The sequence below is a fragment of the Halopiger thermotolerans genome (assembly GCF_054654555.1).
On sequence record NZ_BAAIEU010000004.1, the window covers coordinates 1606761 to 1660083 of the forward strand.

Genomic DNA, 53323 nt, shown 5'->3' on the forward strand with positions numbered 1-53323 from the left:
CCGCCGACGATGCCGGTCAGCGTGAACGTCCTGACCGCCTCGTCGTTCTGGGCGACGGGCATCGCGAAGTCGAACGCGTCGCGATAGGCGCCCGCCTCGCCGCTGATCGCGGCGATGCTCGTGAGCGCCGCCGTCCCCTTCAGCACGCCGCGACGGGAAACGTCGTCGGGTGAGTCGTGTTCGTTTGACATGGTTTGATCGGTGTTGTGGTTGGTTCAGGCCTCCATCGAGAACACGGCGAGCGTGTCGCCGCGAGTTCCCTGTCGGAGCCAGCCGCTGCCGCCGACCTGCACGGCGACGTACTGTTTCTCCTCGCCGGGATCGTACCAGCTCATGGGCGAGGCGCTGATCGGCACGTCGAACTCGTACTCCCAGAGGCGGTCGCCGTTTTCGGCGTCGTAGGCGACGAGATTGCCGTTCTGGGTGCCGTTGAAGACGAGCCCCGTCGCGGTCGACAGGGAGCCGCCCCACATGTAGAACTCGTCCTCGCTCTTGATCCAGTCGCGCCAGACGCGCTCGCCGGTCGTCGGATCGACCGCGGCGAAGGCGGTGATGTTCTCGTTCCACTCGTCGGGGAACTCGGTGGCCGGATCGTTCAGCCCGCCGCCCCAGTAGGGGTTGCCCTCGCTGTACTCCTCGTAGCGCCAGTACAGGTCCTGCGGGTAGTTCTGGTGGACGACGTACACGTAGCCGGTCTGGGGGTTGTACGACGGCGGCTGCCAGTCGTTGCCGCCCGGCGCGCCGGGCACGAACGGGGTCATCTCGTCCGCGCTGATGTGTGGAATCATCTTCCACATGTTGATGTGCTGGCAGATCTCCTGGCTGCGCTCGTGCATCTGACCGGACTCGGCGTCCAGCATGTGCACCCAGCCGACCTTGTCAGAGGCGACGACCATCTCCGACGGCCCGTCCTCGACGTCCACGTCGCGAAGCAGCACACGCGGCGCGACCGCGTCGTAGTCCCAGACGTCGTGGGGACTGCTCTGGAAGCCCCACTGGAACTCGCCGCTCTCCATGTCCAGCGCGACCGTCCCGCAGGTGGGGAAGTTCGGTCCCGGCCGGACGGTGCCGTCGAAGTCCGGCCCGGGGTTCGCGACCGCCGTGTAGAGGACGCCTCGCTCCTCGTCGATCGTCGGCGTCATCCAGGTCGTCCCGCAGCCGTGCTCGCGGCTCGCGCCGACCCACTCGTCCTCGAGGAGCGTCTCGGTCTGCCACTGGATCTCGCCGCTTTCGGCGTCGATAGCGGCCTCGAACCCGACCACGCCGTACTCACCGCCGGCGCTGCCGGTGTAGATCGTCCCGTCGTGGATCACCGGGGCCCACGTCGCCGAGTAGCCCTCCCGGTGGTCCGCGGTGGAGGTGTACCAGACCTCCTCACCGGTGTACCGGTCTAACGCGACGACGCCCGAGTCGAGCGTCGTCATGTACACCTTGTCGCCCCAGACCGCGGCGCCGCGGTTGTTGTCGTCACAGCAGAGTTCGACGCCGATCGGCGGCGCGTAGGTGTAGCTCCAGAGGACCTCCCCTGCGCGGGGATCGATCGCCTTGATGTGGTTCGGCCCGTTGGTCTGGTACATGACCGGCGGGTCGCCCGGCACGACGATCGGCGTCCCCTCCATGCTCGAGCCGGTCCCGACCGACATCTCGTACTCGAGGTCGAGTTCGGAGACGTTGTCGGGCGTGATGACGTCGGCGGTCGTGGCGCGGTGTTGCTCGTAGTTACCGCCGTACATCAACCACGCCTCGGGGTCCTCGCCCGAGTTGCTCAGCATCTCCTGGCCGACGTCGACCTCCGGGATGCGGTCGGTGTCGTGCTGTTGCGTTACCGATTCCTCCGGCCCGCCGACCAGCGTATAGCCGTCTTCGATCTCCTTCAGTTCGATGTCTCGTGCGGCCTGAACGGCCCTGTCGTTGCGGAGTGCCATGTGTATCACCTCGTCTCGTCTCGCAGTTCGCTCGGTGCGCGCATCTCGTCCGTGATGTAGAAGACGTCGTGGAGCACGTCTTCCTGCTCGACGATCTGGATCGCGGCGCCGGCCGTGAACGCGGCGACCAGCCCCTCGTCCGTGAACTCGTCCTCGTCGCTATCCGTCGCGAGGTCCTCGACGGCCGTCGCCGTGACGTAGAGACCGCCCAGCATCCCCTTGACGTGGCGGACGGCGTCGTCGAGGATCTCGTCCGTGACCAGCGGCTCGTACTGCCAGAGGTGGCGATCGAGCCCGTCGATCCAGAGCAGGGCACCGCCCATCGCACGCCGGTGCAGCGGCGGGACGTTCGACGTATCGTACTCGACGCCCTCGGGGATCTGGTTCGAAGGGACCCACCGCGAGAGCCGTTCGTCGTTGTTCGCTACCGCCGTCAGCAGCGCGATCTTCTCGTCCTCGTCGAACCCGGCCTCGCCGAGCGCCGCGCCGAGCGGCTCGGTTCGGACCAGTTCGCGCGTCGTCGCGGTAATATACTCCGGCTCGAACCGCAGCGCATGCTCCTCTACGCTCTCGAAGAAGCCGACCTCGAGCAGGTGGTCGTAGAGTCGCCACCCCGGCTCCGCTACTTCGGAGTAGGGACCGTCCGCCCCGTCCGGAATTCCGGCGTCGCGGACCGCCGGCAGTCGGTCGATCGCCGCGACGAGGCGCTCCCGTTCGCGCGCGATCAGGTCGGGGTCGAGTTTGCCGTCCAGCGCCGTCCGGATCGCCTCGCCGTGCGAGGCGATCGTCGGTTCCGCAGTCGGTTCGACCGCGCCGGCGAGTCGGCCCCAGGTCAACTCCCCGTCTCCGTCGCCAGTTGCGTCGACGCCGAGCGTCTCGGCGAGATCGCGTCGATCCGCCGTCGTCGCGTTCGGCGCCGTGGTTATCTGTGCCATGGTGAAACCACACACGCCACCACACCGCAGTGATGAATAATCGTTATCAAAGCCTTCCAATACGATAATCGAAGTCTAAATTAGTGTTCAACGGGCGTAAACGAACCTCGACGCCATCGGATTTTCGCTCGCTTCGTAGTGAACGCTCCCGAACGGGGCAGTAGATGTCACCTATACTACGGTTGGCCGGTCCTACCGCCGCCGTACGTTTCCGTCGTCCGAACATACCTCGCGCGACGACCGTCCGCTCGGCCGTAAATACGCTTATGGGTCGACGCGTGGACGGTCACGGCGACCCATGCGCTCGCGCTCGTTCTGGGTGCTCGACGACGCGGACGAGCGCCTCGTCGAGCGGCTCGCGGCCGGACTCGGCCGAACGCCGGCCCGGATCCTCGCGTACCTGCTGTTGCGGGCCGAGCGCGAGTCCGATCCGGCGACGACCGTCCACCTCCGGATCGGTACCGGCTGCAACCGACCGACGATCAGCGACGCCACCGCGCGCCTCGAGTCGCTGGCCCTCGTCGAGCGGTCGTCGGTTCGGGACGGCGACGCGCCGGGTCGCCCGCAGACGGCCTGGCGGCCGACCGCCGGCGTCGAGGCGACCGTCCGGCGCGTCTACGACCGCCACGCGCGGGCGCTGCTCGAGCAGGCCGAGGCGTGTCACGCGGACGGCGCGGTGGACGGGGACGACGCGGAGAGTCAGGACGGACCGACACAGTCCGACGCCGACGGCACTGCCGCCGACGAGCCCACCCCCGTCGCGCTCGCCGTCAACTGGCGCCCCAACGCCCTCCACGCGCCGATCTACGCCGCGCTCGAGGCCGGATCGTACGAACGGTTCGGCGTCGACCTCCGGGTCGACCACTGCGACGGCTCGCGGCGGGCCCTCGAGCGCGTCACGGCGGGCGCGGCCGACGTCGGCGTCGCCGGCGCGGCGACGGTCGTCCGGGCCCGCGCCGCGGCCGAACCCGTCGTCCCGATCGCGGTCTGCTACCAGCGGGCGATGACCGTCCTCTACACCCTCCGGGACGCGTTCGGCGAGCCGCTCCGGAGCGTCGCCCAGCTCGAGGGAAAGCGGGTCGGGATGCCGCCCAGTTCCGAGACCCGGCTGCTGGGTCGGCTGTTCCTCTCGCAGACGGCGCCGGACGACGGCGTCCGGATCGTCGACACGAACGGCGAGGAGCGGGACGCGCTCCGCCGCGGCGACGCGGACGTCGTCACCGGTTCGTTCGCGGATCCGCGGGAGCTCAAGCGGCGGGGCGAGCGCGTCGACGTCCTGCCGCTGGCCGACCACTTCCCGATCTACGGGCCGACGCTCGTCGTCCGCGAAGCGGCCCTCGCCGAGCGGCGCCCGGCGCTGCGCGGGCTGCTCGCTGGCACGACCGCCGGGTGGGCCGCGGCGCGTCAGGACGCCGGGCCGGCGGCCGAGCGGATCGCCGCGCGCCGTGGCGCCGATCGGTCCGACGAGCGTCGCGGCGACGGCGATCCGACGGCCCGGATCGAAGCGGCGTTCGCGGAGGCCGCCGCGGAGTTCGGCGGAAGCGACGCCGTCGACGAACGCGGCTGGGGCTGGCAGCGGGAATCGATGTGGGACCGACTCAGAACGGCGCTTGCGCAGGCGGAGCTACTGGAATGATCGACCTCGAGAACGTTACGGTCGCGTTCGACGAGTTCACCGCGATCGCCGACGTCGACCTGCGGATCGAGGACGGAGAGTTCGTCACCGTCGTCGGCCCCTCCGGCTGCGGCAAGACGACGCTGCTGCGGACGATCGGCGGCCTGCAGGAGCCGACGACGGGCCGCGTCCGGATCGACGGCCGCTCGGCCGCCGCCGCGCAGGCCGCCGGCGACCTCGGCTTCGTCTTCCAGCGGCACACCCTCTTTCCGTGGAAGACGGCCCTCGAGAACGTCACCTTCCTCCGGAGACTGGCCGACAAGCCGCCGAACGAGGCCGACGCGCGGGCGCTGCTCCGGTCGATGGGCCTCGAGGGGTTCGAGGACGCGCGGCCGGCCGAGCTCTCCGGCGGGATGAAACAGCGGGTCGCCATCGCGCGGGCGCTGCACCTCGGCGCGGACGTCCTGCTAATGGACGAACCGTTCGGCGAACTCGACGAGATCACCCGCGACGAACTCGGCGTCGAGATCCGCGACCTCTGGCGCCGCGAGCGCAAGACCGTCGTCTTCGTCACTCACAGCGTCCCCGAGGCGGTGTTTCTGGCCGACCGCTGTCTCGTCATGCGCGACCGGCCGGGGCGGCTCGAGGCGGCGTTCGAGATCGACCTCCCCGAACCCCGGGACGCGTCGGTCTTCGGCTCGCGGGCGTTCCAGGAGCAGGTCGCGCGAGTTCGGGAACGGCTCCACGAGAGCTACGACGCGGACGCGAGAGCGAGGTCGAACGATGACTGAGACCGACAACGAGGCCGCGGCCGATCGGATGGACCGACGAGCGCCGCTCGAGACGGGCGCCGACGCCGATCGACGGCGTGCGGCGGCCGACGTCCTCGCGCCGACGGCCGCGCTCGCGGTCGGCGTCCTGTGCTGGTGGCTCGTCACCGCCGCCGGGGCCGTCCCCTCCTTTATCCTGCCGTCGCCGACCGCGGTCGCGGCGCAGCTGCTCGGCAGTCCCGAGCTGTACGCCCGAAACGTGCTGTCGACGCTCGAGAAGGTCGTCTACGGCGGCAGCGTCGGCGTCGTGGCCGGCTTCCTGCTGGCGGTGCTGGTCGCCTACTTACCGTGGTTCCGGACCGCCGTGTATCCGTATCTGGTCGCCGTCCGCGTGCTGCCGAAGATCGCCGTCGCGCCGCTGCTGTTGATCTACCTCGGGACGGGGACGACCACGGCGATCGTCTTCGTCGCGCTCATCACGTTCTTCCCGCTGGTCCTCAATACCGCGGCGGGACTGGACCGGGCGCCGACCGAACACCGCGACCTGCTGCGGTCAGTCGACGCCGGCGCGCTCGAGCGGTTCGCCGTCGTCGACCTGCCCTATGCGCTGCCGGACGTCTTCGCGGGGCTCAAGCAATCGGTGACGCTCGCGGTCGTCGGCGCCGTCGTCGGGGAGTGGGTGATCGCGGACGACGGGCTGGGCTTTCTGGTGTTGATGGGCTCGGAGAACGTCCGCCCCGAGGTCATGCTCGCCGCGCTCTCGGTGCTGATCGGCATGGGGCTGGCGCTGTACGGCGCGGTGGTGCTCGTCCAGCGCGGCGTCCGGCGCTGGCTCGGGTTCGACGTGGCGGCGCGGCGCTGACGACGGCGGCGCTCACGCCTCCGTCCAGCACAGTCGCTCGAGCGCCACCGGCACCAGATAGAAGCCGATCCCCAGCGTCGAGAGGACGACCAGCGCGGCGTAGGTCTCGGCCGTCTCGAGGTAGGTCGCGGTCTCGAAGACGCGGGCGCCGAGACCGGCCCGCAGGGTGACGAACTCGGCGACGACGGTTCCGACCACGGAGAGCGCGCTCGCGATCTTGAACCCGGCGACGACGCTCGGGGCCGCCGCGGGGACGCGGACGAACAGGAACGTCTCGAGCGGCGACGCGCCCACGGACGCGGCGAGATCGAGGTAGGCGTCGGGCGTCTCCCGCAGCCCGTCCAGAGCGGCGATCGTCACCGGAAACACCGTGAGCGTCGCGACCAGCGCCCCTCGGGCGGGGATCCCCCGCCCCAGCCAGAGAAAGAGCAGGGGCGCGATCGCGATCACCGGCGCGATCCGCAGGGCGACGACGTAGGGCAGGAGGGTGCGGGTCGCCGTCCGCGAGCGGGTCATCGCAAAGGCGAGCGCGAGGCCGACGAGTCCGCCGGCGGCCAGCCCGAGCGCGGCGGTCGCCCCCGTCACGACCGCGTCGCCGAGCAACGCCGGGTAGGTCTCGAGCAGCGCCAGCGCGACGTCTCGCGGCGACGGTAAGACGAGCGTCGGGATCTCGTAGGCGACCACGGCGGCGTGCCACGCGGCGAGGACGGCGACGAGGACGACCGCCGGCGGCAGGACGCGCCGACCGAGACCGACGAGTCCGTCGCGGACGACGCCCGATCGCGTCGCTGTCGGCGCCCGAACCCGCCGTCGTTGGTGGTCCCGTCCGTCGGTCATCTCGTCAGTGCTCGATCAGTCGATCGATCTCGTCACGAGTCGGTCAACTGGTCGTACTCCCTGATGTACGCCGACTCCGCGTCGAGGTAGTCGTTCGTCCACACCGTCCCCGGATCGCCCTCGCCCTCGAGCACGTCGGCGTCCGCGAGCGTCTCGTACGTGGTCTGCCACGGCTCGGGCTCGCTCCATCCCCACCCGTGCTCGGCGACGGCGTCCGAGCGCATGTACTCAGTGGACAGCCGCTCCCACTTGTCGCGCTGGTTCTCGCGCACCTCCTCGAGTTCCGGCTGCACCGAGACGAGGCGATCGATCGCCGCGTCGGGATTCCGCGTCGACCAGACGGCCCCCTTCGCGGTCGCCCGCAGGAACGCGCGGACGGTGGCCGGGTTGTTCGACGCGAAGGCCTCGTCGGCGGCGATCACGTGGCCGTAGGACGGAATCGCCTCGTGGATCGAGAGGACGTCGACCGTGGCCCCCTGATGTTCGGCGTCGACGACGTCGCCGAACACGCCGCCCGCGGCGTCGATCTCGCCCGCCAGCAGCCGCTGAACCGTGTCGAAGCCCGTGTCCACGTACTCGACGGACTCGAGCACGCCGTGGTGCTCGAGGTAGGCGCGGGTCATCTGCCGGACCATTCCGGGGCCGCTGCCGACCGTCGCGCCCTCGAGTTGTGCGGGATCGGTGAGTTCGCCGAACCCGTCGCGGGTGGCGAAGACGACGTTCGGATTGCGCTGCATGACGACGCCGACGCACTGCGGCGAGAGCCCGCGGCTGTTGACGTTGAGAAGTTGGTCGGGGCTCGAGACGGCGAACGCGACGTTGCCGAGGCCGGCCTGGTTGGCGGCGAAGTCGGAGCCGTCGCCGCTCTCGATCGCGACGTTCTCGAATCCTTCCGCGGCGTAGAAGCCGTTCTCGCGGGCCGCGACGTAGGGCGCGTGGAGGCCGTTGAACTGCCAGTTGAGCAGCAGCGTGACGTCGGTCACCTCGGGTTCGGGACCGTCGGAACCCGCGCTCTCGTTTCCACCTTCGCCGTCCGCCTCGGTGTCAGCGGTCGACGCAGTGGCGTTCCCGCTTCCGTCGCCGCCGTCTCCGCTTTCGTTCCCCTCGCCGTCCGCGTCACCCCCGAGACAGCCGGCGACCGCCGCCGCTCCGGTCGCCGCGAGGAGTCGACGGCGCGTGTGGCGAAATCCTGTCACGCAGTATCACACACGGACCGTCCACGGAGGCCGGGATAAAGGATTTGTATTAATGGTTAAGGGGTCAGTACTGCACCGTAGGACGGTCGGTTTCGGTGATACGTCGCGGGCCGAAATCGGCCGCCATCGCGGGGGCGGCTCGCCGCGGTTTACAAACGCGACCGACCCCCGTGGTGCCCGGTGACGCGGGTCGCGTCGGCGACGGGAACCGCGGGTTCGATTTTTGGATCGGCGCGGTGAAGCGACCGGTAGTGGTCGCCAGTGATCGACCGATCCGACGCGCTCGAGCGGCTTCGGCAGCCCGAGTACACGGGTGAGAACCGCTGTCTGCCCTGTACGGTGGTCAACATCGCGATCGCGATAGCGCTCGCGATCGCCGTCGGCGTCGCCTCGCCGCTCGCCGGCGCGCTCGCGCTGGGCTGTTGCCTCGCGATCATCGCGCTCCGCGGATACCTGATCCCGGGCACGCCGACGCTCACCCGCCGGTACCTGCCCGAGCGGGTCCTCCGGGCGTTCGGGAAGGCGCCTGACGATCGGCCGACGATCGAGACGGCCGACCTCGAGGACGTGCTCGAGGCGCTCGCGGCGGCTGACGTAGTTCGCCGCGAACCGGCGACGGACGCAGTGGAACTCGCGTCGGCGTTCCAACGGCGCTGGGACGAGCGCCTCGGGCGGTTCGCGCTCGAGCGATCTGACGAGTCCGGGCGGGAAAACGGGACCGGGCCGGCCGCCGACCGGGCCGGACCGGACGAGGCGGCCGTCGCGGAACTGGTCGGCCTCGAGCCCGACGCCGTTCGACGCCGCGGCGAGACGACGTTCGAACTCGAGGGATCGCGGCGCCGCCGGTGGGAATCCGCGGCGGCGCTCGCGGCCGACATCGCCGCCGACCGCGAACTCCGCGACCGGCTCGAGGGCTGGCGAGACCTTGCGGCCGACGACCGCCGGGACGTGCTGACCGGCCTTCGGCTGCTCCGCGATCGGTGTCCCGCACCGACCTGCGACGGTCGCCTCGCCGTGCGCTCGGAGCGACTCGAGCACTGCTGTCGACGGCCCCAGATCGGCCTCGAGGCGACCTGCGAGAGTTGCGGCCGGCCGATCGTCACGGTCGCCGTCCCCGAAGACGACCCGCTGCTCGCGTGGGTGCCGGCGTCGGAGCGGCCGCGCCGGGACGCCGCGGGCGCAGGCTGACGGGATGTCGGTCGCTACTCGCGCCAGTCCGGCTCCGTCCGCGGCGGGGAGAGCACGCCGAGCCCGACCGCGGGTTCGTCGCTCCGGTTCTCGGCCCCGTGGCGCTCGTCGCTCGGGAACCGGTAGGCGTCCCCCTCCTCGAGGACGACCTCGCCGCCGTCGACGATCGCCGTCAGCGTCCCCCGGAGCACGTAGCCGATCTGTTCGTGCTCGTGGCGATGACTGGGCAGCGTCGCGCCCGGCTCGACGCGCCAGTACTTCATGCTCGCGCGGTCGCCAGTCGAGAGATCGCCGAGGTAGACGCCGTCCGCGACCTCCTCGAGGGCGGCGTCCGCGGTCCGTACGTGATCCATGCTATCGATCACCACGGAACGCACTCACGAGCGTTCGCTACGTGAAGCTTATTCCGCACCGGAATGACTGTATTTTCTCCACGAACGCTCGTATAAACGTTTCCTAGAAACGTTTTATGGGGCGGGTTACCGTCGGCAGTATTGCATGTCACAAGGTGACACGGTACGGGTGTTTCACCTCCCGTTCTCGTTCATGCTGCCCCAGCGGGTCGCGGCCGAGCGCGGCTACTTCGCCGCGGAGGGGCTGGACGTCGAACTGCTCGAGCGCGACCGGCGACGGGTGGACCGAAAGTACATTCCGGCGGAGTGGACGCTGACCGGCGACGACGACGTGGACCTGTACCCGGTCTGCAAGTGGGAGAGTCTGCGGCGCACGTGGTCGCTCGAGGACGGTCGGATCGTCGCCCACGGCGCCTTCGCGGACCTGCCGTACACGCTGCACGTCCGACCGCAATCGAACTTCGAGTCGCCCGCGGACCTCGCGAACGTCCCCGTCGCCGTCAACCGGCGGACGGGACAGGAGTACACCGCGATGCGCGCGCTCGAGGAGCACCTGCCCCCCGAGGAGGTCGAACTCGCCCACTACGGGATGCCGACCGACCGCATTCGGGCGCTCCGCGACGGCGAGGTCGACGCCGCGACGCTGCTCGATCCCCACAGCACGCTGGCCGACCGGCTCGGGTTCGAGCGCCTCCTCGAGTTCCCGAACCACATCGGCGTCGTCGGCGCCGAGGGGCTCGCAGGCGACACCCTCGACGCGTTCATGCGGGCCTATGAGCGCGCCGTCGAGACGATCAACGCCGACCCCGACGCGTTCCGCGAGGAGTACCTCGAGATGCTCGAGAAGGACGCCGCGGTCGCGCCCGACCTGTTCGAGGACGTCGACCTCGACGCGCTCCGTGAGTCGGTGACGGTCCCGGAGTACGAGACGCCCGAGATCGCCGCCGCGGACGACCTCGAGGGGCAACTCGAGTGGATGCAGGACCGCGAACTGATCGACGACGGGGCCGAGATCGAGACGATCGTCGCGCCCCCGGCGCTCGACTAACCCCATGGACATCGACACCCAACAGGCCGCGCTCGACGAGCACCACGACGACCCCGGTGACCTGCCGGTGATGCGAGCGCGGTTCGAACACAACGGCAGTCCGCGCTACCTGCTCTATACGATCAAGCGGTTCGGCCTCGACCGCGACCACGGCTTTCACCTCGACGTCGAGCTCGTCTCGGACGCACTCGAGGGCGGCCTCGAGACCGTCGAGGCGAAGCTCCACGAGGGGGACGCGGACCTGATCGACATCGACTACATCTCGACGGCTCGCGAGCGGGCCGACGGCGCACCGATCGTCGCCTTCCACCCCTACGGGCGGACGGTCGGCGGGCTCGTGGTTCCCGAGGATTCCGACATCGAGGACCTGACGAACCTCCGCAACTGCCGCATTGGCGTCGTCCGCCGCCTCGACAAGAACTGGATCCTCACCCGAGCCGCCTGCCGCGAGTACCACGACTTCGACCCCGAGGACGAAGCGACGGCCGTCGAGTCGGGCTCGAAGGTCGAACTCACCCGAATGCTGCGCGACGGCGAGGTCGACGCGGCGCTCCAGTTCTGGCAGATCGTGCCCGAGATCGTCGAAACCGGGCCCTACCGCGAGGCGCTGCCGATGTCAGAACTCGTCCAGCGACTCTCGGGCGCCGACGAGACGCTGCCGATCTCGACGTTCCTCACGAGCGAGGACTACCTCGCCGACCGGCCCGAGGCCGTCGAGGGGTTCAAACGAGCCTACGCCGACGCGGTCGAGCGGCTGCGGACCGACGACGACTGCTGGACGGAACTGGGCGAGCGCATGATGTACGAGGACGACCCCGCCGTCGTCCGCGGGATCCGCGACGGCTGGCGCGAGATGGTCGTCGCCGACTGGGACGGCGACACCGTGACGGCGATGCGGCGGCTGTTCGGCCACCTGCTCGAGGTCGCCGGCCCCGAGGCGCTCGGCGTCGACCACATCCCCGAGGATACGTTCCGAACGGAGGTGGCCCCCTCGCAATGACGTCGAACGCGACGGGATCGGCGGACGCGACGGAAACGACCGAGCCGACGACCGTCGACTTCCAGCTCAACTGGGAGCCAAACGGCTTCCAGGCGCCGTACTTCCTCGCACGCGAGCGCGGGTACTACGCGGACGAGGGCCTCGAGGTGCGGTTCGTCGAGGGCCATGGCTCGCCGTTCGCCGCCGAGCAAGCCGCGAAGGGACGGGCCGAGTTCGCGCTCGCGGGGGCCAGCGCAGTGCTGTCGGTACAAAGTCGAGGCCTCGAGCCGCTGGCGGTCGCCGCGGTCACGGGGACGACCCCGGCCGCGGTCTACACGCTGCGGGACACCTTCGGCGAGCCCCTCGAGGACCCATCGCAACTGGCCGGCCGCACGATCGCGCCGTCGGCGACGAAGACGCGCATCCTGGCGGCGCAACTGCTCGAGGACGCCGGGATCCGCGACGAGGTCGAACTGCTCGCCGTCGATGACCACACGCACCACCGCGTCCAGCACAAGGTGCTCGAGGGCGAGGTGGACGCGGCGGTCGGCGTCGTGACCAACGGCTACGAACTCGAGCGCGAGCACGACCGGACCGCCGACGAACTGCCGATCGGCGACCGCCTCGGCGTCTACGGCATGACGATCGTCACCGAGCCCGAATTCGCCCAGGCGAACCCCGAGACGGTGCGGGCGTTCCTCCGCGGGACGGCGCGGGGCTGGGAGGCCGCGACGAGCGATCCCGAGGCCGCGATCGACGTCCTCATCGCGCGCAACGCCACTCTCGAGCGCACTCGGGACGTCGAACGCCGGAAGTTCGAGACGGCCGCCACCCAGTTGCAGTTCACCGACGTCGTCCGCCGGCGCGGCTGGGGGATCCACGACGGGCGGCGGTGGCGCCGGCTCGGGCGGACGCTCGCGGAGACCGACCTGCTCGAGGGGGCGATCGATCCGGACGCGGCGTGGACGAACGAGTTCGTGGAAACGGACGAGCCGGTCCTCGCGAACTACGCGGACAGGGTGGACGGCTAGCATGCGGGCCGTCGATCACATCAACGTCGACGTCGACGACCTCGAGGCCTGCTACGCCTTCTACCGCGACGTGCTGGGGCTCGAGGTGCGCCGGCCGCCGTCGGATTTCAGGGGCGCACATGCGATGTTTCAGGTCGGCGACACCGTCGTCACGCTGGCCGAGACCGGCCGCGCCGAGGGGTGGGACGAACGCGGCCTCGAGCACCCGCTGGACAAGGCCCACCTCGCGTTCGAGACCGACCGCGACGAGTACGAGACGCTAATGGACGAGCTGGACGGCCAGTTCCCCAAGCAGGGACCCTACGACTGGGACGAGTTCGAGGGGTTCTACTTCCTCGATCCAGACGGCAACCTGCTCGAGGTGATCACCTACGAGCCGCCGGCCAGCGAGCGCGAGCGGCCGCTGCTGACCCACGACGACGTCGAGTGACCGTGTGGCCGGGTGAATCTGTGGTTCCCACAGAAGTACGTCGCCGCCGTGACGGATCGGTCACCGATCCGACGAGAAGTCCGATTTCTGTGGTCGAATATATACTAAATCGCGTTTTCGATAAACGCTCGTATTCGAATCTTCGACTATCGAGTACAAGTGAAAACACTTATCCGTGTCCGCTGGTTCGATGTGGTCGCAATGGCAAACGGTAAGGTTGATTTCTTCAACGACACTGGCGGCTACGGTTTCATCGATACTGAGGACGCGGACGAGGACGTTTTCTTCCACATGGAGGACGTCGGCGGCGAGGACCTCACGGAAGGCACCGAGATCGAATTCGACATCGAGCAGGCCCCCAAGGGTCCGCGCGCGACGAACGTCGTTCGACAGTAACTACGGTTCGACCGTCGCCGCGAGGCGACCGATGAACTCGCTTCTTCATTTCACGCGTCGCCACCAGTGACGACGGTGGATACCGCCGAGTACCCGACCGAATACCGGCGTCGCGCTAATCGTCAGCCGCCGGTTCTGCGTCCGCCGGCTCGAGGCCGACCTCGACCTCCGCGGCCGCGGCCTTGTACTCGGGGATCTTCGCTCGCTCGTCGAGCACGTCGTTGGTCAGCCGGTTCGCCGAGGCGGCCGCGAAGTGCGGCGTCGTCCACACCGATCCTTCCTTGATGTCCTCGGTGACGTGGGCCTCGACGGTGATCTCGCCGCGGCGCGATTTGAGGACGACCTTCTCGCCGTCCTCGATCCCGTAGCGCTCGGCGTCCGCCGGGTGGACGTCGACGAAGTTCTCCGGCGTCTGCCGGTTGAGCGTCGGCGACCGGCGGCTCATCGTCCCGGTGTTGTAGTGCTCCTCGAGCCGGGCCGTCGTGAGGATCAGCGGGTACTCGTCGTCGGGGGTCTCCCGGGGCGGCTGGTGGCTGACGCCCTCGATGTGACCCTTTCCGCTCTCGGTGTCGAACTCCTCCTCGTAGAGGAACGGATCGCCCTCGTCGCCGGGCTGGTAGCAGGGCCAGTGCAGCCCCTCCTCGCCGAGCAGATCGTAGGTCATCCCGTGGTAGATCGGGCAGACCTGCCGGAGTTCCTCGAAGACCGCCTCGGGATCGTCGAAGTCGAACCCCTCGTCAAAGAGGCGGGTGCCGACCTCCGAGAGGATCTCGAGGTCGTGTTTCGTGTTCTCGTGGACCTTCTCGACGCCGCGCATGCGCTGGACGCGCCGGTCGGTGTTGGTGACGGTGCCGTCGCGCTCGGCCCAGGTCGTCGCCGGGAGGACGACGTCGGCGTACTGCGCGGTCTCGGTCATGAAGATGTCCTGCGCCACCATGAACTCGAGGTCCTGAATCCGCTCGGCGACGCTGTTGGCGTCGGGTTCGGACATGACGGGGTTCTCGCCCATCACGTACAGTCCCTTGACCCCCTCGCCGAACTCGTGGGAGAGCTCGACGTTCGTCAGTCCGGGCTCGTCCGGAATCTCGAAGCCCCAGACGTCCTCGACGCGCGTCCGCGCCTCGTCGTCGTCGACCAGCTGGTAGCCCGGCAGCACGTTCGGCATCGCGCCGACGTCGCAGGTCCCCTGGACGTTGTTCTGCCCGCGCAGCGGGTTGACGCCCGTCCCCGGGCGGCCGATGTTGCCCGTGATCAGCGCGAGATTGATCTCGTTTTGCACGTTGTCGACGCCGCAGGCGTGCTGGCTCATCCCCATCCCGGTGAAGATGGCCGCGTTGTCGGCCTCGGCGTACTTCTTCGCGGCCAGTTCGATGTCCTCGAGCGGGAGGCCACACTCCTCGGCGGCGGCTTCCTTGTCGAAGTCCGCGAGGGTCTCCTTCAAGTGGTCGAACCCTTCGGTTCGGGACTCGACGAACTCCTCGTCGATCCAGCCGTCCTCGGGGTTCTCCTCGTGGTGCTCGAGGATCGTCTTGAGGACGATATTGAGCAGCGGGATGTCGGTGCCCGGCTCGAGTTGCAGGTGCTGGTGGCGGTCGGTGTCGTCGATCTGGAAGGATCGCGTCGTCTTGTTCGCGTGCGGATCGACCTGAATGACCGTCGCGCCGTCCAGCACGGCCTGCCGGAAGTACTGGCTGTTCGCGATCGGGTGCTGTTCGCCCGGATTCGCCCCCTGGATCCAGAACAGGTCGCACTCCTCGCGGAGGTCGCGCATGCTGTTGGTCATCGCGCCCGCGCCCAGACTCGTGCGCAGCGCCCAGACGGTCGAGGCGTGGCACATCCGGGTGCAGTTGTCGACGTTGTTCGTCCCGTACCGGCGCGCGAGCTTCTGGAGGAGGTAGTTCTCCTCGTTCATCGTCTTCGAGGAGCCGAAAAAGCCCACCGCGTCCGGGCCGTACTCCTCGCGGATGCGCTCGAGTTCGTCGACGACGTACTCGTAACACTCCTCCCAACTGGCCTCGCGGAACTCCCCGTCCTCCTTGATCAGCGGGTCGGTCAGCCGGTCCTCGTGGTCGACGACCTCGGTCGCCGCGCCGCCCTTGATGCAGACCCGGCCCTCGTTGACCGGGGCGTCGCCCCAGGGCATGAACTGGACGTCGCCGGGCTCGTCGCCCTGCCGGACCTGAATCCCGCAGCCGACGCCGCAGTACGGACAGATCGTCTTGACGGTGTCTTGGTTGTCGCTTGACATTGGTCTCGTCCCCGTGTTGCGGTCGAATCGCGTCAGGAACGCTGACCACGCCGAATACCATGAGTCTTTCTAACACATATCACGAATGTGGGCGCGTTTCGAACCGTTCCCCGCTCGGGTACCGCCCTCGCCGACGACTCGCTGCGACCGCGGACGGGCCGCGAATGCGTAATGGCTACGGCGTCGGACGTCGTGAGAGATGGTATCATGGACCTTACACGGTCGCTGATCGAGACGAAAGCGACCGAGTACCGGGAGCAAGAACCGCTCTATCCGGTCGAACGGGACCAGATCGAAACCCTGTCGACGGCGCTCGAGCGCGGCGAGTACGGCCGGCGGGATTGCGAGTGGGTCGTCAGGTGGTACTACCGACGGACGCTCGGCGCCGCGCCGGACGACGAGCGCCGGGCGGCCGAAGAACGGTTCGAGCAAAACTCGTTCGAGGCCGTTCGAGAGGCCGTCGACGCCGTCCTCGAGCGGGTAGCTGACGGACCGGACGACGCCGCGGCGGCGATCGATTCCCTCACGGTCCTCGAGGGCCTCGGGGTCGAGATCGCGTCGGCGTTCCTCTTTTTCGTCGATCCCGATCAGTACGTCGTCGTCGGCGACCGGGAGTGGGCGGTCCTCCGCGAGGCCGGCGAACTCGCCGCGCCGTACCCCGAGCCCGAACCGTCGGTCGACGCGTACGAGACCTACCTCGAGCGCTGTCGCGGCGTCTGCGAACGTTGCGACTGCGACATGTGGACGCTGTATCGGGCGCTCTGGCGACTCTGGAAGGAGCGGTTCGGGTCCGCGTGACGAACCGCGACGCGGCGTGGGGAATCGGGCGGGGGCGGGGGCCCGCCCTCGTGAGAGACATGAGCGTGTACTCGAAGCGGGGGCGAGTCCACTTCCGAGCGATCCGGGCACGAACGCACGCAATCGGCTGGTCAGCGCGTCGTCTGGCTGAGTGCGTACCCGACGGGGCGTGTCACCCCGCAGCGCGACGTTTGCGGGGGTCGCCCTTTGTTATGCTGCGGGTTTGGCGACCGTAGCGGGCCCCGAGTAGCGACAGGGACGGGATAACGCGCGTATAGGTCCGAACTACGCGGCGCGCGCCGACCGACCGACGACGTCGGCCCCGAGCGCGGCGGCGACCGCGAGCCCTCGTGGGATTCCGGAAAGCATACGGTGGCGGTCCGTCGACTCGTCGCGACGAATGACTACTACGGTGATCGGATGACGGATTACACCGTCCGCCGAGTCGGCCTGACCGTCGCCGGCATCGGCTACGCCGGCTGGCTCGCGACCACGGCCTACCTCGTCTACCGCGTGCTCGTCGTCGGCCTCTCGCCCGCGCAGCGACGCGCCGCCGAGCAGTTCCCGGCCCGCCCGCTCGAGGCCCTCGCGGATCCGCTGGTCGCGCTGCTGGTCCTGACGCTGTTCGCGGGGATCCTCATCGAGGGCGCAGTGTTGTCCTACGGTTACGCGCGGTGGCGGGCCGCCCGCCGCCGCCGGATCGAACTCGAGCGCCCCGCCGATCGGTCCCGGGAGTGACGCCGCTGCCGGACCGCCCCACTGGACCGGTCCCTCGAAACAGACCGAAAACGACCACGCCCTCGAGACGGACTCGGAAAAGCGCGACCGGTCGGCAATCGCGCCGGCGGACCGCGCCGTAAGCGACCGACTAACCGCAGTTTGGCCGCGGTTGTGCTCGAGTTTGCGGCGCCTACCGGCCAGGGGTCGGCCGCCGCCCGGCCGGCGATCCGGGCCGGTTACGGTCGGTTTACCGCGGTTCGATCGGTTCCACCTTCGTGCCAATAGTTAACACACTTTACCGGCAGTCAGCCGACGGTTTGCCGACCGGTAATTCGGACGTAGGAGCCCCTGGCTTTCGGTTACAAGCCGGATAACTACAATTGGTGGACGCGACCGGTCGAATATGATCACCTGCACCAACTGCGAAACCCCCCAGTTCCTGCAGATAACGCAGAGTCGGGTCTACTTCGAGGACGGTGAGGTCATCAACGAGATCTCCGAGACCTACGAGTGCACCCTCTGCGGGTCGACCGGCCAGTACATCTACGACGACGACCGCGACGAGGAGACCGTCACCGGCGACGTCGAACTCACCAAGGAACGACCGAAGTACGCGTGACCGCGACCCGCCGGCCCACGGATCGTTTCGATTCGGTCTCGGCCGCTTCGAGAGAACGCGACGGACCGCTCCGGTGATCGCGGTTATCCATTTCAGTTCGCGACCGTTTTCGAAGCGCCCCGCCGTCGGTCGGCGTCGCGGTCAGTCGGCTCCGCTTCGCTCATCGTTTCGCACTTCCGCCTCCTCCTCCTCCTCGGGTTCCTCGTAATTCCCGCTTTCGACCGGCACCTCCTCGTCGATCTCGGTCTCGAGCGACTGCCGTGACTGCCGTCTCCGTTTTCCGCTCACCTTCTCCTTCCCGCGGTGGCGACGCGTCACCGCCGCGCGCCGGTGCTCGAGGTCCCACTCCTCGAACAGGCCGTACTCCTGCATCGTCCGCATGCCGGCGATGGCCGCGGTGAGTTTGATGCCGACAAGCGGGATGTCCGCGACCGAGACGATCACGTCCGCCCGCAAGATTGCGCCGTCTCGGAGTAGAACGTCGAGGACGTCCACGAGCGCCTCGTCGTCCTTTCGCGGTCTCATGGCTCTCGACCGGTATTTCGAGTGTCCGTCTGACTGCCGTTCGATTCGCCGCCCCCGCCCAGTTCCGGCGCGAACGTGTACGGCGGCCACGGGCCCGTAAACCGGACCTCGAGGCCGTCCTCGGCCGCCACGTCGTCGAGGATCGAGCCGATCTCGCCCTCGGCGTCCTCGTGGGCGAGCAGGGTGAGCCGACAGAGGGTTTCGCCCGAGTCCGCGTCGTCGGCACCGGCACCACCGCTCGCGCCGGCCCCGCCGCTCTCGTCCGTTACCGCGTCGTCCAGCGACGCCGTCGGCGACCGCTCGAGCGAGTGGACCTCCCGCGCGGCGTCGGCGAGCCGTTCCTCGAGGTCGGCGGTCAGCGACTCGCGGCGGGCCACCCGGACCTCCTTGAGCCGCTGATCGAGCTTCTTTTCGAGCAGGAAGGCCGTGCCCTCGGTCGAATCGTCGATCTTCGCGTCGAGTTCGCGCAGGCGCTCGTCGCGCTCGATCAGGGCCGCGTCGTCGATCGGGTCGCGCTCGACGACCTCGACGCGGTACTCCCAGTGGCCGGTCAGCTCCGACAGGGCGCGCTCGAGGGTGTCCCGTTCCTCGCGAAGCCACTCGCGGACGCGCTCGTCGTCGCCGCGGAGGATCGTGTCGAACTGGAACGGGATCGGCGTCCCGAAGGCCTGCCCGGCCTCGTCGACGACCGTCTGGTGGCGCACGAGCCACCGCCGGACCTGCGCGAGGTTCGCCGAGTCGTAGATGCCGTCGCAGGCGTGGACGACCGCGCCGATGCCGTCCTCGACGACGACCGAGACGGGTTCGCCGTCGACGCCGGTCGTCTCGAGGGTCGCGGTCGCGTCGTCCCCCGCGGACTCGGACTCGACCTCGGCTCCGTCCTCCCCGTCGGCCTCCACCTGAACGATGCAGTAGAGATACCGCCCCTCGTCGATCTCAGGCACCTCACCGTCGGCGTCAGCGTCGACGCGCTCGAGTCGCTCGTCGCGGTCGGCCCCCGAGCCGGGATCGTTCGCGCTCACTGCTCCTCACCTCCGAACACGGAGTAGCCGGGTTCGCGGGTCGTCGGCTCGCCGCCGTGGAGCTGCTCGATCGCGTCGTTGACCAGCCCGTCCAGGTCGCCGCGCAGGTCGTCGACGCCGTCCTCGATCCCCTCGTCTTCTTTCAGTTGCTCGATTTCCGCCTCGATCGTCGCGAGCTGCTCGCCGAGCCGCTCGATCTCCTCGTCGGCGAGGTTGCCCGACTCCATGCGCCGGACCGCCTCGCGCTCGAGCGCGTCCATCAGGAGCTCGACGACGGTGACGACGAGCGTGACCAGTCCCTGCCGGGCGTCCTCACCGTCGCCGACGTCTATCTTCGTCACGTTAGCTCCCCTCCGTTTCGTCGCCGGGTTCGGGGTCTCCGTTCGCGGCGTCGGCGTCGGTGTCGGTTTCGTCGTCGTCGGCCTCGTTCTCGGTCCCCGTGTCTGCACTCGAGCGCGAGTCGTCGGCGTCGGAGCCGCCGTCGCCACTCGAGTCGCCGCGGCTGATCAGATCGAGGCCGCCGCTGGTCGGCCGGGCGAGGTTCCGCGGGGCGCCGACGCGGGCCGACGGATCGTCGCGCTCGTCGTCCGCGCGCTCCGACTCGCTCGCGCCGTCGGCGTCGGCTTCGCCCTCGCTCTCTCCCTCGCGCCGTCGGTCGTCCGCGTCGCGCTCGGCGGCCGTCGCGTTGACGCCGCGGATCGGATCGACCGGCGGTTTCGGCCGCTCCATCTCCGCCAGTTCCGGCTCGCCGGCGGCCTCCGCGACCCGGCGCATGTCCGTCCCCTCGGGGAACTCGAGGCCGTACTTCGCCGCGGTCTCGAAGGAGGCGATCGCGGCCCGGACCTGAACGCCGAGCAGCTGGGTGTCGCCGATCGAGACGGCGATGTCGGCGTTGATGACGATCCCCTTGTCCAGCAGCATCTCGACGACCTCGGCGAGGTCGGCCTTCTGGCGGCTCGGCTGGAAGTCGTCAACCACGCCGCTCACCTCCGTCGACCGCCGTCGGCGCTCTCGCTTCGATCCGTTCGGGCACCTCGCGTGCCGTCGTCCGTCGTGCTCGTACCGGTGCTGGTGGGTCCATCATTGGGTTTTCTCCTCCTGGTTTCGCCGTCGCCGCTTCTCCCGTTCGATCTCGAACCGGCGGCCGTAGATCCGTTTCCGCGCCGGCGCGGTCGAGAGCTTCACCTCCTGGGGCACCGTCGAGTAGCGGGCGCCGCCGCCGAGATCCAGCCTGTCGGTCGGGATCGTCGATGCCGCCGTCGGATTCCGGGAGTTCGTGCTCGTGTCCTCCCGGCGCATCTTCTCGCGGTTGTACTCGTAGAGCCGCTCGAACCGCTCGTGGGTCTCGAGCAGCGCGGCACGGAAGGCGTCGATGCCTTCGATGGCCTGCTGTTGAATGGCCGCCTGGTAGGCCTCGGGATCCTGCGTAATGTCGATGTCGCCGAGCACCTCCGTCGCGGCGTCGGTCGCGTCCATGTCCGTCTCGAGGAGCTCGCCCTCCTCGCCGAACAGCCGCTCGTCGCTGGCCGCGATCTCCGCGACGGTCCGCTCGACTGCGCCGGCGTCGGCGCTGTCCTCGAGGTCCTCGAGCGCCTCGTCAAGTTCGCGTTTCTCTTGCCAGAGGCCAGTCAGATCCGCGGCGTCCCACGTTTCCAGGAGGTCGATCGCGTCGAACAGCTTTCTGAACGAGACGAGATCGGCTGCGCTCGCGTCCTCGTCCGCGAGGACGGCGGCGATCTCGCCGGTCTCGATCGCGTCGAGGAGTTCCTCCTCGTTGATCGCTTCCGGGAGGTCGGTGAGATCGATCTCCTCGAGCAGTTCGCCGACCTCCTCGGCGACGCGGGTGAGCGCGTCGAGGTCGCCGATCAGCGACTCGACGGTTTCGTCGTCGAGGGCGTCGATCGCCTCAGTATCGTCGAGGATCTCGTCGAGATGCTGGAGGCTCTCGGTCGCCTCCTCGAGGAGTTCGTCGAACGCTTCCTGGGGTTCGGTTTCGGTTGCGGACCCGGTCTCGGCCTCGCTCTTGCTCTCGCTCATCGCTCGTCCTCCTTCCGTTCCGTCCGCTCGGTCTCCGGTCGGATTTCGACCGTGAGCACGCCGTTTTTGAGCGTCGCTTCCGACGCGGTCTCGTCCCAGGGCACGTCGACGCGGTCGAGGTCGCTTCCCTCGACGGCGATGACGAGCGTCGAATCGTCGAAGCCGACCGTGACGTCCGCCGGATCGGCACCGGCGACGTCCGCGGTCACGAGCAGTTCGTCATCGTAGCGCCGCGTCGTCACGGTGTGGTCGCTCGAGGGGCCCGCCGATCGGATCCGACGCTTCCGCGAGCGGCCGTCGTCGTCCCCTCGTCGCTTCCGCTCCCGCTCTCCGCCGCCGGCCGGACTCCGATCGCGCCGCGAACCGCCGGGCGAGAGCCCGTCGCCGGTCCGTATCGAGACGTCGTAATCGAAGACCGCCCGGTCGCCGCGGCGGCGGCCCGACCGCGACATCCGGCCGTCCTCGAGCGACTCCAGCGCGGAGAGCAGGCTCGAGAGCCAGTGGTCGTCGCCGATCGTCCGGTCGTCGTCTGGTCGCTCGTCGTCCGATTCGTCGCGGTCGTCCGTCGGTGGATGGTCGCTCATTATCGTTTCACCTCTACGCGGCCGCTCGAGAGCCGCTCGTGAACCTCGCGGGCGGTCTCGAGGTCGGCCTCGAGTTCTTCTTTCCGTCGTCGGTACTCCGCCTCGGAGCGCTCGCCGAGTTCGTACAGCAGCTGGTTCTCCTTGAGCTCGTCCTCGATGGCCTCCACGTCGTACATCTCGTCGAGCGCGATGGAGTGAAGCGCATTGACAACGCCCATGAAGGGCCGGAACAGGAGGTCGTCGAGGACGAACATGGTTACTGTTTGGCTCCGATTTTCACGTCGACGAAGCTGTACGGTGCGAACGGTCCGGTGTACTGGACAAGCAGCTCGTCGTGCTCTGCCTCGAAGTCGGCGACCGCCTCGTCGAACGCCTCGCGGTCGTCTTCGGCGACGAGGTATGAGCGGTTGAGCACGAGTCGATCGCTGAAGAGGTCGTTTTCGACCGACTGGTCGGCGATCGAGTCGAACCGCTCTTCGACGTCCGCCTCGAGCGCCTCACGGTCGACGTCGGCGTCGTCCTCGCGGACGAGTTTGAGACCGAGTTCGATCTTCCCCTCGATGTCGTTCATCGCGCGGCGAAACGCCGGTCGGGCCCCGCGCAGGACGTTCTTTAATTCTCGGTCGCTCTCGAACGCCATGCCGAACTGCATGGGGACGACGGTCGTCCCGCCGTCGTAGTCCATGATCTCTCGGAGCACGTCGTCGTGAAGCTGGGCGTCCTCGTCGGTCTCCTCGGGGTCGGTGGTGTCGATGTCGGAGACGACCGCGCCGAGGCTGCGGTGGGAGATCGTGTAGACGCGCTCGGCGCCGGCGACCGCCTCGGTCTCGAACTCGACGTCGGTCGAGTCGACGATGCCGTAGACGTATCGGTTGCTCATCGCGGATCACTCGCCGAACGCGACGGATCGGTGGCTGGAGGCATCGGATATCCGCTTACGGCGTCCCCGCTCATTAGTCGACGCTCGTTACGACCCGATCGTCGGGGTCTGCGGGTCGATAAACGCGTGCGTACATCGTCGGTGGCGGTGGGACGGATCGATGGCATGAGATGTGTGGATCGGCCGCGGTTCGAGAACCGTGCAGCCCGCGGCCGAGCGGCGACGGAGTGCTCGTCGGGTATCGTCACGTGTGTTTGACCGCGCCGGTGGGTGACTGTGGTGCTTGCACTCGCAGCCCGGCGGGCGCGACCGTCGCGAACGGCGCCGTTACGCCGGTTAGCCCCGGCCAACGGCGGCCAGACTTGCAGACGCAGCCCGCGCCGTGTTACGACGGGGCGGCCAAGAATCGAGCGCTATGGCACAACGAACACCGAATTCATCGAGTCTGGCGGAAGTACTTGACCGCGTCCTCGACAAGGGCGTCGTCATCGACGTCTGGGCGCGGATCTCCGTCGTCGGGATCGAGTTGCTGACGGTCGAGGCGCGCGTCGTCGTCGCTTCGGTCGACACCTTCCTGCACTACGCGGAGGAGATCGCAAAAATTGAGCAAGCCACCGCGGAGGGCGGCCACGAGGAACTCGAGGAGCTCGAGGTCGAACCCCGCGCCGAAACGTCATAACGTTCGATTCCGATGGCGAACGACACGTCGCGAAAGCGCAAGGTTCGCGGCCGGAAGATCACGGCCAGTCGCGAGCAGAAGAACGGTCGGAAAGCGAAGAAGAACCTCGCGCGAAAGACGCCGACCGACGACCGCGAGGGCGACGGCCCACTGACCGACCCCGACGAGGTCGCCCCCGAGCCGTTCGTCGAAACCGACGCCATCCGATCCCTGCAGGATCGGATCACGGGCTGGCTCGAGGCCGGCCAGCCGGTCCACCTGATCGGACCGACGGGGTCGGGCAAGACGGCGTTGGCGCTCTCGGCCGCGGCGAAGCGCGGTCGGCCGGTCGTCTGGCTCAACGGCGACGAGGCGATCGACACGGCCGCGCTCGTCGGTTCCCACGCCGGCGGCGAGCGCTACAAGGAGAGCGACCAGTTCGTCAGCGGCGTCAGCAAGAAGACGGAGATCGTCCGCGAACGGTGGGTGGACAACCCGCTCTCGGTCGCGGTCCGCGAGGGTGCGACGCTCGTCTACAACGAGTTCTCGCGCAGCGATCCGGCGGCTCACAACGTCCTCCTCTCGGTTTTAGAGGAGGGCGTCCTGGAGCGACCGGGCAAGCGCGGCGAGGACCGGACGATCGACGTCCACCCCGAGTTCCGGGCGATCCTCACGTCCAACGACGTGGAGTACGCCGGCGTCCACGAACAACAGGACGCGCTCCTCGACCGGTTCGTCGGGATCCACCTCGACTACTACGACGAGGAGACCGAACGCGAGATCGTCGCCGCCCACGTCGACCTCCCGGCGGCCGACGTCGAGACCATCGTCGAGACGACGCGGGCGCTCCGCGATGAGCTCGACATCGTCGTCGGAACCCGCGCGGCGATTACGGCCGCGAAGGGGCTAGCGGTCTTCGACGCCAGCGACGGCGACGGCGAGTTCGACGACGAGACCCTGGCGAACGTGTTCACGGACGTTCTCGCCCCGAAGGTCGCGGGCGACGACGGCGGCGACGTCGAGGAACTGCGATCGAAGATCAGCGAGACGATCTGACCGACAGGAGACGACCGACCCGTACGAACTACATAACGAACCGAACTCAGACCGATGGCCGAAGCCGACGTGCACACACGACAGCGGTGCAAGGCACTCACCGAGGACGGCGAGCGCTGCTCGCGGCGGGCCCAGGACGACGGCTTCTGCTTTCAGCACGACGAGAGTGATCCAACAGTGAGCGACAGTCAGACGACCCAGGAGACGGAGGAGGAACGAGCCGACCAACCGACCGAGGCGGCCGAACGCGAGACGCAGGAATCGGAATCGCAGCGGGCGGTCGACATGACCGCCCCGGAGAAGTCCGACCCCGAGGAACTGGACGCGGACTCCGACGCCGACCGCGAGGAGGTCGCCGGTATCCTCGCGATCCGAAAGACCGTCCAGTCGACCGCCGGCGAGCTCATCGGCCACGAGTTCGACGGCGTCAGCGAGATCGTCCCGACCGACGACGGCTGGCGCGCCGTCGTCGAGGTCGTCGAACGCCGAGCGGTCCCAGACACGCAGGACATCATCGGCCGCTACGAGATCGAACTCGACGCCGACGCCACCGTCCACGGCTACCGCCGGCTCGACCGCTACCGCCGCGGCGACACCGCCGAGTTCGAGTGACGCTCGAGCGCGGGTCGACTCGCGGTTCGGTCCCGGCTCGAGTGGAAACGCTGTTCGTCGTCACTGGCGGGTCGCCGGTCGCTTCTCGTCGTGCGATTTCTAGACTCTATCTGTATCGAGCCCCAGTAGGACGGCCGTCTCGAGGGCCCACCTGCCGAGGGTGACGCCGATCCGGGGTTCGGTGCTCCCCCATCGTGATCGTCGCGGCTCGAGAAAACGGAGGGTGGAAACGGGACAGTCGATAACCCCTGATTACCGTTATGACAGGGGCGCCGCCAGAAAGGAGTATTCGAGTCAGCCGCTCGTCTTTCCATCGCCCCGTCTCCGACCCTATCGAGGCGGTCGGCTCAGTCCGAGTTCTCGGGGGGCATCCGCTGAGAATCCGCGTCGTCCGCCGGCACGATTTTGACCTTTTCGAGGCGGGCACCGTTCTCCTGGAACTCCCGCACCAGCTGGTCGTCGACGTCGTCGATCACGCCGTCGATGCTTATCTGGACCTCGTTTTCCTCCGGAGACGCTTCGACTCCCCACACGAGCCGGTCCCAGTCGTTTTTCATGGAATCTACCTCCGTTTCCCGATAGGAACGTGCCACTGATAAACCCGAACGGCGTTTGCAGACCCTGCAAACGGGGCCCCGCAAGGTAAAGTAGCGGCGAATGATAGCGCGTCACAGTCAAATGGATCTCGACCCCCAGGAGGTCATCGACGCGATCGACAACGAATCGTCGCGACGGATCCTCGCGGCAGCGAGCCGCGAACCGATGACCGCCAGCGAACTCGAGGAGGAGCTGGATGTCTCGCTCACGACGGTCTACAGGCGGACGGACGACCTGGTCGAGGCCTCGTTTCTGGAGCAAGAGACCGAAATCTCGCCGTCGGGGGACAATTACGACACTTTCGAGACCGCGATCAGGCGCATCGAGTTCACCGTCGAACCCGGGGAGTTCCGCGTCGACGTCCACTTCAGAAACGATACGGTCGACCGGTTCGGTCAGCTGTGGCGATCGTTAGGGGGATAGGACCGAACGGGCGAGACTACGAAGCAGTTCGATGACTGAAACACCCGTTTCGTGGCTGTTCCTGCTCTCGAACGCCGTCACGTTCGGTCTGGGAGTGGTCCTCACCTTCATCGCCTACAGGGCGTACGAGCGCGAGGGGATTCCCTCCCTCCTGATCGTGACGGGCGGCTTCGCGATTCTCACGCTGGGGACCGTCACGGAGGCGCTGTACGAGTTCGGCGTTAAAGGCGGGGTCATGGCGTTCGGGCGGGAACTCTATCTCCTCCGAACCGCGGAAGCGGTGCTCATCGCGGTCGGCTTGCTGTTGCTCCTCTACTCGCTGCGCCACGTCTCCTGACGCCGATCGGTTCGCGTTCGGACTACTTCCCTGTACGACCGCAACGCCGAAGCGTTCGCCGGCCGTCGATCCGTGCGTGCAATCGAGCGAGGACCGGGCCGTCCGCGGCGTCGACGTCGACGACGAGACGCGGTGCGCCCACTACCACACCGACCGCGACGTCGTCGCCTTCCGATTCGACTGCTGCGACGGCTACTTCCCCTGTTTTCGCTGCCACGAGGAGCTGACGGACCACGAGGCCGTCCCGTGGCCGCGCGAGCGGTTCGACGAGCCGTCGGTGCTCTGTGGCGCCTGTCGCACCGAACTCACCGTTCCCGAGTACCTCGAGTGCGACTACGCGTGTCCGGCCTGCGGGGCCGCGTTCAATCCCGGCTGTGAGGCCCACGCCGAACTGTACTTCGAGACCGCGGGGGCGGAGGAAGCAGAGGGGAAAGGGGAGTGAACGTCGTGCCCGCGACCGCGCGACGCTTCAGTCGTCCGCCGGCGACGGCGCCGACGGCCGCGGCTCGTCCGCCTCCTCGAGCGCGCCGGTCTCGCCCCGAACGGCCGCCTCGGCGTCCGCCGTCAGGTCGTTGACGACCGCGCGGCCGTCGCGCTCGCGGACCACCAGCCCGTCGTCCTCGAGCGCGGAGAGGTGGTGCGAGACGGTGCTGGGGTCGCGCTCGAGCTCGTCGGCGAGCCGACCGTTGTTGACCGGTCCGAGATTGGCCAGCGCCTCGAGCACCTCCCGTTTGGCCGGTTCGGCCAGCGCCGCGTGGAGCGCGGCGTCGCGCTCGTCCTCGACGGTGAAGTACCGCCGCTTGCCGTCGACGGCCACCGACGCGATCAACCCCTCCTCCTCGAGGATGCGCGCGTGGTGGCGCACGGTCGACAGCGAGACGTCCTGCCGGTCGCCCACCTCGGAGAGGTAACAGCCCGGCTCCGCCCGAATCATGTCGTAGATCGCCTCGCGGCGGTCGTTCTCGAGCGGGTCGGAGTCGTCGTACCGGCTGTAGCCGAGGACGGAGAGGAGTTCGGCGGGCGCCAGCGAGCAGAGGCGCCGGAGCCACCGGCTCTGTGCCGGGTGTAGCCAGTTCGCCGCGAGGTTGCTCGCGGTGCCGCCGAGGCCGGCGCCCGCGCCGGTTCCGGTGCCTGCGCCGGCGCCCGAAGCACCCGCGGCGGCCGCGCCGGAGGCCGTGATCGTCCCCATGAGTCCGACGAGCACCGCGTCCGTCGCCGTACTACCGTTCGACGGGGTCGGCGGCGAGCCGGCGTCCGACTGCGCGTTCGAATCCGATCCGCCGGTCGACGTCGCCTTCGAGGACCCACTCGAGCCGTCGGCTGCCGATCCGCGGTCGTTCGCTCCGGTGCCCGACTCGCCGGACTCGAGTCCTGCCGACGCGTTCAGCGTCGCGTTTCCGAGTTCGGTCGAACCGAGTGTACTCTCTCGGTCTTCGGTCGACGTTTCAAGGTCGGTCGTCTCGTTCGCGGTATCCTCGAGCGGTTCGGTGACGTCGCCCGTCGTCTCCTCGAGGCTATCGGTCGTCTCGTTCGTTGCGTCCTCGAGGCTGTCCGTCGTGTTCTCGATCTCGTCGCCGAGGTCCGTTTCGGCGCCGTCGGCTCCGTCGTCCGTCTCGGTACTATCGAGAAGCCCGTCGCTCCCGGCGGTATCGTCGTCGAGCGAGTCGTTGGCGTCGCCGTCGGACGACCCGTCGAGAGACGTCTCGTTTACGACCGCATCGGTGAGCGACGCGTCGACGTCGTCGCTCGCCGACCCGAGTGACGGGTCGCCGTCGGATAGCGAAGCGCCCGCCGCGGGCGCCGCGAATCCGCCGAGCAGGGCGAGCGCGGCGACGACGATCGCGACCGCTCGCGTCGACGGCCTCGAGCACATGGCGTATCCGTCCCTGCGAGATCGATCGTAATACGCTTTTCCGGTTTCGTGACTGTCAGCCAACGGAATAGATCGGACGGGAGCGCCGACTGCACGGCGCCGAGACAGGTCGGCAGAGCGGCCGATCCAGCAAGGTATTTCCGCGTCGGGCGGCGGAATTCGAGTATGGATCCGGCGCTTGGCCCTCCCGAGGAGATGGCCGAGAAACGCGACGAGCTGACGCCGATGATGCGTCAGTACCACGACCTCTGTGCCCGCTACGACGACGCGATCGTGCTCTTTCAGGTCGGCGATTTCTACGAAACCTTCTGCGGCGCAGCGGAGAAGACCGCGCGGCTGCTCGAGGTCGCCCTGACCAGCCGCGAGGACTCGACCGGCGAGTACCCGATGGCCGGCATCCCGATCGACAACGCCGAGTCGTACATCGAGGAGCTGCTGGAGGCCGGCTACCGGGTCGCCGTCGCCGACCAGGTCGAGGAGCCGGGCGAGACCTCGGGCGTCGTCGAGCGGGCCGTCACGCGGGTCATCACGCCGGGCACGCTCACCGAGGACGAACTGCTGGCCAGCGACGACAACAACTTCGTTGCGGCCGTCGCCCGCGGCCCGTCCAACGGCGCGGCCGGTCCCGACGCCGAACTCGCCTTGGCCCTGCTGGACGTCTCGACCGGCGACTTCCTCGCGACGAGTTCCGACTCCCGAGAGTCCATCGCGGACGAGGTGAGCCGGTTCGACCCCGCCGAGGCCGTCGTCGGACCCGGGGCTCCCGACGGCATCTTCCCCGAGGACTGCATGGTGACGCCGTACGCCGAACGCGCCTTCGACTGCGAGCGGGCGGGCGAGAAGCTCGCGACGTACTTCCGGAACCCCGACGCGCTGCTGGCCAGCGACGCCGAGATCCGGGCCTGCGGGGCGTTGCTCTCCTACGCGGAGTACGTCCGCGGCGGCGAACACGAGGGCGAGCGCGGCGAGGACGACGAGGCCGCAGACGACCAAACGGACGCCGACGAACCTCAGGACGGCAACCCACTCGAGTACATCACCCACCTCACGCGGTACGACCCCCGCGAGTACCTCCTGCTCGACGCCGTCGCCCTGCGCAGCCTCGAGCTGTTCGAGCCCCGGACCGTCCACGGCCGGGACGACGCGACGCTGGTCGGCGTCCTCGACGAGACCGCAAGCGCCCTGGGCGGCCGGAAGCTGCGCGACTGGCTCCGGCGGCCGCTGCTCGAGCCCGAGCGGATCGAGGCGCGGCTCGACGCGGTGGAAGAACTGACGGGCGCGGTCCAGACCCGCGAGCGGCTCCACGAACTGCTGCGGGAGGTCTACGACTTAGAGCGGCTGATCGGCCGCATCTCCCGCGAACGGGCGAACGCTCGAGACCTGCGCTCGCTGCGCGATACGCTGGCGGTCGTCCCCGACGTCCGCGCCGAACTCGCCGACGCGGACTGCGAGCGACTTCGACGACTCCACGAGAACCTCGACCCGCTGGCCGACATCCGCGAGTTGATCGACGACGCGGTCGTCGAAGATCCGCCGATCGAGATCACCGAGGGCGGGATCATCGCCGAGGGGTACGACGAGGACTTAGACGACCTGCGGTCGACCGCCCGCGACGGTAAGCAGTGGATCGACAACCTCGAGGAACGCGAGCGCGAGCGCACCGGCATCGACTCGCTGAAGGTCGGTCACAACTCCGTCCACGGCTACTACATCGAGGTCACTAATCCGAACCTCGATGCAGTGCCCGACGACTACCAGCGCCGCCAGACGCTGAAGAACTCCGAGCGGTTCGTCACGCCGGAACTCAAGGAGCGGGAAGACGAGATCGTCGGCGCCCAGCAGCGCGCGGACGACCTCGAGTACGAACTCTTCCGCGAGGTGCGCCGGGAGGTCGCCGACGAAGTCGAGCGCGTCCAGCACCTCGCCGATGCGCTCGCCACCCTCGACGCGCTCGTCTCGCTGGCGACGGCCGCAGCCCAGTACGACTACTGTCGGCCGGAGATTCTCGAGCGCGGCGGTGACGGCAGCGGCGACGCCGGCACCGAGTGCGTCCTCGAGATCGAGGGCGGGCGCCACCCCGTCGTCGAGCGCACGCAGGAGTCGTTCGTCCCGAACGACGCCCGCTTTACCGAGGATCGGCGGCTGGCGGTCATCACCGGGCCGAACATGTCGGGCAAGTCGACCTACATGCGGCAGGTCGCCCAGATCGTCCTCCTCGCGCAGGTCGGGAGCTTCGTGCCCGCCGGATCGGCGCGGCTGACGCCCGTCGATCGGATCTTCACCCGCGTCGGCGCCAGCGACGACATCGCCGGCGGCCGCTCGACCTTCATGGTCGAGATGGACGAACTCGCGACCATTCTTCGCGAGGCCGACGAAAACTCGCTCGTACTGCTGGACGAAGTCGGCCGAGGAACCTCGACCGCCGACGGCATGGCCATCGCGCAGGCGATCACCGAACACCTCCACGACGAGGTCGGCGCGACGACCCTCTTTGCGACTCACCACCACCCGCTGACCGAACTCGCGGACGACCTCGAGGCCGCGTTCACGCTCCACTTCGAGGTCGACCAGGAGGACGGCGAGGTCGTCTTCCACCACGAGATCGCGCCCGGCGCGGCGACGGGCTCCTACGGCGTCGAGGTCGCGACCGCCGCGGGCGTGCCCGAGGCCGTCGTCGAGCGCTCGCGGGAACTGGTCGCCGAGGCGGCCGACGAGACCGCGGACGCGCTCGAGGACGATGCTGGCGAACCGACCGCCGACGCCGATGCGGCGGCCGAGCCGCTCGAGGCCGGCGACGAGGATCCAGGGACGGCCGCCGCTGCCGCCACTGCCGATGGGGGCGATATCCCGACCGACGTGGCCGCCGAACTCCGCGCCCTCGATCTCGCTCACCTCACCCCCGTCGAGGCGCTGACGGAACTGGATCGGCTGAAGCGACTGCTCGAGGAGTGAGCCACATCGGCGAAACACGCCAATCGGACAATCCGATCGTCGGCCGTTCCACGTCTCGGCGCCCCGAGAAAATCGTGTCTCTAATCGCCACGACTGGCTCGAGCGAGGGCCGTCGGGCGGTACTACACCCGCGACGGTTTCCGCCCGGCCGTGTGACCGTTAGGCGTGTTTCTCGATGAGCGCCGCCACTTCGTCGCGGACCGCCTCCCGATCGGTCGAGCGGATCGTCGTTCGGGTTTTGCGTTCGTCCGTGTCGGCCATCTCGCTGAGGAGGCCGCCTCGGCGGTCGATTTCGACGAACAACTCGAGTTCGTCGGGGCCGGGCTGGGCGACGAGTTCGACCTCGTCGAGTTGGCCGCGGAACCGGCCGCCGGTAGCGTCGAACTCGAACTCCTGGATGAACCGTCGGCCGCCGGCGTACCGGCCGTACGGATCGGCCTCGCACTCCGCCGTTCGGAGCGAAAACCCGAGGTCGTCCATCGCGTCGAAGACCGTCTGCAGGCGCGGCGTCGGCCGAACCTCGAGGTAGTCCTGGTCTTCGGGATCGACGGCGAGGTCGATGTCGAGTTCCGTTTCGATCCAGACGTCGACGCCGCCGACCGTTACCGGCGTCTCGTACGGCACGTCGATCGAGACCGATCGCGTCTCCTCCCGGTCGGGTTCGATGGTGAGCCCCTCCGTCAGCGTGAACCGGTCGATATCCGCCTCTCGGTAGCCGTCGTCGGTCAGATACCGCGTCTCGAGTTCGAAGCGGATCGCGCCGACCTCCTGTTCGGCGTTCCCGCCGGTAATGTGGACGTCCGCATCGATCGTTTCGCCCGGCCGGACGGTCTCGGTCGGGAGGACTGTATCGACGGTCGCGTTACCGATACCGATGCTCGCGAGGACCTTCTTCATGGCTCCGTTCGTACATTTGTGGCCCTGATTATAAGTTTACTACTACTGAATGAATCGCCTCCAGCGGACGGGGGGACCGACGGGCGGGCTCTCAATGGGTCATCGCGTGAAAGCGAGTCGTGCGACGCCGGATGAGCGAGCGGACGCCGACTCGGGACGCTGTAGCGCTGTAGCACTGTAAGGTTATTTTGCGTCGCCGTCGAACGGTCGCGTACGACGATTTCGGGTCGGTGAGCGGACGATGCGTGGGACTCGACGAGTCGCCGTCGGACGCCCGAACCACCGCACGGAGGGATACGCATGGCAGACCTCACGCTCACGAGCCCCGAGTTCGACGACGGCGAACGGATTCCCGACCGCTACGGCTACGACGCGGACAACGTCAACCCGCCGCTCGAGATCGAGGGCCCGCCGGCGGAAGCCGACGCCTTCGCGCTCATCGTGGACGACCCGGACGCGGTCGAGCCGGCGGGCAAGATCTGGGACCACTGGATCGTCTGGAACATTCCGGCCGACCGAACGGAAATTCCCGAGGACTGGTCCCCCGACGCCGACGGGGCGACCGAAGGAACGAACGACTACGGCGAGACCGGCTACGGCGGCCCGAAGCCGCCGGACCGGGAACACACCTACCGGTTCACGGTCTTCGCGCTGAACAACACGCTCGAGATCGACGACCGCGACGTCGACGCCGACCGGCTGCGAGAGGCGATGGAGGGCCACGTCATCTCGCAGGCGACGCTCGAGGGGACGTATCCGGCTTGACCGGGAGCCTTACGATTCGGCGCGTGGGTCGCGGAGACGTTCGACGCCGACGCCGAAGAGCGACCCGACGGCGTATGCGGCCGTTCCGAGGACGATCGGCGCCCCGGTAACGAGTGCGACCCTCGTCAGGTCGAAGAGAAATCCGAGTTTGTCGGCGAACGAGCGACCCGAAAGGCCAAGAATCGCCCACTCGGCGTAAAACGCGAGATAGGCAGCGAACGGCGCGACCCACGCGCCGATCAGGCTCCCTCGTCGGTAGCCGATCCCGCCGGCAACGAAGATCGCCACCGCAGTTGCATCCGTCGGAAGGACGATGACGCCGCCGTCGACGGCAAACAGTTCCGTCGCGTAGGCGACGAACGTGCCGAAAAAGACGACCGCGGCGGCGAGAAGGTCCAGATTCCGTTCGAACGGGTCGCCAAAGAGGATCTCTCGGACGAGGCGGGCCATGCGACGGGTTTGGATTTCGTGTCGAATGAAATAACTGTTCGCCTCCGCAAGTTTGTGCCGCCTCGAGAAAACGGTTGCTGCCCGTTTCGCTCGACGACTGTAACTTCGGACTGGTCACTCTGCCGGCGGCTCGAGCGAGACGAACTCGAGGCCGTGCTCGGTCAGCAGCCGATCCGCGCGGTCGGTGACCGACGGCGCGACCAGGATGCCGCGGACGGTCGCGTCGGCGTGCAGGTCGCGCTCTAAGGCGTCGACGTACCGTCGAAGCTGCCCGACCGCGTCCGGCCCGACGCGGCGTCGCTTCAGTTCGACGACGACCGTCCGGTCGGCCGAGTCCTTGCCGTAGATGTCCACGGCGCCCGCGGGCGTCTCGCGCTCGGTCGCCAGCGGCGTGAAGCCGGGCTCGAGCAGATCCGGTTCCGTCAGGATGCGCTCGCGGAGGTCCTCCTCAGTGCCGACCAGCGCGAGGTCGTTCTTGTCGGTGCCCGAGAACGCCGACACCTGCAGGACGGTCTCGAAGCCGACTCGCAGGCGCTCGTCGGGCGTCGAACGGACGCTCTCTACGACGAGCCGGTCCGCGGCCTCGTCGCGGCGCACGTCGTGCTCGCAGCCCGGCGGCTGCCAGTTGACCGGCTGCTGGCCCTCGTCGGTGTGGACCAGCGCCGCGCCGTCGGGTTTGAGCATGACGTGTCGATCGCCCGCCTCGAGCCGGCTCGAGGCGCGACCCTCGTAATCGACGGTACAGCGGCCGAAGACGGTCACGAGGGCGCCGCGCGCGATCCCGTCCGCGATCGTCTCGCGCGCGTCTTCGAGGGCGGGTCGCTCGAGCGTTTCGACGCGGGTGCCGTCCGGAAATTCGCTCACTGAGCGCAGCTAGCGGGGGCGCGGATAAAAGTGGCGCGACGGCGCCGACGGCGGCACTCGACTCGAGCGTACTTGTCCGGATAACAAGGCTTATTTTTCGCCCCGCCCGCGTTCCAGAAGATACGATGTCGAACCTACCCTCCCGCCGTCGCTTTCTCGCGCTCGCCGGTACCGGAACGACGGCGGCCCTCGCCGGTTGTTCGCAGCTCGAATCACTGACCCAATCGGACGACGGGACGACCGGCGGGGCCGGCGGTGCAGTCACCGTCGCCGTATCGCCGCCCCAGGAGGAGATAGCGAAACTCAACGAGCGGTTCCAGAGCGGCGAACTCAGCCGAACGGAAGCGCTCGACGAGCAGCAGGCGTTGAACGAAGACGCCACGGCCGCGTTTGAAGACGCCGCGAGCAACCGGGGCATTTCGGTCGAGGAGTCCGCGCCCAAGTTCGCCCTCCTTCAGGTCACCGGCGACGACAGCGCGATCATGGATGCGCTCCGCAACGGCGATATCGACGGCATTTATCCCGGCGATCAGTACGACGCCTTCGTCCAGCAGGAGCAGCAACGGGCCCGGCAACAGCGGATGATCGCGGAACAGCAGCAACAGCAGGACCAGCAGCCGAACAACGAAACGAACGGCTCGGATTCCGACGCCGGTAACACGTCGGACGCCGACAACACGTCGGCGTCGGGCAACGAATCCACCGAATAACCCGCGGCCCTTTTCAGTCGCCGATTCGTTCGATCGCTACCGCTCGACGCTGAACGGGCTCTCCCGTTCGGTCCAGTTCCACCCCGGCAGCCGCTCCTGGAAGCCGGCCGCCAGCGCCGCCTCAAGGTCGTCGACGCCGGCGTTCTCCTCGGCGCGGCCGTGAACCTGCACGTCCGCGTAGTGGAAGGTCGCCTCGCCGAGCGTCCGCAGCGGCTGGCTCCCGGCGATCGTCGCGGCCAGTTCGCGACCGAGGAGTTCGTCGACGACGAAGCCGGGGTAGTCCCCCTCGACGTCGAGGTCTCGCAGGATCGCGACCAGCGCGGCGACGTTGACCGCCAGATCGCCGTCGGCGAAGACGGCGTCGACCTCGGCCCTGTACTGGCGCTCGGTGACGTGATCGACGTCGGTCTCGAAGACCTCACCCAGTTCGTCCCGCACGTCGTTGATGATCGGCACGACGCGGTCGGCGCGGTCGCGAACCCACTCCCGTTCGCCGGCGACGCGGTCCGGTGTCAGGCGCATACGTCCCCTCCGTCGCGGAACGCCCTATCGTTTGCGAAGGCTTTTATACCACGCAAAGAATAGCCTCGAGTAAGCGGGTTCTCCCTGGAATCTTCCCGCACGGACCAGGATAACCGCCCTGGGAGCGTGTTCGTCACGGCACGGGATGACATGATACGGAAACGGAGACGGCCGACGGCGTCCTGTTCGGGACGCGTTTCGGCGGGGCGATCGGCGCAACTACCGATCGATACCCGACTCGTCTCGGCACGCCTCGTTCGGTTGCGGTCTCGAGTTTCGTTTCCGGTTCCGTTCTCGGTTCCCCTCGGTTCTCGAAGCCGGTCGGGCGCGATCGCTCCCGGGCGACGAGTTCACGCAAGCCAATTCGGCGACATATGAGCACTGTAGAGCAGCAACTCGACGATTTGAAAGCAGAGATCACGAGCGAGTTACCGAGCGATATCTCGGTCTCCTCGGTGAAGTACGAAGGCCCCGAACTGGTGGTCTACACGCGCGATCCGAAGAAGTTCGCCCAGCAGGGCGACCTCATTCGGCAGCTCGCAAGCAAACTGCGCAAGCGGATCACCGTTCGGCCGGACCCGAGCGTCCTCTCGCAACCCCAGGAGGCTCGCGAGGAGATCATGAACGTGATCCCCGAGGAGGCCGGCGTCACGGATCTGGACTTCCACGCCGACACCGGCGAGGTCGTCATCGAGGCCGAGAAGCCCGGCATGGTCATCGGCCGCCACGGCTCGACGCTCCGGGAAATCACGAAGAACGTCGGCTGGACGCCCGAGGTCGTCCGCACGCCGCCGATCGAGTCCTCGACGGTCTCGAACGTCCGGAGCTTCCTCAAGCAGGAGCGCGACGAGCGCCGGGACATCCTAGAGAAGGTCGGCCGCCAGATCCACCGCGAGGAGATGTCCGACGACGAGTACGTCCGCATCTCCACGCTGGGCTGCTGTCGCGAGGTCGGGCGGGCCTCTTTCATCCTCTCGACGCCCGAGACGCGCATCCTCGTCGACTGCGGCGACAAACCCGGCGCCGAGGGCGAGGTCCCCTACCTCCACGCGCCCGAAGCCTTCGGCGCGGGCCCGGAGACGATCGACGCGGTCGTCCTGACCCACGCCCACCTCGACCACTCCGCCTTTATCCCGCTGCTCTTTAAGTACGGCTACGACGGCCCGATCTACTGCACCGAGCCCACGCGGGACCTGATGGGCCTGCTGACGCTGGACTACCTCGACGTCGCCGCCAAGGAGGGACGGACGCCACCGTACGACTCCGAGCAGGTCCGCGAGGCGATCAAACACACCATCCCGCTCGAGTACGGCGACGTCACCGACATCGCGCCGGACGTCAAGCTCACGCTGCACAACGCCGGCCACATTCTGGGCTCGGCCGTCTCGCATTTCCACATCGGCGACGGGCTCTACAACGTCGCCTTCTCCGGCGACATCCACTACGAGGACACCCGCCTGTTCAACGGCGCGGTCAACGACTTCCCGCGCGTCGAAACCCTGGTGCTCGAGTCGACCTACGGCGGTCGCAACGACTACCAGACCGACCAGGAAGACTCCGAGGAGAAGCTCAAGGAGATCATCAACGAGACCTACGACCGCGGCGGCAAGGTCCTCATTCCGGCGTTCGCCGTCGGTCGTTCTCAGGAGATCATGCTCGTCTTGGAGGAGGCGATGCGCGAGGGCGAGATCCCCTCGATGCCGGTCCACCTCGACGGCATGATCTGGGAGGCGACGGCGATCCACACCACCTACCCCGAGTACCTCCGGGACGACCTGCGCGACCGGATCTTCCACGAGGACGAGAACCCCTTCCTCGCCGACGAGTTCAACCACATCGACGGCGGCGAGGAGGAGCGCCAGGACGTCGCCGACGGCGAGCCCTGTATCATCCTCTCGACCTCCGGTATGGTCACCGGCGGCCCGATCATGTCCTGGCTCTCCCACATCGGCCCCGATCCGGACTCGACGCTGACCTTCGTCGGCTACCAGGCCCAGGGGACCCTCGGGCGGCGCATCCAGAACGGCTGGGACGAGATCCCGACCAGCGAGGTCGGCGCCATGGGCGGCGACAACGGTCGCGGCACTCTCTCGCTGAACGTCGACGTCAAGACCGTCGACGGCTTCTCCGGCCACGCCGACCGCGCCGGCCTCGAGAATTTCGTCAAGACGATGAACCCCCGGCCCGAGAAGGTGCTCTGCGTCCACGGCGACGAGCGCTCGACGCAGGACCTCTCCTCCGCCCTCTATCACAACTACGACATGCGCACCTTCGCGCCGAAGAACCTCGAGACCTTCCGCTTCCTCTAAAGCCCTCGCGGCCGCTTGGCAGCGGCCGATCGCCCTTTCAGTCCGCCCAGGTACGTATTATCGCGGCGCGCGGATTTGCGCGCCGCTCGAGCGCCTGCCCTTCCCCGTGACTCGAGCGCTCGCCTCGAGCAGGAGGCGAACGCTCGAGACGGCCACGCGGCCGATCGGGCGGCGGACTGTCACGTGGCCGGCGGCGAACTGAACTGGAGACCGACGATTTCTTGAAAGGGCCGCAGAGAGGGTGGGCGTATGGTGAGCGTAGCAATCGCGTTGGCACTTGCGACCTTACTGTTGTTCGGCGGCTGGGCGGTCGCGGCGGACGTCGCGACGCGGTCGCTGTCGGCCGTGAACGCGGTGTTGCTGTCGTACGTGGCGAGTATCGGACTCGTCGGCGGATACGCGGTTCTGTCACGACGCCCGATCGCCGGAACGAGTACCGACATCGCGTTCGCGTTGGGGTCGGGCGTGTTTCTCGCGGCCGGGACCCTCGCGTTCTACGCGGCGCTGACGCGGGGGAGCATGGCGGTCGTCTCGGCCATCGCCGGCCTCTACTTCGTCGTCCCCGTTCTCATCGGCGTCGTCTACTTCGAAACGGCGCTGAGCACCGCGAACGTCGTCGGCTTCGCCCTCGCGGTCGTGGCCGTCGTTCTCATCGCCTCTTGACGGCGGTCAGTGCGTCGTCGGACCGTCGCGCTCTGAGACGGCGACCGACGAGGCGAAAACGGCAAAACAACCGAAAACCGGCGTCTCGAGAGCGTCGGCGATCAGGACAGCTGCTTCGCGACCCAGTCGAGGCTCGTCGCGAGCGCGGCCAGCAGGATCGCCCCGATCGAGATCAGGATGAGGAACGTCGAGACGACGCTCACCAGCGGATCGAGCGCCTGCCGGATCTCGGACCAGGCCAGGACCGGAATGGTCTGCGTGCTGGGCGTCGAGAGGAACATCGCCATCACGAACTCCTGCAGGCTGATGATGAAGGCCAGCAGCGTGCCGACGAAGATCCCCTCTTTCACGTTCGGCAGGACGACGTGCCGGAACGACTGCACCGGCCCCGCGCCGAGGTCGTGGGCGGCGTCGAGTTGCTGCCAGTCGAACCGGCTGAACACCGACCGCATCACGAAGTAGACCAGCGGCGTCGCCCAGAGCGTGTGCGCGAGGATGATGCTCAGATAGGAACCCCGCAGGCCCACCTCGTTGAAGTACATCAGCAGCGTGATCCCGAGGATGATCGGCGGGATCAGCAGCGGGACGAGGACGATCGGCGCCACGATCGTGCCGAGCGAGCCGTCGTCGATCTCCTGCCCGAAGGCGCCCGAGACGCCAAGCACCGTCGCGAGGATCGCGGTCCCGACGCCGACGACGATGCTGTTCGTGAACGCCTCGAGCCAGCGGATGCTCTCGAAGAACTCGCCGTACCAGGCCAGCGAGAGGCCCTCGGGCGGGAACGCGAGCTGGCCGGACGCCGAGAACGAGGTCGCGACGACGACCAGTAGCGGAAGCAGCAGGAACGCGAGCAACACGGCGTACCCCGCGCGGAACGCGGCGGTTTCGAATCGCTCCCTATGCAAGGTCGAACTCACCTCCGAATCGGTTGAGGACGGTTCCGAGGACGGCGATGCACGTAAACATCAGGACGAGCATCACGATCGCCAGCGCGGCGGCGATCGGGTAGCGAAGGGTCGACAGCATCAGGTCCTCGACGTGGATGGCGAACGTGACGCTGCTCGAGAGCAGTTCCGGTGCGGCGTAGGCCCCGACGCTCCAGGCGAACGAGATCACCGTCGCGACGATGATTCCCGGCATCGCCTGGGGCACGACGACCTCGAGGACCGACCGCGGACGGCTCGCGCCGAGGTCGCGGGCCGCCTCGACGATCTGCCAGTCCATCGTCGCCATGACGCTGTAGATCGCCAGCACGGCGTAGGGCAGGACGATGTACAGCTGCCCGATGACCGCGCCGACGGTGGCGGGGACGAACTGGATCGGACTCGAGATCAGGTTCAGCGACAGCAGTACCTTGTTGAGCGTCCCGGTGGGCGCCAGCAGCGGATTGAACGCGTAGGTTCGGATGACCAGCGTCGTCAGCAGCGGCATGACCACCGAGAACAGGAGCAGCGACTTCACGAGGCCGCTCGAGCGCCAGATCGCGTACGCGTAGAACGCGCCGAGCGCGACGGCCAAGACCGTCACCATCGCGCCGAGCTTGAACGAGTGGCCGATGACGCTCAGCAGGAGGTCGTCGGTCAACACCGTCGCGTACGCGTCGAGCGACCACGTCCCCTTCGCGTAGGGGAGATCGCTCGAAGTCTCGGCGACGCTGATCCGCAGCAGGATGACGAACGGGATCACGAAGATCAGCAGCTCGAACAGGAGCAGCGGCGCCATGACCAGCAGGGCCCGGTTCGAGCCCGACTGCTCGAAAAGCGAGTCCAGGACGGACGCGATCGGTCGCGGAAGGATCGATTTCGCCGTCGACATGGCTGTCACAGTTCGACCCGCGCGCCGTCGGTTCGGAAGGCGAGCACGTCGGCCCCGTTCCACTCGATGCGAACCTCGTCGCCGGCGGACAGCGTCTCCGCGCTCGCGTCCGACCGCTCGACGAAGATCGACGAGCCGTCGATCGAGACGGAGTAGCGAACGGTCGAGCCGCGATAGACGACGTTTCCGATCGTCCCGATGACGGTGTTCGTCGTGCTCCCGTCGGCGACGGCCCGCCGTTCGGCGGCGTCATCGTCGCCGGCGGCGTCGGGCGCCCGATCGATCGAGAGGATCTCCGGTCGCAGCGAGAGCGTGAGGTCGGTCCCCTCCTCGAGGTCGGGATCGCCGTCGGTCGGGAGGACGAGTTCGGCGCCGAGTTCGGTGTCGACGGAGATCGACTCCGCGGTCGCCTGCGAGACGGTCGCCTCGACGAAGTTCGTGTCGCCGAGGAACGACTCGATGAAGCGGTTCTTCGGGTTCTCGTAGACCTCGTGCGGGTCGCCGATCTGGACCAGTTGGCCCTCGTTCATGATCCCGATCCGATCGGCCAGCGTGAACGCCTCGTCCTGGTCGTGCGTGACGTGGACGAACGTCTTCTCCAGGTCGTCGTGGATCTCGCGGAGTTCGATCTGCATGTCCTCGCGGAGCCGCTTGTCGAGGTTCGACAGCGGCTCGTCGAGCAGCAACACGTCCGGATTGACCGCGAGCGAGCGCGCGAGCGCGACCCGCTGTTTCTGTCCGCCGCTCAGGTTCGTCGGGTCGTCGTCCTCGTAGCCGCTCATCTGGACGCGCTCGAGCATCTCCCGGGCGCGTTCGCGGCGCTCGTCCTTGGGGACGCCGTCCATCTTCAGGCCGAAGGCGACGTTCTCCAGCACCGTCTTGTGGGGGAACAGCGCCCAGTCCTGGAACACCGTCGAGGTGGTCCGGTCGTAGGCCGCCTGGTCGGTGACGTCCTCGTCGCCGATCCGGATCGTTCCGTCGGTCGGCGTCTCGAGGCCGGCGATCATCCGCAGCGTCGTCGACTTGCCGCTGCCGCTGGGACCGAGCAGGCAGAGCAACTCGCCGTCGTCGATCGAGACCGAGACGTCCTCGACGGCGAGCGTGTCGCCGTAGCGCTTCTCGAGTCCCTGCAGTGTGATTTCGGACATTGTTCTGATTCGTGAGGTTAGGACTGCTGTTGCATGCTAGTGAACGCGTCGGAGAGGTCGCCGCTGTAATCCGCGAGGAAACTCCAGTCGGGGAACACGATGTTACGGGCTTCCTCGTCCGTCGTCGGCAACTCGTCTGCGATCCGATCGGGGTACTCAACGTTCTTGTTGCTGAACATCATCGGAATGGACTCGGCCCACTGGGACTGGACGTCGGCGTCCAGCAGGAAGTTGATGAACGTCTCGGCCTCGTCGCGCATGTCCGTCCCCCGGACGACACACCAGTTGTTGAAGTAGCCGGTGGTCTGTTCGGGCAACGTGTGGCTCAGCCCGTCGTACTCGTCGATGTCGTACGCGGTCTGTTCGTAGTACCACTGGGCGGTGTCGATGACGCCGTTGTCGAACGCCTGCCAGATGTCCTCGCCGGAGCTGGCCCAGCTCTCGATGGTCCAGTCCTCGATCGTCCCGAGGACGTCCTCGTGGAGCGCAGGGTCGGACATCTCCTCGGCGCCGGGCTTCTCGTCCATCGCGATCGCCGCGGCGTAGAGCGGGTACCACCAGAAGCCGGTGTCGATGCCGACCGGGGCGTCCGCCGCGGCCGCGTCGAACTCGCTCCAGGTTCCGGGCTGGACGTCGGCGTCGTCTCGGTGGATGATCGTACACGGCGCCCCGTCGACGGGCATCCCGTACTCGGGGTCGCGGATTTCGGTGTAGAAGTCGATGATGTTCTCCGCGTTGGGAACGTTCTCTCGACGGATCGGTTCGAACAGGTCGTCTTGGCGACCGTAGTAGTAGAAGTTCCCCTCGGCGACGGTGACGTCGAACGGCGGGTCGTCCGCCGGCGCCGATCGGATCTTGTTGAGAATGCCGGCCCACTCCGGCTGGAGTTGGATCTCGATATCGTGTTCTTCCTCCCACTGGGAGACGACCCCTTCCTCGAAGCGGTCGGCGTAATTGCCACTCCAGACGGCAACGGTCAGCGCCGACGATTCGCTCGCGAGCAGGTCGGCACAGCCCGCGAGCGCGGTTGCCGATCCGACCGCCGTCGTCGATAGCAGTCGTCGTCGGGAGACGGAGGCAGAATCGGTCGTCGAGTCGCTCGCTACGTCGTTCGTCTCTGCAACCCGGTCAGGGTCTGCAGGCATTGGTACCCCGGTCATCGCCGATGACGACATAAAGTAGTTGTGAAACCATGGGAAATGTGCAAATTAGTATCAATATTCCCGTTCGCCTCGAGCCGAGCTCGCCGTCCGCTCACGCGTCAGCACCCGCGTATCGTCGGTATTGGCACCGGCGCCGACTCGCCCATGTCGGCGGGCGTCGGCGAGAATCGACCCCCGCCGGTCGACCGTCCGGTACCCGCCTCGAGCGGCGGCGTTCCGGCGCTCGTCTGCCGCGGGCGGAGCCGCTAACTGCCTCGAGGCCCAACCGCGGCCATGGACGTCGCGATCGTCTCCGTCGGCGACGAACTGCTCGCAGGGACGACGACCAACACGAACGCATCCTGGTTGGCCGGGCGCCTCACCGAGCGCGGCAGCACCGTGGGCCGCATCCTGACGATCCCCGACGACCGCGCCGAGATCGCCGACTACGTCGGCCGGTGGCGCGAGGAGTTCGACGCCGTCATCGTCACCGGCGGCATCGGCGGCACGCCGGACGATCTCACCGTCGAGGCCGTCGCCGAGGGGCTGGACCGCGACCTCGTCGTCCATGAGCGGATTTACGATGCCCTCCGCGAGAAGGCGGCACAGTTCCGCGAGGAAAACCCCGAGATGGTCGCCGAGTACGACCTCGAACTGGATCTCGAGGCCGCCGCCTCCCTGCCGGAGGGCGCGACGCCGATCGTCGTCGACGAGGCGTGGGCGCCGGGCTGTATCGTCGAGAACGTCTACGTCTTCGCGGGCATCCCCGAGGAGATGAAGGCGATGTTCCGCGAGGTCGAAGCGGAGTTCCGCGGCGACGCGACCGCGAAGACGATCTACACGCCCGCGCCGGAGGGGTCGCTCCACGGCGTCCTCCAGCAGGCCGGCGACGAGTTCGACGTGGCCGTCGGCAGCTACCCGCGCGGGGAGTCGCGGCCGGGCCGCATTCGAGTCACGGGGACCGACGAGTCGACGGTCGAGGAAGCGATCGAGTGGCTGCGCGAGCGCATCGAGACGACCGCGCCGCCGTCGGAATCCGAGTCCGAGCCCGCGTCGGATTCACCCTCGGAGTAGCCCGATTCGGGCCGGGCACGTCGCTCCGCTGGGTCCGGTAGCAGACGACGACCGACCTCGTCACCGTCAGTACGAACAGTTCGCCGAGCACCGCGGTGCCGACGAGTCCCGCGAAGGCGACGCGGACGACTGTCGTTGGCAGACGCGCCCCCTCGTCCCGCCGCCTGACCGTTTATCAGTCGATATTCGGTAGCTACTTGGGTCGACCGTCCAACCGACGTGTATGGGCGGACGTGGGCCGAAACGCGAACTCGCGGAGAAGATAGCCGGGGAGATCACGCTGAGCGACGACCCCGGCGCCACGTTGCGCAAGTGGCGAACCGATTTCGACGTCTCACAGACCGATCTCGCCGAGGAACTGGGGGTCTCCTCGTCGGTCATCTCGGACTACGAGAGCGGCCGCCGGGAGAGTCCGGGCATCGGCGTCGTCGGACGGCTCGTCGAGGGCCTGCTCGCGATCGACGAACGGCGCGGCGGCGACCGCATCCGCCAGTACGGCCGCGTCCTCTCGGCGGGGTTCGACAGCGATGTCGTCCTCGACCTGCGCGAGTACGCCACCTCGATTCCCCTTTCGAGAGTGTACGACGAACTCGAGGCGACCGAGATCGCGGCCGGCGACACCGATCGGATCAGCGGCCACACCGTCATCGACAGCATCGAGGCGATCACCCGCCTCTCGAGCGAGGAGTTCTTCCGACTGTACGGCCAGAGCACGAACCGCGTGCTGGTGTTTACGGGCGTCACGCGCGGGGAGTCCCCGCTGGTCGCCCTGCGGGTCGTCAACCCGACGCCGAACGCCGTCATCCTCCACGGGCTCGAGGAGGAGGACCTCTGGCCGCACGCGGCCGATCTGGCCCGAATCGACGGCTACTCGCTGGCGACGACGACGGCGCCGATCGACGACCTGCTCGACCGACTCGTCTCCCTCGAGTGAGCCAGTACGGTCGCAATAGGTGTCGCCCATTCGACTGCACCAGCCAATGGATCGAACGGAACGCGGAACGGTTGCGCTGTTCGCCGCCTCCCTCGGGACCCTCGCAGCCACGGCCGTGATCGACGACCCCGTCGTCTGGCTCGCGTGGGCGAGCGCGACGGCGATCGTCACGGGCGCCGCGCTGGTCGCGTTCAATCGGTAGCCTCGCGTCGGGTCGTTCTCGAGTCGACGAACGCGGGTCCGGTACAGTCGGTCCGGTCTGGTCCGGTCCAGTTCGGTCTGTTCCGGAGGCGACCGCACCGGACGGCAACGCGGAACAGCCGCTCCGCTGTCGTCGTGGGACCTGCGAATCGAAGTACAGCGATATCTACCGGCGCGCAGTCGCGCAATCAGGCGATCTGGTCCTCGTACTCGTCGGCCGAGAGAATGTTCTCGAGTTCGTCCGGATCGTCCGGCTCGATCTCGAGCATCCAGCCCTCGCCGAAGGGGTCCTCGTTGACGAGTTCGGGGGCGTCGAACAGCTCCTCGTTGACCGCGACGACCTCGCCGCTGACGGGCGCGTAGAGGTCGGAGACGGCCTTGATCGATTCGATGACGCCGAACTGCGCCTCCTGCGAGACGTCGTCGCCCTCGTCGGGGAGTTCGACGAAGACCACGTCGCCGAGTTCGTCCTGTGCGAAGTCAGTGATGCCGACGCGGACGACGCCGTCGGTTTCGAGTGCCCATTCGTGCGATTCCAGATACCGTCGATCGTCTGGTACGTCGAAGCTCATGTGTGATTACTGGGTGTCGATAAAGGGTGTCTGCTCGACTCGTGCTTTCTTCGACCGGCCGCGGACGACGACCTGCAGCGTCGTCCCCGGATCCGCGTACTCGACGGGGACGTAGCCGAGGCCGATCGCCTGCTCCAGGGTCGGACTCATCGTGCCGCTGGTGACCGTACCGACGACCCGGCTCTCCGGGTTCGTGATGTCGTAGCCGTGTCGCGGGACGCCGCGGTCGATCAGCTGAAAGCCGACGAGTTTCTCCTCGACGCCCTCCGCCTTGACCTCGGCGAGGGCGTCGCGGCCGACGAACTCCGTCTCGAGGTCGACCGTGAACCCGATGCCGGCTTCGTAGGGCGTCCGGGGGTTGTCCTCGGGATCGAAGTCCTGGCCGGCCAGCAGGAGGCCAGCCTCGATGCGGAGCGTGTCCCGCGCGCCGAGCCCGCAGGGTTGGCAGTCGAAGGCCGACCAGATGCGCTCGGCCTCGTTCCAGGGGACGATCAGTTCGAATCCGTCCTCGCCGGTGTAGCCCGTGCGGGCGGTCCAGCACTCGACGCCGTCGATCGTCGCCTCGGTCGCCTCGAACCGCGAGAGGTCCGTCACCGAGCCCGCGGCGTCGACCTCGTCGACGACCTCGCCGACGAGGGCCGCCGCGTTCGGCCCCTGTACGGCGAACATCGCGTACTCGTCGGTCTGGTTATCGACGGTCGCCTCGAGGTCCCACTCGTTGCGGTACTGGATCCACCGTTCGTGGGTCGCCTCGTCGGTCCCGGCATTGGGAACGAAGAGGTAGGTCGCCTCCCCGTCCTCGTCGGGCAGTCGATACACCACCGTGTCGTCGATGATGATGCCCTCCTCGTCGGTGATCGCGGCGTACTGGGCGTCGCCGACCTCGAGGCGGCGCACGTCGTTCGTCGTGAGTCGCTGCATCAGCGTCGTCGCGTCCGGGCCGGTGACGTATATCTGGCCCATGTGCGAGACGTCGAAGATGCCCACGTCCTCCCGGACGGCCGCGTGCTCCGTTCGAATCGAGTCGAACTCGACCGGCATGTCCCAGCCGCCAAACTCCGTAAACTTCGCACCACGCTCGTCGTGGATCCCACGTAACGGCGGCGTCTGAAGCGGCATAGTCGGGTGGACACTCCGGGGATAGTAATGTCTTTTCGTCGGTGCGCCCCGATCAGTCCGTCGGCGGGCCGCTCGAGCGAGCCGAGCGAGTCAAAAACGACGAGTGTCGACACCTTGCGGTGCCGACGGCAGCGCTACAGGCCGCGTTCTTCGATCGACAGCGTGTAGTCGCTGGTTCCGGAGACTGCGTGGACCTGCAGCCCGAACTGCTCGTCGCCCTCGAGCGAGACCGTAATCGGCTCGCCGTCGGCGGACGTGCTCTCGTCGTAATCCCACCGCGACGGCCGGCGCCCGTCGAGGGTCACGTAGAGGTTAACGGAGGCCGCGTCGGGCACCTCGAGCTCGAGCGTGGCCGAGCAGGGGTTCTCGGTGTGCAGCGAGTAGGTGTAGCGGTCGCTCTCGCCCCACCAGCCGCTACCGTCGAGGGTGCCGTCGACGCTGGCGGTGATCGTTTCGTCGCCGCAGGTGGGTTCGGCCGTCTCGTCCTCGTCGGGGTTGCCGCCCGTTTCCGAGATGACCCGGTCGACGGACATCTTCTCGCCGTCGAGTTCGACCCACATCACGTCGGGCTGGTCGATGGTGATCGAGGTGACGGCGCCTCGCACGCGGAACGCGTCGCCGTAGCCGCGGCCGGTGAGACCGGAGACAGTGTACGTGCCGTCGGATTCCGTGATCGTGTCGTTCCCGTTGCCGCCGATGCTCCGACCCGAGGGGGAGTCGTAGGGCGCGTCCGCGATCTCGACGGGGCCGTCGGCGGTGAACTCATACTCCGCGAGGGAGGCGGAGGGATCGGTAACGAACGCGAGGAGGTGGCCCTCGCTCTCGTCGCCGTCGGACTGGTCGTCGTCCTGCGGGTCGTCGCCGGTTCCGCGCTCGCCGTCGTAGCCGTCCGGCACGGTGTTGACTGCGGCGGCGGCGTCGAGCCGGCCGGAACCCTGCGCGTACGACGAGAGGCCGACGTCGACGGCGGTGTCTTTCAGGTGCTGGCGGAGTTCGGCGCCCGAGAGGTCGGGATAGGCCGACAGCACGAGGCCGGCGACGCCGGAGACGACCGGCGCGGCCATCGACGTGCCCGACATCCGCCCGTAGCTGTCCCAGGGGACGGCCGAGAGGATCCGCGTGCCGGGCGCGGCGATGTCCACCCGAGACCCGGTGTTCGAGAACGACGCCAGCGAGTCGTTGCTGGTGACCGCAGTGACGGCCATCACGTCGTCGTAAGCCGCCGGATACGCGACGCTGTTGGCACCGGAGTTGCCGGTCGCGCCGACCAGCAGGACGCCGTTGTTGGCGGCGTAGTCGCAGGCCGACCGGAGCGTGTGATAGCCGCTGGTCGAACCTAACGAGAGGTTGATGATGTCCGCGCCGGCGTCGACCGACCACTGGATCGCGTCGGCGATGTCGGAGAGCGCCCCCCGTCCGCTCCGGTCGAGGGCGCGCGCCGACAGCAGCGAACAGTCGCTGATCCCGGCGTGGCCGGTGCCGTCGTCCGTGCCGCCGGCGGCGATGCCGCCGACGTGGGTGCCGTGTTGCTCGTCGCCGGCGACCGGATAGGGATCGCTCCCGTAGCCGGTGAACACGTTGCCGTGGTTCGAGACGCTGTCGTCCATGTTGTCCGCGAGCGCCGGGTGGTCGTACTGGATCCCCTGATCGACGATGGAGATGGTCACGTCCCCATCGCCGTAGGTCGTCTCCCAGGCCTCGTCGCAGCCGATCTGGGCGGGCGCGTGCTGGGAGCCGTAGTAGGGGTCGTCGGGGGTGACGAACGACTCCATCGTCGCGTTCGGTTCCGCGTACTCGACGTACTCGTTGGCCGTGATGGCCTCGATGAACGTCTCGCGGGCGAAGTCCGGTGCCTCCGACGGGAAGGAAACGACCGCGTAGTTGATGACCTCGTTCGTGTGTTCGACCCTCGCGTCGCCGGGCACCGCCGCGAGCGCCTCCCGCTCGATGTCCGACGCGGACGGCGAGATGCCGACGATGAGTTCGTCCTCCTTCGGTCCGGGTTCGCGGCCGTTCTCGTCGTCGGCGCTGACGACCCCGCTCGAGGCGAGCAGACCGCCGATCGAGAGCGACCCGGCCCCGGTGAGAACCGTTCGCCGATTGTACGCGCGGTCGGAGTCGGCCCCGTCCCGCGGATCGTTCGGTTGCATGGAACGACAGTCATCAAACCCTGAAATTAGTAAAATCTTATCGAACTAGAGAATATTTATTTCATATTCTAGCCCGAAAACTATGTCAGAACAGAATGGGGTTTGCCTTATAAAGACAGAACATTTGAATTCCGCCCATTAGGTCCCCCGCGAATCGGGAAGAAACGCAGCGACAGTTTCCGCCGATCGACGGCGCCTCGAGTCGAGCGGATCGGGAGCGACTACCGCGGACTAGACCGACGCGACACCGCCCCGTCGTCGCGTTTCGTCACACCTATCTCTCGCCCGCGGGAAGGGAGGGGCATGTTCGACAGCGTTCGCGCCCGTCTCGGTCTCGGACTCGACGGATCGTCGGAGCCGACCGTCGGGCTGTTCGTCGACGGGCCGAACGTCTTCCGGGACGAGTTCGACGTCGACCTGAACGACCTCCGGGACGCGGCCCGCGACCTCGGCCGCGTCGGCGTCATCCGACTCTACCTCGACGAACACGCCACGCCCGGACTCATCCAGGCCGCCGAGGCGCGGGGCTTCGAGGTGATCGTCACCAGCGGCGACGTCGACGTCAAACTCGCCGTCGATGCGACCGCGCTGGGCAGCGCCGGCACGATCGACCGCCTCGCGATCGCCTCCCGGGATACCGACTTCAAGCCCGTCCTCGAGCACGCGGGGACCGTCGGCATCGAAACGATCGCGATCGCGCCGGGGTCGTACGGGCGATCGGACGCGCTGCAGAACGCGGCCGACGAGGCGATCACGATCGGCGAGTGACGCGGGTTCCTCACTATTGGTCCGATTCCGGCCTCCCACCCCGCTAAACCGACTCGAGTCTTTATACGCGCACCTGTCGTTCGACTAGCCATGGAGACGGTCACTCACTACGGCCGCACCACCGCCTACGAGGTCGCGGACCGCGGCGGCGACGGCCCGACGATCTGTTGTATCCACGGCAGCGGGGGATCCCGGCACGTCTGGAAGAGCCAGCACCGGCTCGCCGATCGCGCGCCCGTCGTCGCGCTCGATCTCAGCGGCCACGGCGACTCGGACGACATCGACGCGTCGCCGGGATACGCGACGCTGTCGGCCTACGCCGACGACGTGCTCGCCGTCGCCGAGGAAACCGACGCGGACGTCCTCGTCGGCAACTCGCTGGGCGGCGCCGTCGTCCTGCACGTCCTGCTCGAGCGCGAGTTCGACCCCGAGGCGGTCGTCCTGACGGGGGCCGGCGCGAGACTCGGCGTCCTCGAGGATCTCCTGCAGTGGCTCGAGCACGACTTCGAGCGAGCGGTCGAGTTCCTCCACGACGACGATCGGTTCTTCCACGATCCGGAGCCGGAACTCCGGGAGCGCTCGAAGGAGCGGTTCCGCGAGTGCGGGCAGGCGGTGGTGAACCGGGACTTTCGCACCTGCCACGCGTTCGACGTGCGCGATCGACTGGACGAGATCGACGTACCGGTGCTGGCGGTCTACGGCGAGTACGACCAGTTGACGCCGCCGTGGTTCCACGAGTACCTCGCCGACGAGATCGAGCACGGCTACCTCGTCGGGATCGAGGACGCCGCCCACCTGGCGATGCTCGAGCAGCCGGCGGCGTTCAATGACGCCGTGCTCGAGTTCGTGGACGAGACGACGGCGTGACCGTGCGGACGATCGAAGCAGTGAGCGGCCGATTCACGACAAAGAGTTTATAGAAGCGAGCGGAACACCGCGTATGTTCCCCGCTGACGGCGTCCACGGCTTCGGCGGCGTGCAGGTCGCCTTCTACGCCTACGTCGCGCTGACGTGTGCGCTCACGGCCGGGCTATGGTTGTTCGGCCTGCCGACGGAGCTAACGGTAGTCGCGTTCGTCCTGATCGGCGGCGTACTGCTGATTCCGTTCTGGCCGCTGTTCACGGACCGGCATCCGGAACACGACGAGGTGCCGAAGTAGTTTGTTTATTCAATTCCAAGGGAGCAGTGACCCGAGCGAGTTGAGTGCATCCGAGACAGAGTTAGCGAGCTTGTTTCGATGCTCGCGGCGTAGCTCCTTCCGGTGCCCAAAAGCACGCCGAATCTCTATCTCTGCCTCTTTCTTCAGCATATGAAGGCGTATTTTTTCTGCTTCGGTTAGTGCTTCTCTGTCTGCATTCTCTTGATCCAGTAAGTAGGCTCGTGCCGGACCTTGGATACTGCTATCGCCGTCAGGAAATATCGTCTCGAAAATTTGAGCGTCTGCCTGCATTCCGAACTCTTGATTATAGAGATAGTCAATGTCACAATCCTTCAACCGATCGTAGTTGTAGACTTCTCGTATTCGCTCGGCTATCCAGTCTATTTCCTCTTTATTTGGTGTGTCATCATACATATGGCAGCCAACACCTACCAACGTGATGAGAATTATGTTTAAGGATGTTGATTTGCTGAACTCATCTCTACAGTCGATTGGTGAGATATATGACAGCTAGTAGATATCCTCGAGATCCGCCTCCTCGTAGCTATGTTCTTCGGCGGGGAACTCGCCGGATTCGACGGCCTCGACGTAGTCCGCAACCGCTGATTCCATCTCCTCGCGGACGTTGCCGAACTGCTTCGCGAAAGAGGGGGACCACTCGCTCAGCCCGACGGCATCGTCGACGACGAGCACCTGGCCGTCGCAGTCCGGCCCGGCGCCGATGCCGATCGTCGGGATGTCGATGGCCTCCGTGACGGCCGCCGCGAGGTTCGACGGGACGTGCTCGAGGACCAGCGAGAACGCGCCGGCGTCCTCGTGGGCCACGGCAAGTTCGACGATGCGTTCGGCGGCGTCCTCGTCGGTCCCCTGGCGGGGGTAGCCGCCGTACTGGTTGACGTGCTGGGGCGTCAGTCCGAGGTGGGCCATCACCGGAATACCGAGTTGGACCATCTTCTCGGTCAGTTCGACGGTGTGGGGCCCGCTCTCGAGTTTGACGGCGTGGGCCCCCTCCTCTTTGAGCATCCGTCCGGCGTTCTCGATGCTGTCGCTCTCGTCGACGCCGTAGGAGAGGAAGGGCATGTCGGCGACGACGACGGCGTCCTCGGTCGCCCTCGAGACGGCGCCGACGTGGCGGGCCATGTCGTCGACGGTGACCGGCAGCGTCGTGTCGTACCCCAGCGACGCGTTGCCGACGCTGTCGCCGACGAGGATGATGTCGACGTCCGCCTCGTCGACGATCTCGGCCGTCGGCGCGTCGTAGGCCGTCAACATCGTGATCGGTTCCTCGCCCGCCTTCGCCGTGAGATCCCGAACCGTGGGCATACGCTGCAGTTCGGGTCCGACGAGTAAACAGCATCGCTCTGCGTCGCTGACGGATCGGCCGGGGGACGTGCTCCGGCGCGGTCGACCGACGGCGACCGCAGGCGCGGACCCTCGGCCCTCGATCTACTCGAATCGCTCTCCGGAACTTCCGGCTCCGAAACCCGGAGTCAGCTACTTTGCCGTCCGCGTTAGATGTGAACTCGATGACGTATTCAGAACCCGCGACCGCGTCCCAACCCGTCCGTCGGTCCCGCTGGTGGTACGTCGCCGCGCTGGTACCGCCGTTTCACGTCCTCACGGGCGCCGTCTTTCTGGCGATCGTCGCTGCCGCCTTCGAGATCGTCGCCGTTCCGTTCGCCGGTTCGGAGTCGACGCTCGTGCTCGCGGCCGCCGGTATCGCCGTCCCGACCACCGCGCTGACGCTCCTCCTGCCGGTCGCGCTGTACCGAGACGTCGGCGCCCTCGAGGGGACGGGCGCGCTCAAGGGGTGGGATCCCGACCGCCACCAGTACGCGATCGCGGCGGCCGGCGGCCTCTTCGTTCCGGGCGTCAGTGCCGCCGTCTCGGCGTACTACCTCTATCGCCGTCACGTCCACGTCGGGACGCCGTAGGTGACCGGACATGCGCGAGACGACCGCCGGCGACCGACCGCGGAGCGCGATCGTCGTCGCGAAAAAGGAGTTCCGGGATGCCGTGCGATCTCGGGCGCTCCTCGCGCTGACGGCGGTGTTTGCGCTCTTTACGGCGGGCGGCGTCGCGCTGTTGTCGCTGCTCCCGGCGCTCGCCGACGCCGATTTCGGCGGCGAGTTCAGCGACGGGTTCGGCGTCGTCTTTGGGCTGCTCTCCCCGGCGAGCCTGTTCGTGCCGATCATCGGCCTGCTGGTCGGCTACCGCGCGCTCGCCGGCGAGCGCGAGGACGGGAGCATCTATCTGCTGCTCGGGCTCGGCCACGATCGGCGCAGCGTTTTCGTCGGCAAACTCCTCGGGCGGAGCGCGGTCGTCGCCGCCGCGATCCTCGTCGGCTTCGCGGTCGGCGGTGTCGTAGCGGCCGCGGTCACCGGCGGGATCGCACCGGCGGCGTTCCTCGCGTTCACCGCGGCGACGATTCTGCTCGGCGTCGTTTTCGTCAGCATGGCGATCGGGCTGTCCGCGGCGACCGCCTCGGCGACGTACGCCGCGTGGGCCGGGTTCGGCGTCTTCGTGCTCTTTCAGTTCGTCTGGGGCGTCCTCGC

61 protein-coding genes (2 of these 61 only partly in view) are annotated in these 53323 nt (G+C 67.8%); 31 read left to right on the top strand and 30 right to left on the bottom strand.

The window, feature by feature from the left end:
* The 3 genes in view from ACYQ26_RS15775 to ACYQ26_RS15785 are tightly spaced (at most 24 nt apart) and all read right to left on the bottom strand, a layout consistent with a single transcriptional unit that may run on beyond the window.
* Positions 1-191, bottom strand: partial view of a cupredoxin domain-containing protein gene (locus tag ACYQ26_RS15775; RefSeq protein WP_459809844.1) — the start only. It extends 1075 nt beyond the left edge of the window; the window shows 191 of its 1266 coding nt (coding positions 1-191); it begins with the start codon at positions 189-191; the stop codon falls past the left edge of the window.
* 24 nt (positions 192-215) lie between these two features.
* Complete coding sequence (locus ACYQ26_RS15780) at positions 216-1925, bottom strand: pyrroloquinoline quinone-dependent dehydrogenase (RefSeq protein ID WP_459809845.1); 1710 nt, start codon at positions 1923-1925, stop codon at positions 216-218.
* A gap of 5 nt (positions 1926-1930) precedes the next feature.
* On the bottom strand, positions 1931-2860 hold the full coding sequence (locus ACYQ26_RS15785) for a hypothetical protein (protein ID WP_459809846.1): 930 nt from the start codon (positions 2858-2860) through the stop codon (positions 1931-1933).
* Positions 2861-3158: 298 nt separating this feature from the next.
* On the opposite strand from ACYQ26_RS15785, the gene ACYQ26_RS15790 reads away from it, so the two are divergent.
* Genes ACYQ26_RS15790 through ACYQ26_RS15800 form a run of 3 tightly spaced genes read left to right on the top strand, consistent with a single transcriptional unit; the run spans position 3159 to position 6107 of the window.
* Positions 3159-4496: an ABC transporter substrate-binding protein gene (locus ACYQ26_RS15790; protein ID WP_459809847.1), complete on the top strand. Its 1338-nt coding sequence runs from the start codon at positions 3159-3161 to the stop codon at positions 4494-4496.
* Positions 4493-5266: an ABC transporter ATP-binding protein gene (locus tag ACYQ26_RS15795; RefSeq protein WP_459809848.1), complete on the top strand. Its 774-nt coding sequence runs from the start codon at positions 4493-4495 to the stop codon at positions 5264-5266. Before ACYQ26_RS15790 ends, ACYQ26_RS15795 begins: the two co-directional genes overlap by 4 nt.
* A 28-nt stretch (positions 5267-5294) precedes the next feature.
* Positions 5295-6107, top strand: coding sequence for an ABC transporter permease (locus tag ACYQ26_RS15800; protein ID WP_459810756.1), 813 nt, complete (start codon positions 5295-5297; stop codon positions 6105-6107).
* Between the two features lie 12 nt (positions 6108-6119).
* Here the strand turns inward: ACYQ26_RS15800 and ACYQ26_RS15805 are convergent, their stop codons facing one another.
* Together ACYQ26_RS15805 and ACYQ26_RS15810 are read right to left on the bottom strand one after the other, a co-directional pair.
* Entirely contained in the window at positions 6120-6944 is an 825-nt protein-coding gene (locus ACYQ26_RS15805) for an ABC transporter permease (protein ID WP_459809849.1), read from the bottom strand.
* A gap of 32 nt (positions 6945-6976) precedes the next feature.
* On the bottom strand, positions 6977-8140 hold the full coding sequence (locus ACYQ26_RS15810; RefSeq protein WP_459809850.1) for an ABC transporter substrate-binding protein: 1164 nt from the start codon (positions 8138-8140) through the stop codon (positions 6977-6979).
* Between the two features lie 261 nt (positions 8141-8401).
* Here ACYQ26_RS15810 and ACYQ26_RS15815 point away from each other — a divergent pair, with 261 nt between their 5' ends.
* Positions 8402-9328, top strand: coding sequence for a DUF8054 domain-containing protein (locus ACYQ26_RS15815; RefSeq protein WP_459809851.1), 927 nt, complete (start codon positions 8402-8404; stop codon positions 9326-9328).
* A gap of 14 nt (positions 9329-9342) precedes the next feature.
* Here the strand turns inward: ACYQ26_RS15815 and ACYQ26_RS15820 are convergent, their stop codons facing one another.
* Positions 9343-9681, bottom strand: coding sequence for a cupin domain-containing protein (locus ACYQ26_RS15820; protein WP_459809852.1), 339 nt, complete (start codon positions 9679-9681; stop codon positions 9343-9345).
* 145 nt (positions 9682-9826) lie between these two features.
* Between ACYQ26_RS15820 and ACYQ26_RS15825 the strand changes: the two genes are divergently transcribed.
* From ACYQ26_RS15825 to ACYQ26_RS15845, 5 genes are all read left to right on the top strand, one after another.
* Positions 9827-10729, top strand: coding sequence for an ABC transporter substrate-binding protein (locus tag ACYQ26_RS15825; RefSeq protein ID WP_459809853.1), 903 nt, complete (start codon positions 9827-9829; stop codon positions 10727-10729).
* A gap of 4 nt (positions 10730-10733) precedes the next feature.
* Positions 10734-11729 carry an ABC transporter substrate-binding protein gene (locus ACYQ26_RS15830; RefSeq protein ID WP_459809854.1) on the top strand — a complete coding sequence of 332 codons (996 nt, stop codon included), beginning with the start codon at positions 10734-10736 and terminating at the stop codon, positions 11727-11729.
* Positions 11726-12739: an ABC transporter substrate-binding protein gene (locus ACYQ26_RS15835; protein WP_459809855.1), complete on the top strand. Its 1014-nt coding sequence runs from the start codon at positions 11726-11728 to the stop codon at positions 12737-12739. The genes ACYQ26_RS15830 and ACYQ26_RS15835 overlap by 4 nt, the downstream gene beginning before the upstream one ends.
* A 1-nt stretch (position 12740) precedes the next feature.
* On the top strand, positions 12741-13169 hold the full coding sequence (locus ACYQ26_RS15840; RefSeq protein ID WP_459809856.1) for a VOC family protein: 429 nt from the start codon (positions 12741-12743) through the stop codon (positions 13167-13169).
* A gap of 201 nt (positions 13170-13370) precedes the next feature.
* Positions 13371-13565 (top strand): cold-shock protein, encoded by a 195-nt coding sequence (locus ACYQ26_RS15845; protein ID WP_013878375.1) that lies wholly within the window; start codon positions 13371-13373, stop codon positions 13563-13565.
* Positions 13566-13680: 115 nt separating this feature from the next.
* On the opposite strand, the gene fdhF is transcribed toward ACYQ26_RS15845, so the two are convergent.
* Complete coding sequence (gene fdhF / locus ACYQ26_RS15850) at positions 13681-15813, bottom strand: formate dehydrogenase subunit alpha (protein WP_459809857.1); 2133 nt, start codon at positions 15811-15813, stop codon at positions 13681-13683.
* A 207-nt stretch (positions 15814-16020) separates the two neighbouring features.
* Here fdhF and ACYQ26_RS15855 point away from each other — a divergent pair, with 207 nt between their 5' ends.
* The 3 genes from ACYQ26_RS15855 (at position 16021) to ACYQ26_RS15865 (ending at position 17950) form a co-directional block, all read left to right on the top strand.
* On the top strand, positions 16021-16611 hold the full coding sequence (locus ACYQ26_RS15855; RefSeq protein ID WP_459809858.1) for a hypothetical protein: 591 nt from the start codon (positions 16021-16023) through the stop codon (positions 16609-16611).
* 420 nt (positions 16612-17031) lie between these two features.
* Positions 17032-17349 carry a hypothetical protein gene (locus ACYQ26_RS15860; RefSeq protein ID WP_459809859.1) on the top strand — a complete coding sequence of 106 codons (318 nt, stop codon included), beginning with the start codon at positions 17032-17034 and terminating at the stop codon, positions 17347-17349.
* Positions 17350-17734: 385 nt separating this feature from the next.
* Positions 17735-17950 (top strand): hypothetical protein, encoded by a 216-nt coding sequence (locus tag ACYQ26_RS15865; protein WP_459809860.1) that lies wholly within the window; start codon positions 17735-17737, stop codon positions 17948-17950.
* A 141-nt stretch (positions 17951-18091) separates the two neighbouring features.
* On the opposite strand, the gene gvpM is transcribed toward ACYQ26_RS15865, so the two are convergent.
* The 8 genes from gvpM to ACYQ26_RS15905 form a co-directional block, all read right to left on the bottom strand.
* On the bottom strand, positions 18092-18475 hold the full coding sequence (gvpM, locus tag ACYQ26_RS15870; RefSeq protein ID WP_459809861.1) for a gas vesicle protein GvpM: 384 nt from the start codon (positions 18473-18475) through the stop codon (positions 18092-18094).
* The gene (gene gvpL / locus ACYQ26_RS15875) at positions 18472-19497 is read right to left on the bottom strand and encodes a gas vesicle protein GvpL (RefSeq protein ID WP_459809862.1); all 1026 of its coding nucleotides are present in this window, start codon (positions 19495-19497) and stop codon (positions 18472-18474) included. The genes gvpM and gvpL overlap by 4 nt, the downstream gene beginning before the upstream one ends.
* Positions 19494-19838 carry a gas vesicle protein K gene (locus ACYQ26_RS15880; protein ID WP_459809863.1) on the bottom strand — a complete coding sequence of 115 codons (345 nt, stop codon included), beginning with the start codon at positions 19836-19838 and terminating at the stop codon, positions 19494-19496. Before ACYQ26_RS15880 ends, gvpL begins: the two co-directional genes overlap by 4 nt.
* Position 19839: 1 nt before the next feature.
* Positions 19840-20475, bottom strand: coding sequence for a gas vesicle protein GvpJ (gene gvpJ / locus ACYQ26_RS15885; RefSeq protein ID WP_459809864.1), 636 nt, complete (start codon positions 20473-20475; stop codon positions 19840-19842).
* 102 nt (positions 20476-20577) lie between these two features.
* Positions 20578-21534 carry a hypothetical protein gene (locus tag ACYQ26_RS15890; RefSeq protein ID WP_459809865.1) on the bottom strand — a complete coding sequence of 319 codons (957 nt, stop codon included), beginning with the start codon at positions 21532-21534 and terminating at the stop codon, positions 20578-20580.
* Complete coding sequence (locus ACYQ26_RS15895; protein WP_459809866.1) at positions 21531-22118, bottom strand: Hsp20/alpha crystallin family protein; 588 nt, start codon at positions 22116-22118, stop codon at positions 21531-21533. Before ACYQ26_RS15895 ends, ACYQ26_RS15890 begins: the two co-directional genes overlap by 4 nt.
* Positions 22118-22372, bottom strand: a complete 255-nt coding sequence (gvpF, locus tag ACYQ26_RS15900) for a gas vesicle protein GvpF (RefSeq protein ID WP_459809867.1) — start codon at positions 22370-22372, stop codon at positions 22118-22120. The genes ACYQ26_RS15895 and gvpF overlap by 1 nt, the downstream gene beginning before the upstream one ends.
* A gap of 2 nt (positions 22373-22374) precedes the next feature.
* Positions 22375-22998: a GvpL/GvpF family gas vesicle protein gene (locus tag ACYQ26_RS15905; RefSeq protein WP_459809868.1), complete on the bottom strand. Its 624-nt coding sequence runs from the start codon at positions 22996-22998 to the stop codon at positions 22375-22377.
* Between the two features lie 415 nt (positions 22999-23413).
* On the opposite strand from ACYQ26_RS15905, the gene gvpA reads away from it, so the two are divergent.
* From gvpA to gvpO, 3 genes are read left to right on the top strand one after another with little or no spacing between them, the layout of a single operon-like run.
* Complete coding sequence (gvpA, locus tag ACYQ26_RS15910; protein ID WP_459809869.1) at positions 23414-23677, top strand: gas vesicle protein GvpA; 264 nt, start codon at positions 23414-23416, stop codon at positions 23675-23677.
* A gap of 12 nt (positions 23678-23689) precedes the next feature.
* Positions 23690-24712, top strand: a complete 1023-nt coding sequence (gene gvpN, locus ACYQ26_RS15915; protein WP_459809870.1) for a gas vesicle protein GvpN — start codon at positions 23690-23692, stop codon at positions 24710-24712.
* Between the two features lie 54 nt (positions 24713-24766).
* Positions 24767-25324 carry a gas vesicle protein GvpO, halophile-type gene (gene gvpO, locus ACYQ26_RS15920; protein ID WP_459809871.1) on the top strand — a complete coding sequence of 186 codons (558 nt, stop codon included), beginning with the start codon at positions 24767-24769 and terminating at the stop codon, positions 25322-25324.
* A 347-nt stretch (positions 25325-25671) separates the two neighbouring features.
* Here gvpO and ACYQ26_RS15925 read toward each other — a convergent pair whose 3' ends face one another.
* On the bottom strand, positions 25672-25881 hold the full coding sequence (locus ACYQ26_RS15925) for a hypothetical protein (RefSeq protein ID WP_459809872.1): 210 nt from the start codon (positions 25879-25881) through the stop codon (positions 25672-25674).
* A 121-nt stretch (positions 25882-26002) separates the two neighbouring features.
* On the opposite strand from ACYQ26_RS15925, the gene ACYQ26_RS15930 reads away from it, so the two are divergent.
* The 3 genes from ACYQ26_RS15930 (at position 26003) to ACYQ26_RS15940 (ending at position 27123) form a co-directional block, all read left to right on the top strand.
* Entirely contained in the window at positions 26003-26344 is a 342-nt protein-coding gene (locus ACYQ26_RS15930; RefSeq protein ID WP_459809873.1) for an ArsR/SmtB family transcription factor, read from the top strand.
* A 31-nt stretch (positions 26345-26375) separates the two neighbouring features.
* Positions 26376-26681 (top strand): DUF7521 family protein, encoded by a 306-nt coding sequence (locus ACYQ26_RS15935; RefSeq protein ID WP_459809874.1) that lies wholly within the window; start codon positions 26376-26378, stop codon positions 26679-26681.
* Positions 26682-26757: 76 nt separating this feature from the next.
* The gene (locus ACYQ26_RS15940; RefSeq protein WP_459809875.1) at positions 26758-27123 is read left to right on the top strand and encodes a CHY zinc finger protein; all 366 of its coding nucleotides are present in this window, start codon (positions 26758-26760) and stop codon (positions 27121-27123) included.
* 27 nt (positions 27124-27150) lie between these two features.
* On the opposite strand, the gene ACYQ26_RS15945 is transcribed toward ACYQ26_RS15940, so the two are convergent.
* A complete protein-coding gene (locus ACYQ26_RS15945) occupies positions 27151-28554 on the bottom strand; it encodes a winged helix-turn-helix transcriptional regulator (protein WP_459809876.1) in 1404 nt (467 codons plus the stop codon).
* Positions 28555-28719: 165 nt separating this feature from the next.
* Between ACYQ26_RS15945 and mutS the strand changes: the two genes are divergently transcribed.
* Positions 28720-31506 carry a DNA mismatch repair protein MutS gene (gene mutS / locus ACYQ26_RS15950; protein ID WP_459809877.1) on the top strand — a complete coding sequence of 929 codons (2787 nt, stop codon included), beginning with the start codon at positions 28720-28722 and terminating at the stop codon, positions 31504-31506.
* Between the two features lie 159 nt (positions 31507-31665).
* Here mutS and ACYQ26_RS15955 read toward each other — a convergent pair whose 3' ends face one another.
* The gene (locus ACYQ26_RS15955) at positions 31666-32403 is read right to left on the bottom strand and encodes a sporulation protein (RefSeq protein ID WP_459809878.1); all 738 of its coding nucleotides are present in this window, start codon (positions 32401-32403) and stop codon (positions 31666-31668) included.
* 300 nt (positions 32404-32703) lie between these two features.
* Here ACYQ26_RS15955 and ACYQ26_RS15960 point away from each other — a divergent pair, with 300 nt between their 5' ends.
* Entirely contained in the window at positions 32704-33168 is a 465-nt protein-coding gene (locus ACYQ26_RS15960) for a YbhB/YbcL family Raf kinase inhibitor-like protein (RefSeq protein WP_459809879.1), read from the top strand.
* A gap of 9 nt (positions 33169-33177) precedes the next feature.
* Here the strand turns inward: ACYQ26_RS15960 and ACYQ26_RS15965 are convergent, their stop codons facing one another.
* Together ACYQ26_RS15965 and nucS are read right to left on the bottom strand one after the other, a co-directional pair.
* Positions 33178-33618 carry a hypothetical protein gene (locus ACYQ26_RS15965; protein WP_459809880.1) on the bottom strand — a complete coding sequence of 147 codons (441 nt, stop codon included), beginning with the start codon at positions 33616-33618 and terminating at the stop codon, positions 33178-33180.
* Positions 33619-33732: 114 nt separating this feature from the next.
* Positions 33733-34482, bottom strand: coding sequence for an endonuclease NucS (gene nucS / locus ACYQ26_RS15970; protein ID WP_459809881.1), 750 nt, complete (start codon positions 34480-34482; stop codon positions 33733-33735).
* Positions 34483-34607: 125 nt separating this feature from the next.
* On the opposite strand from nucS, the gene ACYQ26_RS15975 reads away from it, so the two are divergent.
* Positions 34608-35192, top strand: coding sequence for a hypothetical protein (locus ACYQ26_RS15975; RefSeq protein WP_459809882.1), 585 nt, complete (start codon positions 34608-34610; stop codon positions 35190-35192).
* A 36-nt stretch (positions 35193-35228) separates the two neighbouring features.
* Here the strand turns inward: ACYQ26_RS15975 and ACYQ26_RS15980 are convergent, their stop codons facing one another.
* Positions 35229-35714 carry a DUF7984 family protein gene (locus tag ACYQ26_RS15980; RefSeq protein ID WP_459809883.1) on the bottom strand — a complete coding sequence of 162 codons (486 nt, stop codon included), beginning with the start codon at positions 35712-35714 and terminating at the stop codon, positions 35229-35231.
* Positions 35715-36088: 374 nt separating this feature from the next.
* Between ACYQ26_RS15980 and ACYQ26_RS15985 the strand changes: the two genes are divergently transcribed.
* The gene (locus ACYQ26_RS15985; RefSeq protein ID WP_459809884.1) at positions 36089-38023 is read left to right on the top strand and encodes a beta-CASP ribonuclease aCPSF1; all 1935 of its coding nucleotides are present in this window, start codon (positions 36089-36091) and stop codon (positions 38021-38023) included.
* A 249-nt stretch (positions 38024-38272) separates the two neighbouring features.
* Complete coding sequence (locus ACYQ26_RS15990; RefSeq protein WP_459809885.1) at positions 38273-38686, top strand: EamA family transporter; 414 nt, start codon at positions 38273-38275, stop codon at positions 38684-38686.
* 101 nt (positions 38687-38787) lie between these two features.
* On the opposite strand, the gene ACYQ26_RS15995 is transcribed toward ACYQ26_RS15990, so the two are convergent.
* The 4 genes from ACYQ26_RS15995 to ACYQ26_RS16010 are packed head-to-tail and all read right to left on the bottom strand — an operon-like array spanning position 38788 to position 42794.
* The gene (locus ACYQ26_RS15995; RefSeq protein WP_459809886.1) at positions 38788-39591 is read right to left on the bottom strand and encodes an ABC transporter permease; all 804 of its coding nucleotides are present in this window, start codon (positions 39589-39591) and stop codon (positions 38788-38790) included.
* Positions 39584-40501: an ABC transporter permease gene (locus ACYQ26_RS16000; protein ID WP_459809887.1), complete on the bottom strand. Its 918-nt coding sequence runs from the start codon at positions 40499-40501 to the stop codon at positions 39584-39586. The genes ACYQ26_RS15995 and ACYQ26_RS16000 overlap by 8 nt, the downstream gene beginning before the upstream one ends.
* Before the next feature lie 5 nt (positions 40502-40506).
* Positions 40507-41649 (bottom strand): ABC transporter ATP-binding protein, encoded by a 1143-nt coding sequence (locus ACYQ26_RS16005; RefSeq protein WP_459809888.1) that lies wholly within the window; start codon positions 41647-41649, stop codon positions 40507-40509.
* A 17-nt stretch (positions 41650-41666) separates the two neighbouring features.
* Positions 41667-42794, bottom strand: coding sequence for an ABC transporter substrate-binding protein (locus ACYQ26_RS16010; protein ID WP_459809889.1), 1128 nt, complete (start codon positions 42792-42794; stop codon positions 41667-41669).
* A 291-nt stretch (positions 42795-43085) separates the two neighbouring features.
* On the opposite strand from ACYQ26_RS16010, the gene ACYQ26_RS16015 reads away from it, so the two are divergent.
* The 3 genes from ACYQ26_RS16015 (at position 43086) to ACYQ26_RS16025 (ending at position 45001) form a co-directional block, all read left to right on the top strand.
* Positions 43086-43865 (top strand): competence/damage-inducible protein A, encoded by a 780-nt coding sequence (locus tag ACYQ26_RS16015; protein ID WP_459809890.1) that lies wholly within the window; start codon positions 43086-43088, stop codon positions 43863-43865.
* A 223-nt stretch (positions 43866-44088) separates the two neighbouring features.
* Positions 44089-44799: a helix-turn-helix domain-containing protein gene (locus ACYQ26_RS16020; RefSeq protein ID WP_459809891.1), complete on the top strand. Its 711-nt coding sequence runs from the start codon at positions 44089-44091 to the stop codon at positions 44797-44799.
* Between the two features lie 46 nt (positions 44800-44845).
* Positions 44846-45001, top strand: a complete 156-nt coding sequence (locus ACYQ26_RS16025) for a hypothetical protein (RefSeq protein WP_459809892.1) — start codon at positions 44846-44848, stop codon at positions 44999-45001.
* Between the two features lie 187 nt (positions 45002-45188).
* Here ACYQ26_RS16025 and gcvH read toward each other — a convergent pair whose 3' ends face one another.
* The 3 genes from gcvH to ACYQ26_RS16040 all read right to left on the bottom strand — a co-directional run bounded on the left by gcvH (position 45189) and on the right by ACYQ26_RS16040 (position 48841).
* Entirely contained in the window at positions 45189-45572 is a 384-nt protein-coding gene (gene gcvH / locus ACYQ26_RS16030) for a glycine cleavage system protein GcvH (protein WP_459809893.1), read from the bottom strand.
* Between the two features lie 6 nt (positions 45573-45578).
* Positions 45579-46691: a glycine cleavage system aminomethyltransferase GcvT gene (gene gcvT, locus ACYQ26_RS16035; protein WP_459809894.1), complete on the bottom strand. Its 1113-nt coding sequence runs from the start codon at positions 46689-46691 to the stop codon at positions 45579-45581.
* A gap of 134 nt (positions 46692-46825) precedes the next feature.
* Positions 46826-48841, bottom strand: coding sequence for a S8 family peptidase (locus tag ACYQ26_RS16040; protein WP_459809895.1), 2016 nt, complete (start codon positions 48839-48841; stop codon positions 46826-46828).
* Positions 48842-49144: 303 nt separating this feature from the next.
* On the opposite strand from ACYQ26_RS16040, the gene ACYQ26_RS16045 reads away from it, so the two are divergent.
* The 3 genes from ACYQ26_RS16045 (at position 49145) to ACYQ26_RS16055 (ending at position 50768) form a co-directional block, all read left to right on the top strand.
* On the top strand, positions 49145-49609 hold the full coding sequence (locus tag ACYQ26_RS16045; protein ID WP_459809896.1) for an NYN domain-containing protein: 465 nt from the start codon (positions 49145-49147) through the stop codon (positions 49607-49609).
* A gap of 90 nt (positions 49610-49699) precedes the next feature.
* Positions 49700-50476 carry an alpha/beta fold hydrolase gene (locus ACYQ26_RS16050; RefSeq protein WP_459809897.1) on the top strand — a complete coding sequence of 259 codons (777 nt, stop codon included), beginning with the start codon at positions 49700-49702 and terminating at the stop codon, positions 50474-50476.
* Positions 50477-50549: 73 nt separating this feature from the next.
* A complete protein-coding gene (locus ACYQ26_RS16055; RefSeq protein ID WP_459809898.1) occupies positions 50550-50768 on the top strand; it encodes a hypothetical protein in 219 nt (72 codons plus the stop codon).
* A 9-nt stretch (positions 50769-50777) separates the two neighbouring features.
* Here the strand turns inward: ACYQ26_RS16055 and ACYQ26_RS16060 are convergent, their stop codons facing one another.
* Positions 50778-51182, bottom strand: coding sequence for a hypothetical protein (locus ACYQ26_RS16060; RefSeq protein ID WP_459809899.1), 405 nt, complete (start codon positions 51180-51182; stop codon positions 50778-50780).
* A gap of 96 nt (positions 51183-51278) precedes the next feature.
* Positions 51279-52091, bottom strand: coding sequence for a 3-methyl-2-oxobutanoate hydroxymethyltransferase (gene panB / locus ACYQ26_RS16065; protein ID WP_459809900.1), 813 nt, complete (start codon positions 52089-52091; stop codon positions 51279-51281).
* Between the two features lie 203 nt (positions 52092-52294).
* Here panB and ACYQ26_RS16070 point away from each other — a divergent pair, with 203 nt between their 5' ends.
* Together ACYQ26_RS16070 and ACYQ26_RS16075 are read left to right on the top strand one after the other, a co-directional pair.
* Positions 52295-52702, top strand: a complete 408-nt coding sequence (locus ACYQ26_RS16070; protein ID WP_459809901.1) for a hypothetical protein — start codon at positions 52295-52297, stop codon at positions 52700-52702.
* Positions 52703-52712: 10 nt separating this feature from the next.
* A protein-coding gene (locus tag ACYQ26_RS16075; RefSeq protein WP_459809902.1) for an ABC transporter permease subunit crosses the window boundary here: on the top strand, positions 52713-53323 show its 5' portion. The gene runs 274 nt beyond the window's last position; the window shows 611 of its 885 coding nt (coding positions 1-611); it begins with the start codon at positions 52713-52715; the stop codon falls past the right edge of the window.

Excerpts from the sequence above, each read along its gene's own strand:
- mutS (WP_459809877.1), top strand. The coding sequence starts at position 28,720 with ATGGATCCGGCGCTTGGCCCTCCCGAGGAGATGGCCGAGAAACGCGAC.
- ACYQ26_RS15825 (WP_459809853.1), top strand. The coding sequence starts at position 9,827 with ATGTCACAAGGTGACACGGTACGGGTGTTTCACCTCCCGTTCTCGTTC.
- ACYQ26_RS15865 (WP_459809860.1), top strand. The coding sequence starts at position 17,735 with ATGATCACCTGCACCAACTGCGAAACCCCCCAGTTCCTGCAGATAACG.
- gvpO (WP_459809871.1), top strand. The coding sequence starts at position 24,767 with ATGGCCGAAGCCGACGTGCACACACGACAGCGGTGCAAGGCACTCACC.
- ACYQ26_RS16060 (WP_459809899.1), bottom strand. The coding sequence starts at position 51,182 with ATGTATGATGACACACCAAATAAAGAGGAAATAGACTGGATAGCCGAG.
- ACYQ26_RS16055 (WP_459809898.1), top strand. The coding sequence starts at position 50,550 with ATGTTCCCCGCTGACGGCGTCCACGGCTTCGGCGGCGTGCAGGTCGCC.
- ACYQ26_RS16020 (WP_459809891.1), top strand. The coding sequence starts at position 44,089 with ATGGGCGGACGTGGGCCGAAACGCGAACTCGCGGAGAAGATAGCCGGG.
- gvpF (WP_459809867.1), bottom strand. The coding sequence starts at position 22,372 with ATGTTCGTCCTCGACGACCTCCTGTTCCGGCCCTTCATGGGCGTTGTC.
- ACYQ26_RS15985 (WP_459809884.1), top strand. The coding sequence starts at position 36,089 with ATGAGCACTGTAGAGCAGCAACTCGACGATTTGAAAGCAGAGATCACG.
- gvpA (WP_459809869.1), top strand. The coding sequence starts at position 23,414 with ATGGCACAACGAACACCGAATTCATCGAGTCTGGCGGAAGTACTTGAC.
- gvpN (WP_459809870.1), top strand. The coding sequence starts at position 23,690 with ATGGCGAACGACACGTCGCGAAAGCGCAAGGTTCGCGGCCGGAAGATC.
- ACYQ26_RS16005 (WP_459809888.1), bottom strand. The coding sequence starts at position 41,649 with ATGTCCGAAATCACACTGCAGGGACTCGAGAAGCGCTACGGCGACACG.
- ACYQ26_RS15890 (WP_459809865.1), bottom strand. The coding sequence starts at position 21,534 with ATGAGCGAGAGCAAGAGCGAGGCCGAGACCGGGTCCGCAACCGAAACC.
- ACYQ26_RS16070 (WP_459809901.1), top strand. The coding sequence starts at position 52,295 with ATGACGTATTCAGAACCCGCGACCGCGTCCCAACCCGTCCGTCGGTCC.
- ACYQ26_RS15780 (WP_459809845.1), bottom strand. The coding sequence starts at position 1,925 with ATGGCACTCCGCAACGACAGGGCCGTTCAGGCCGCACGAGACATCGAA.
- ACYQ26_RS15860 (WP_459809859.1), top strand. The coding sequence starts at position 17,032 with ATGACGGATTACACCGTCCGCCGAGTCGGCCTGACCGTCGCCGGCATC.
- ACYQ26_RS15895 (WP_459809866.1), bottom strand. The coding sequence starts at position 22,118 with ATGAGCGACCATCCACCGACGGACGACCGCGACGAATCGGACGACGAG.
- gcvT (WP_459809894.1), bottom strand. The coding sequence starts at position 46,691 with ATGCCGCTTCAGACGCCGCCGTTACGTGGGATCCACGACGAGCGTGGT.
- ACYQ26_RS16025 (WP_459809892.1), top strand. The coding sequence starts at position 44,846 with ATGGATCGAACGGAACGCGGAACGGTTGCGCTGTTCGCCGCCTCCCTC.
- panB (WP_459809900.1), bottom strand. The coding sequence starts at position 52,091 with ATGCCCACGGTTCGGGATCTCACGGCGAAGGCGGGCGAGGAACCGATC.
- ACYQ26_RS15835 (WP_459809855.1), top strand. The coding sequence starts at position 11,726 with ATGACGTCGAACGCGACGGGATCGGCGGACGCGACGGAAACGACCGAG.
- ACYQ26_RS15965 (WP_459809880.1), bottom strand. The coding sequence starts at position 33,618 with ATGGCCCGCCTCGTCCGAGAGATCCTCTTTGGCGACCCGTTCGAACGG.
- ACYQ26_RS16000 (WP_459809887.1), bottom strand. The coding sequence starts at position 40,501 with ATGTCGACGGCGAAATCGATCCTTCCGCGACCGATCGCGTCCGTCCTG.
- ACYQ26_RS16010 (WP_459809889.1), bottom strand. The coding sequence starts at position 42,794 with ATGCCTGCAGACCCTGACCGGGTTGCAGAGACGAACGACGTAGCGAGC.
- ACYQ26_RS16015 (WP_459809890.1), top strand. The coding sequence starts at position 43,086 with ATGGACGTCGCGATCGTCTCCGTCGGCGACGAACTGCTCGCAGGGACG.
- ACYQ26_RS15800 (WP_459810756.1), top strand. The coding sequence starts at position 5,295 with ATGGACCGACGAGCGCCGCTCGAGACGGGCGCCGACGCCGATCGACGG.
- ACYQ26_RS15805 (WP_459809849.1), bottom strand. The coding sequence starts at position 6,944 with ATGACCGACGGACGGGACCACCAACGACGGCGGGTTCGGGCGCCGACA.
- ACYQ26_RS15790 (WP_459809847.1), top strand. The coding sequence starts at position 3,159 with ATGCGCTCGCGCTCGTTCTGGGTGCTCGACGACGCGGACGAGCGCCTC.
- fdhF (WP_459809857.1), bottom strand. The coding sequence starts at position 15,813 with ATGTCAAGCGACAACCAAGACACCGTCAAGACGATCTGTCCGTACTGC.
- ACYQ26_RS15960 (WP_459809879.1), top strand. The coding sequence starts at position 32,704 with ATGGCAGACCTCACGCTCACGAGCCCCGAGTTCGACGACGGCGAACGG.
- gvpM (WP_459809861.1), bottom strand. The coding sequence starts at position 18,475 with ATGAGACCGCGAAAGGACGACGAGGCGCTCGTGGACGTCCTCGACGTT.
- ACYQ26_RS15935 (WP_459809874.1), top strand. The coding sequence starts at position 26,376 with ATGACTGAAACACCCGTTTCGTGGCTGTTCCTGCTCTCGAACGCCGTC.
- ACYQ26_RS15930 (WP_459809873.1), top strand. The coding sequence starts at position 26,003 with ATGGATCTCGACCCCCAGGAGGTCATCGACGCGATCGACAACGAATCG.
- ACYQ26_RS16045 (WP_459809896.1), top strand. The coding sequence starts at position 49,145 with ATGTTCGACAGCGTTCGCGCCCGTCTCGGTCTCGGACTCGACGGATCG.
- ACYQ26_RS15795 (WP_459809848.1), top strand. The coding sequence starts at position 4,493 with ATGATCGACCTCGAGAACGTTACGGTCGCGTTCGACGAGTTCACCGCG.
- ACYQ26_RS15855 (WP_459809858.1), top strand. The coding sequence starts at position 16,021 with ATGGACCTTACACGGTCGCTGATCGAGACGAAAGCGACCGAGTACCGG.
- ACYQ26_RS15925 (WP_459809872.1), bottom strand. The coding sequence starts at position 25,881 with ATGAAAAACGACTGGGACCGGCTCGTGTGGGGAGTCGAAGCGTCTCCG.
- ACYQ26_RS15905 (WP_459809868.1), bottom strand. The coding sequence starts at position 22,998 with ATGAGCAACCGATACGTCTACGGCATCGTCGACTCGACCGACGTCGAG.
- ACYQ26_RS15980 (WP_459809883.1), bottom strand. The coding sequence starts at position 35,714 with ATGCGCCTGACACCGGACCGCGTCGCCGGCGAACGGGAGTGGGTTCGC.
- gcvH (WP_459809893.1), bottom strand. The coding sequence starts at position 45,572 with ATGAGCTTCGACGTACCAGACGATCGACGGTATCTGGAATCGCACGAA.
- ACYQ26_RS15785 (WP_459809846.1), bottom strand. The coding sequence starts at position 2,860 with ATGGCACAGATAACCACGGCGCCGAACGCGACGACGGCGGATCGACGC.
- ACYQ26_RS15830 (WP_459809854.1), top strand. The coding sequence starts at position 10,734 with ATGGACATCGACACCCAACAGGCCGCGCTCGACGAGCACCACGACGAC.
- ACYQ26_RS16050 (WP_459809897.1), top strand. The coding sequence starts at position 49,700 with ATGGAGACGGTCACTCACTACGGCCGCACCACCGCCTACGAGGTCGCG.
- ACYQ26_RS15975 (WP_459809882.1), top strand. The coding sequence starts at position 34,608 with ATGTCGAACCTACCCTCCCGCCGTCGCTTTCTCGCGCTCGCCGGTACC.
- ACYQ26_RS15845 (WP_013878375.1), top strand. The coding sequence starts at position 13,371 with ATGGCAAACGGTAAGGTTGATTTCTTCAACGACACTGGCGGCTACGGT.
- ACYQ26_RS15840 (WP_459809856.1), top strand. The coding sequence starts at position 12,741 with ATGCGGGCCGTCGATCACATCAACGTCGACGTCGACGACCTCGAGGCC.
- ACYQ26_RS16040 (WP_459809895.1), bottom strand. The coding sequence starts at position 48,841 with ATGCAACCGAACGATCCGCGGGACGGGGCCGACTCCGACCGCGCGTAC.
- ACYQ26_RS15955 (WP_459809878.1), bottom strand. The coding sequence starts at position 32,403 with ATGAAGAAGGTCCTCGCGAGCATCGGTATCGGTAACGCGACCGTCGAT.
- ACYQ26_RS15820 (WP_459809852.1), bottom strand. The coding sequence starts at position 9,681 with ATGGATCACGTACGGACCGCGGACGCCGCCCTCGAGGAGGTCGCGGAC.
- ACYQ26_RS15945 (WP_459809876.1), bottom strand. The coding sequence starts at position 28,554 with ATGTGCTCGAGGCCGTCGACGCGAGCGGTCGCGATCGTCGTCGCCGCG.
- ACYQ26_RS15990 (WP_459809885.1), top strand. The coding sequence starts at position 38,273 with ATGGTGAGCGTAGCAATCGCGTTGGCACTTGCGACCTTACTGTTGTTC.